Source organism: Capnocytophaga canis (assembly GCF_043187445.1).
In the GTDB taxonomy this organism is placed as follows: Bacteria; Bacteroidota; Bacteroidia; order Flavobacteriales; family Flavobacteriaceae; genus Capnocytophaga; species Capnocytophaga canis.
The window spans coordinates 1,297,844-1,355,514 of sequence record NZ_CP171121.1; the positions used below are offsets into that span (position 1 = coordinate 1,297,844).

At 36.9% G+C, this 57,671-nt stretch carries 40 protein-coding genes, 1 tRNA gene and 1 pseudogene (1 of these 42 cut by a window edge); 20 read left to right on the top strand and 22 right to left on the bottom strand.

Annotated features, from left to right (window positions below; translation table 11 throughout):
* The 9 genes from cdd to mfd form a co-directional block, all read right to left on the bottom strand.
* Nucleotides 1-210 carry the 5' end (the start) of a cytidine deaminase gene (cdd, locus tag ACF3OB_RS05555; RefSeq protein WP_042009606.1) on the bottom strand. The gene continues 270 nt to the left of window position 1, outside the view, so the window shows 210 of its 480 coding nt (coding positions 1-210); its start codon is at nucleotides 208-210; its stop codon lies beyond the left edge, outside the window.
* Between the two features lie 369 nt (nucleotides 211-579).
* Complete coding sequence (locus ACF3OB_RS05560; RefSeq protein ID WP_392448702.1) at nucleotides 580-3,057, bottom strand: DUF4982 domain-containing protein; 2,478 nt, start codon at nucleotides 3,055-3,057, stop codon at nucleotides 580-582.
* Nucleotides 3,058-3,073: 16 nt separating this feature from the next.
* Entirely contained in the window at nucleotides 3,074-3,721 is a 648-nt protein-coding gene (locus ACF3OB_RS05565) for a hypothetical protein (protein WP_392448704.1), read from the bottom strand.
* Between the two features lie 372 nt (nucleotides 3,722-4,093).
* The gene (locus ACF3OB_RS05570; RefSeq protein WP_095912199.1) at nucleotides 4,094-5,263 is read right to left on the bottom strand and encodes a gliding motility-associated C-terminal domain-containing protein; all 1,170 of its coding nucleotides are present in this window, start codon (nucleotides 5,261-5,263) and stop codon (nucleotides 4,094-4,096) included.
* 265 nt (nucleotides 5,264-5,528) lie between these two features.
* Nucleotides 5,529-6,551, bottom strand: coding sequence for a hypothetical protein (locus ACF3OB_RS05575; protein WP_157909011.1), 1,023 nt, complete (start codon nucleotides 6,549-6,551; stop codon nucleotides 5,529-5,531).
* A gap of 247 nt (nucleotides 6,552-6,798) precedes the next feature.
* Entirely contained in the window at nucleotides 6,799-8,970 is a 2,172-nt protein-coding gene (locus ACF3OB_RS05580; protein WP_392448706.1) for a hypothetical protein, read from the bottom strand.
* Between the two features lie 304 nt (nucleotides 8,971-9,274).
* Complete coding sequence (locus ACF3OB_RS05585) at nucleotides 9,275-11,512, bottom strand: alpha-L-fucosidase (RefSeq protein ID WP_392448707.1); 2,238 nt, start codon at nucleotides 11,510-11,512, stop codon at nucleotides 9,275-9,277.
* A 21-nt stretch (nucleotides 11,513-11,533) separates the two neighbouring features.
* A complete protein-coding gene (locus ACF3OB_RS05590) occupies nucleotides 11,534-12,301 on the bottom strand; it encodes an acyl-[acyl-carrier-protein] thioesterase (protein WP_172919257.1) in 768 nt (255 codons plus the stop codon).
* 221 nt (nucleotides 12,302-12,522) lie between these two features.
* Nucleotides 12,523-15,831 (bottom strand): transcription-repair coupling factor, encoded by a 3,309-nt coding sequence (gene mfd / locus ACF3OB_RS05595; RefSeq protein WP_392448754.1) that lies wholly within the window; start codon nucleotides 15,829-15,831, stop codon nucleotides 12,523-12,525.
* Between the two features lie 317 nt (nucleotides 15,832-16,148).
* On the opposite strand from mfd, the gene ACF3OB_RS05600 reads away from it, so the two are divergent.
* The 4 genes from ACF3OB_RS05600 to trxA all read left to right on the top strand — a co-directional run bounded on the left by ACF3OB_RS05600 (nucleotide 16,149) and on the right by trxA (nucleotide 18,677).
* Nucleotides 16,149-16,508: a BlaI/MecI/CopY family transcriptional regulator gene (locus ACF3OB_RS05600; RefSeq protein ID WP_042009579.1), complete on the top strand. Its 360-nt coding sequence runs from the start codon at nucleotides 16,149-16,151 to the stop codon at nucleotides 16,506-16,508.
* Nucleotides 16,509-16,511: 3 nt separating this feature from the next.
* Nucleotides 16,512-17,996 carry a M56 family metallopeptidase gene (locus ACF3OB_RS05605; protein WP_392448709.1) on the top strand — a complete coding sequence of 495 codons (1,485 nt, stop codon included), beginning with the start codon at nucleotides 16,512-16,514 and terminating at the stop codon, nucleotides 17,994-17,996.
* A 136-nt stretch (nucleotides 17,997-18,132) separates the two neighbouring features.
* A tRNA-Gln gene (locus ACF3OB_RS05610) sits at nucleotides 18,133-18,203 on the top strand.
* 153 nt (nucleotides 18,204-18,356) lie between these two features.
* Nucleotides 18,357-18,677, top strand: coding sequence for a thioredoxin (trxA, locus tag ACF3OB_RS05615; protein ID WP_042009583.1), 321 nt, complete (start codon nucleotides 18,357-18,359; stop codon nucleotides 18,675-18,677).
* Nucleotides 18,678-18,830: 153 nt separating this feature from the next.
* On the opposite strand, the gene ACF3OB_RS05620 is transcribed toward trxA, so the two are convergent.
* Nucleotides 18,831-18,962 carry a hypothetical protein gene (locus tag ACF3OB_RS05620; RefSeq protein ID WP_392448711.1) on the bottom strand — a complete coding sequence of 44 codons (132 nt, stop codon included), beginning with the start codon at nucleotides 18,960-18,962 and terminating at the stop codon, nucleotides 18,831-18,833.
* Nucleotides 18,963-19,399: 437 nt separating this feature from the next.
* On the opposite strand from ACF3OB_RS05620, the gene ACF3OB_RS05625 reads away from it, so the two are divergent.
* From ACF3OB_RS05625 to ACF3OB_RS05645, 5 genes are all read left to right on the top strand, one after another.
* A complete protein-coding gene (locus ACF3OB_RS05625; RefSeq protein ID WP_042009588.1) occupies nucleotides 19,400-19,876 on the top strand; it encodes an S-ribosylhomocysteine lyase in 477 nt (158 codons plus the stop codon).
* 133 nt (nucleotides 19,877-20,009) lie between these two features.
* Complete coding sequence (gene greA, locus ACF3OB_RS05630; protein ID WP_042009591.1) at nucleotides 20,010-20,483, top strand: transcription elongation factor GreA; 474 nt, start codon at nucleotides 20,010-20,012, stop codon at nucleotides 20,481-20,483.
* A gap of 23 nt (nucleotides 20,484-20,506) precedes the next feature.
* Nucleotides 20,507-20,899 (top strand): HIT family protein, encoded by a 393-nt coding sequence (locus ACF3OB_RS05635; protein WP_392448712.1) that lies wholly within the window; start codon nucleotides 20,507-20,509, stop codon nucleotides 20,897-20,899.
* A 7-nt stretch (nucleotides 20,900-20,906) separates the two neighbouring features.
* Complete coding sequence (locus ACF3OB_RS05640; protein WP_392448714.1) at nucleotides 20,907-21,659, top strand: polysaccharide biosynthesis/export family protein; 753 nt, start codon at nucleotides 20,907-20,909, stop codon at nucleotides 21,657-21,659.
* Nucleotides 21,660-21,662: 3 nt separating this feature from the next.
* A complete protein-coding gene (locus ACF3OB_RS05645) occupies nucleotides 21,663-24,014 on the top strand; it encodes a GumC family protein (RefSeq protein WP_392448715.1) in 2,352 nt (783 codons plus the stop codon).
* A gap of 148 nt (nucleotides 24,015-24,162) precedes the next feature.
* On the opposite strand, the gene ACF3OB_RS05650 is transcribed toward ACF3OB_RS05645, so the two are convergent.
* The 5 genes from ACF3OB_RS05650 to ACF3OB_RS05670 all read right to left on the bottom strand — a co-directional run bounded on the left by ACF3OB_RS05650 (nucleotide 24,163) and on the right by ACF3OB_RS05670 (nucleotide 30,880).
* Nucleotides 24,163-24,759 (bottom strand): NAD(P)H-dependent oxidoreductase, encoded by a 597-nt coding sequence (locus tag ACF3OB_RS05650; protein WP_172919263.1) that lies wholly within the window; start codon nucleotides 24,757-24,759, stop codon nucleotides 24,163-24,165.
* 51 nt (nucleotides 24,760-24,810) lie between these two features.
* Nucleotides 24,811-26,115: a Na+/H+ antiporter NhaC family protein gene (locus ACF3OB_RS05655; protein ID WP_392448717.1), complete on the bottom strand. Its 1,305-nt coding sequence runs from the start codon at nucleotides 26,113-26,115 to the stop codon at nucleotides 24,811-24,813.
* Between the two features lie 266 nt (nucleotides 26,116-26,381).
* Nucleotides 26,382-27,137 carry a TIGR03915 family putative DNA repair protein gene (locus ACF3OB_RS05660; protein WP_172916258.1) on the bottom strand — a complete coding sequence of 252 codons (756 nt, stop codon included), beginning with the start codon at nucleotides 27,135-27,137 and terminating at the stop codon, nucleotides 26,382-26,384.
* Nucleotides 27,137-28,396 carry a putative DNA modification/repair radical SAM protein gene (locus tag ACF3OB_RS05665; RefSeq protein ID WP_392448719.1) on the bottom strand — a complete coding sequence of 420 codons (1,260 nt, stop codon included), beginning with the start codon at nucleotides 28,394-28,396 and terminating at the stop codon, nucleotides 27,137-27,139. The genes ACF3OB_RS05660 and ACF3OB_RS05665 overlap by 1 nt, the downstream gene beginning before the upstream one ends.
* A 450-nt stretch (nucleotides 28,397-28,846) precedes the next feature.
* Nucleotides 28,847-30,880, bottom strand: a complete 2,034-nt coding sequence (locus ACF3OB_RS05670) for an LTA synthase family protein (RefSeq protein ID WP_392448721.1) — start codon at nucleotides 30,878-30,880, stop codon at nucleotides 28,847-28,849.
* A 257-nt stretch (nucleotides 30,881-31,137) separates the two neighbouring features.
* Here ACF3OB_RS05670 and rocD point away from each other — a divergent pair, with 257 nt between their 5' ends.
* From rocD to ACF3OB_RS05715, 9 genes are all read left to right on the top strand, one after another.
* Entirely contained in the window at nucleotides 31,138-32,379 is a 1,242-nt protein-coding gene (gene rocD / locus ACF3OB_RS05675) for an ornithine--oxo-acid transaminase (RefSeq protein WP_392448723.1), read from the top strand.
* Nucleotides 32,380-32,556: 177 nt separating this feature from the next.
* Complete coding sequence (pth, locus tag ACF3OB_RS05680; protein ID WP_095893779.1) at nucleotides 32,557-33,123, top strand: aminoacyl-tRNA hydrolase; 567 nt, start codon at nucleotides 32,557-32,559, stop codon at nucleotides 33,121-33,123.
* 23 nt (nucleotides 33,124-33,146) lie between these two features.
* Entirely contained in the window at nucleotides 33,147-34,640 is a 1,494-nt protein-coding gene (locus ACF3OB_RS05685) for a YfcC family protein (RefSeq protein WP_172914566.1), read from the top strand.
* A gap of 283 nt (nucleotides 34,641-34,923) precedes the next feature.
* Complete coding sequence (locus ACF3OB_RS05690; protein WP_095893777.1) at nucleotides 34,924-37,917, top strand: tetratricopeptide repeat protein; 2,994 nt, start codon at nucleotides 34,924-34,926, stop codon at nucleotides 37,915-37,917.
* Nucleotides 37,918-37,996: 79 nt separating this feature from the next.
* Complete coding sequence (locus ACF3OB_RS05695) at nucleotides 37,997-39,730, top strand: TonB-dependent receptor (RefSeq protein ID WP_392448724.1); 1,734 nt, start codon at nucleotides 37,997-37,999, stop codon at nucleotides 39,728-39,730.
* 55 nt (nucleotides 39,731-39,785) lie between these two features.
* A complete protein-coding gene (locus ACF3OB_RS05700) occupies nucleotides 39,786-40,712 on the top strand; it encodes a PfkB family carbohydrate kinase (protein ID WP_119652496.1) in 927 nt (308 codons plus the stop codon).
* A gap of 112 nt (nucleotides 40,713-40,824) precedes the next feature.
* Nucleotides 40,825-42,720 carry a hypothetical protein gene (locus ACF3OB_RS05705; RefSeq protein ID WP_042343797.1) on the top strand — a complete coding sequence of 632 codons (1,896 nt, stop codon included), beginning with the start codon at nucleotides 40,825-40,827 and terminating at the stop codon, nucleotides 42,718-42,720.
* Nucleotides 42,721-42,731: 11 nt separating this feature from the next.
* On the top strand, nucleotides 42,732-43,247 hold the full coding sequence (locus tag ACF3OB_RS05710; protein WP_042006348.1) for an AAA family ATPase: 516 nt from the start codon (nucleotides 42,732-42,734) through the stop codon (nucleotides 43,245-43,247).
* A 125-nt stretch (nucleotides 43,248-43,372) separates the two neighbouring features.
* The gene (locus tag ACF3OB_RS05715) at nucleotides 43,373-44,182 is read left to right on the top strand and encodes a formylglycine-generating enzyme family protein (protein WP_392448727.1); all 810 of its coding nucleotides are present in this window, start codon (nucleotides 43,373-43,375) and stop codon (nucleotides 44,180-44,182) included.
* Between the two features lie 223 nt (nucleotides 44,183-44,405).
* Here the strand turns inward: ACF3OB_RS05715 and purD are convergent, their stop codons facing one another.
* Genes purD through nadE form a run of 3 tightly spaced genes read right to left on the bottom strand, consistent with a single transcriptional unit; the run spans nucleotide 44,406 to nucleotide 47,449 of the window.
* Nucleotides 44,406-45,677: a phosphoribosylamine--glycine ligase gene (gene purD, locus ACF3OB_RS05720; RefSeq protein ID WP_392448728.1), complete on the bottom strand. Its 1,272-nt coding sequence runs from the start codon at nucleotides 45,675-45,677 to the stop codon at nucleotides 44,406-44,408.
* A gap of 44 nt (nucleotides 45,678-45,721) precedes the next feature.
* Complete coding sequence (locus tag ACF3OB_RS05725) at nucleotides 45,722-46,612, bottom strand: carboxypeptidase-like regulatory domain-containing protein (RefSeq protein WP_392448730.1); 891 nt, start codon at nucleotides 46,610-46,612, stop codon at nucleotides 45,722-45,724.
* Between the two features lie 45 nt (nucleotides 46,613-46,657).
* Nucleotides 46,658-47,449, bottom strand: coding sequence for an NAD(+) synthase (nadE, locus tag ACF3OB_RS05730; RefSeq protein WP_392448732.1), 792 nt, complete (start codon nucleotides 47,447-47,449; stop codon nucleotides 46,658-46,660).
* 145 nt (nucleotides 47,450-47,594) lie between these two features.
* Here nadE and ACF3OB_RS05735 point away from each other — a divergent pair, with 145 nt between their 5' ends.
* The gene (locus ACF3OB_RS05735; RefSeq protein WP_392448733.1) at nucleotides 47,595-48,512 is read left to right on the top strand and encodes a GYDIA family GHMP kinase; all 918 of its coding nucleotides are present in this window, start codon (nucleotides 47,595-47,597) and stop codon (nucleotides 48,510-48,512) included.
* 208 nt (nucleotides 48,513-48,720) lie between these two features.
* Complete coding sequence (locus ACF3OB_RS05740; protein WP_392448756.1) at nucleotides 48,721-51,792, top strand: glycoside hydrolase family 2 TIM barrel-domain containing protein; 3,072 nt, start codon at nucleotides 48,721-48,723, stop codon at nucleotides 51,790-51,792.
* A 117-nt stretch (nucleotides 51,793-51,909) separates the two neighbouring features.
* Here the strand turns inward: ACF3OB_RS05740 and ACF3OB_RS05745 are convergent, their stop codons facing one another.
* From ACF3OB_RS05745 to ACF3OB_RS05760, 4 genes and pseudogenes are all read right to left on the bottom strand, one after another.
* Nucleotides 51,910-53,496 carry an NADP-dependent glyceraldehyde-3-phosphate dehydrogenase gene (locus ACF3OB_RS05745; RefSeq protein WP_172917531.1) on the bottom strand — a complete coding sequence of 529 codons (1,587 nt, stop codon included), beginning with the start codon at nucleotides 53,494-53,496 and terminating at the stop codon, nucleotides 51,910-51,912.
* A 31-nt stretch (nucleotides 53,497-53,527) separates the two neighbouring features.
* A complete protein-coding gene (locus ACF3OB_RS05750) occupies nucleotides 53,528-53,704 on the bottom strand; it encodes a CAL67264 family membrane protein (RefSeq protein ID WP_182859263.1) in 177 nt (58 codons plus the stop codon).
* Nucleotides 53,705-54,419: 715 nt separating this feature from the next.
* Nucleotides 54,420-55,019 (bottom strand): hypothetical protein, encoded by a 600-nt coding sequence (locus ACF3OB_RS05755; protein WP_157909010.1) that lies wholly within the window; start codon nucleotides 55,017-55,019, stop codon nucleotides 54,420-54,422.
* A 706-nt stretch (nucleotides 55,020-55,725) separates the two neighbouring features.
* Nucleotides 55,726-56,867, bottom strand: a pseudogene (locus ACF3OB_RS05760) (IS4 family transposase).
* Between the last annotated feature and the right edge of the window lie 804 nt (nucleotides 56,868-57,671).

The following is a 57,671-nucleotide window of genomic DNA, read 5'->3' on the forward strand; positions in this document are numbered from 1 at the left end:
CGACGGATAAGCCGCATTCTCTTGGTTGGAGCCTATGCAAATGGCACCATTCTCCAACCGAACAGCCGCACCAACCTTAAAGTTGGAGTAAACCGCATACGCATTTTCCCTTGCCTTTACAGCCTCAGCCATAAGGGTTTGCACCTCTTCCGGAAGTTCAGAAATATGTTCGTAAGTTGTGTAGCGAATGGTCAATTGTTGTTTCTCCATAACAAAAAAACCGTTACTCAAAACCAACACTCTTGCCACAAACAGAATTCAGCAAGGCTTGTAAATTGGTTTAAAATACGTTTGACTAAATGATTACTTTCGCAAAGTTACGTATTATTTTTGAAAACAGGAATATTTTATGTGATTTCTTTAGGTGAAACGCAGGAAAATTATCAGCCTCTGATTCGTTTATTTGAACCGTTTTTCGATCTTTCAAGGTCGAAAAGAAAACATATCATTTCCATAAATTGGATTTAAAAACCCCGTAGGCTTTCTATTCAAAGCACTTTGCCAAAGTTTTAAGACTTTGGCAAAGTACCAAAAACACAGAAGAAAAACAAAATCCGTGTTACCTGTGGAAAGTTATTTCTATTTGGTTTTTACTTTAATTACAGCAGTTTTCAATCCTTTGCTTTTAGCTTCGAAAGTGATTTCTCCTGCTTTTTCGCTTGATTGTACGATGGCTACCAATTTTCCGTTGAAAAGATGCATTTTTGGCAAATGGAATTGGTCGGTTGAGGTGGCATCGCCATTGGCTGCCGCACGATATGTTCCTGCTCCACTCACTTTAAAAGTAACCAAATCATTTACATTAGGACATAGATTTCCGTCTTTGTCCACCGCTTCTATGGTAATGAACGAAAGGTCTTTTCCATCGGCAGTAATTACATTTCTGTCGGCAGTAAGGCGAAGTGAATGAGGTTTTCCTGCGGTTTTTACAATTTTTTCAGCTACGGCTTTTCCGTTTTTGTCGTAAGCAACCACTTTTACCTCTCCTGCCTCGTATTTGGTGTCGAGCCACATTAGGCGATAACGTTTCTGACGCTCAAACGATTGCTGCGCTTCTTTGGTGTAACTTCCGTCAAGCGGAATATTCAAATCTTTGCTACGTTTCCCTTGACTTTTCCCATTAATGAAAACCTCCGCCGAAGGATAATTTGTATAAACGAAAATCGGAGTTACTTGTCCTTCACGTCCTTCCCAATTCCAATGTGGTAGAACGTGTAGCGTTTCGGCTTCTTTGTTCCAATGGCTTCTGTAAAGGTAAAATCTATCTTTTGGAAGTCCTGCCAAATCCACCGCACCAAAGTATGAGCTGTGAGCTGGCCATTCTACATAGTATGGAGTAGGTTCGCCCAAATAATCAAAGCCTGTCCAAATAAATTCACCTATGGTGTAGGGTAAATCTTCGTGTTGAATCCAATCATCTTCTGGCAAATTTGACCAACCGCAATGTTCTACATCATAGGAAGAGGTTTGTTGGTCTTCATATTTTGGCATTGATTTTCTTTCCACAGGGAACTTGTAAACGCCTCGTGAACTGATAGTTGAAGCGGTTTCACTTCCCAAAATAATCTGTTGAGGTAACAATTTGTAGGCTTCTTGATAACGGAACGGACGATAGTTGAAACCTGCTACCTGCATAGTTGCCGCCATATTGTTTTTGAAAACGTGGTCGGGTCTGTCCATTCCGTTGGAAACAGGTCGCGTTCCATCGTGCTTGTGGATAATATCCTGCAACCAACGTGCTACTTTGGCTCCTTCCTGAACGCTTTGTTCTTCTACTTCGTTACCGATGAACCACATCACTACACTTGGGTTGTTACGAAAATGACGTACCAAATTGGTTAAATCTTTTTCTGCCCAATCTTTAAAATAACGATTGTAGCCATTTTCTACCTTCGGAATTGCCCATTCGTCGAAACTCTCCAAAGCCAACATCATTCCCATTTCATCGGCAATACGCACATATTCAGGAGCTGGCATATTATGAGCCGTACGAATGGCATTTACGCCCATATCTTGCATAATTCGTATTTGACGACGGATAGCCGCTTCATTGACTGCTGCCCCAATCGCTCCCAAATCGTGGTGCATACACACGCCTTGAAACTTGATTTTTCTTCCGTTAAGATACAATCCGTCATTGGGTTTTATTTCGATTTTTCGGATACCAAAAGTGGTTGTTTCGGTGTCTTTCAGCGTTCCGTTTTCATATATTTTTGTAATTGCTTTATACAAATTAGGTTGCTGAATGTCCCACAAAACAGGATTTTTCACATAAATATCTTGTTGAATTTTGTTATTGATTACAAATTCATTGTATTTTTTTCTGTCGGAAGCGATTTTTTCTCCTTTCGGATTGAAAATTTCGGTTTCTACTTCAATGTTAGACGGATTTTGACTTTCTATCTCGGTTTTTAGTTGAATTTTAGCGAAATTCTTCTCAATTTCAGGAGTTGTTAGCTGAATTCCCCAAATAGGAATGTGCGTTTTGTTTTTGGTAATGACGTGTACATTTCGGTAGAGTCCTGCACCTGGGTACCAACGCGATTGCTGGGTCAAATTCTCCAAACGAACCGCCAACGTATTGTTTTTGGCTTTCACAAAAGGAGTAACATCGAGGAAAAAAGTGTTGTATCCGTGATGCCACTGCCCTGCTTTTTGCCCGTTGACGAATACTTCGGCGTTGGACATTGCTCCATCGAACTTGATGAAAACTTTTTTGTCGGCGTTGAAATCCGCCACATCAAACGAGGTTCGGTACCAACCCACACCTACGAACGGAAGTCCGCCTGTACGCCCCGAATGCTCGATGGGAGCTACCTGTCCGTCTTGCTTGATGGCAGTGCGTTGTACGTCATTTTCAATATCGAACGGACCATAAATAGCCCAATCGTGAGGCACAACTACATTTTGCCATTTTTTATCGTTCACAGCTACTTGCGAGAAGTTTTTGTTGTCCTCACGCGTAAATTTCCAGTTTTTTTCGAGCGTCTGCGTGGTTTGTGCAAGGCTCAGGGAACTCATTCCCACTAAAATGGTTGATAAAAATATATTTTTCATAAGAAAATGAATGATTTTATGGTAATTTCTTTGATTTTATTTCTATAAGTTCGTAAGAAACGGAAAAAGGAGTGGCTTTTGTAAGTTTATTTACCTTTAAAAGATAATGATAGCCCGTTTCAAACTCAAAATTTTTGATTTCTTGGAGTATGACGGGCTTTTTCGTTTGGTTGTCCAGACAGAAAAGAGCGTCATATAATACAGGTTTTCCGTTGGCGTCTAACTCAATAGGATACGATTTATAAAATTTCACTTTCTGCGGGTTTACCACCAACTCTATTTCTTCGGAAGTGTCTTGGGTGATTATTTTTTCTTTTTTTAGAAGTTCTAAAAGTTCATATTTGATGGGAATAACATCTTGCGGAGGATTTTTTTTCATCCAAGTTTTCTTGGCTTTGAATGTATATTGAAATCCTCGTTCGTATGATAGTTTATCTTTTCCTTCAATGATGGTATGGAAAGCATCTTGTTTTCTATTATCCTCATTATCAGAATAAACGATGGCTTCTGTCCAAATATCAGAAAGCACGTGTTTGCCGCTTTGTGTCTGCGGATAGATTGTCAATTCAACTATCGTCTCAACATCTTCTGCTTCATTTTTCAAGCAACCCACCCAAACAAAGTTCAGAAGAAAAACCAAAATAAATATACCTCGCTTTTTCATATCATTTTTTGGTCGTGTTGTAAAAAGTATGATGGAAGTTCTGATTGTCAGGCTGAGCGAAGTCGAAGCCTTATCATTACAGGGCTTCGACTTCGCTCAGCCTGACAGAAATGTCCTCTTTTTTTAAGGTATCATACTTTTTACATCACTTCCCATTTTTTATTTGGTCACAAAGATAACGTATTTTTTCAGAAGAAGCAATCTTAAAAAAACAAAAGCCTATAAAATAGCTATTTGAGAGATAAAGTGTTGTTAATCAAATAGTTGCTTTTTAGATATAGCGTTTACTAAATGCTTTAAGCATACGGACTATTTAAAAAAACGCATTTCTTTCGTTAGGATATTTTCATGATGAAAAATAGCTTACAGATGTTAAAACTCAAAACCAGGTCCTTTTACGTATAGATACCCTGTTTTTTGTTTTCCATCTTCAAAGGTAATTACAAAGAAATAAGTACCATCAGGCAAATGAGTTTTGCCAAGGGTTCTTGAATGCTCTGAACGACCTCCAAATCGCTGGTTGTCAAGCATATAATTTTCTTTTTCATATACTTTTACGCCCCATCGGTTGAAGATACGCACCACGTTTTTCTGTTTGCAACTTTCGTAATATTTTTTAAGGTCTTCCACCTCCCAAGTGTCGTTAGCACCATCTTGATTAGGCGAAATAGCATTGGGGATAAACATCTTATCAAATAAATCATCGCAAGGCGGTTTTGCTACCACCTCTAATAGTAGGCTTACCACATCGCTTTGGCAACCTGTATCGGTTTTACAAACCACATAATAAGTCGTATTTCGGGTAGGATGGATTTCCGAAGCCGTAATTTCCTGCGTAAGAGCCGAATCGGTAAACCATTGTACTTTATCGTTACCGCAAGACACACTTGCCAAACTTACCGATTGCCCCAAATAAATTCGGGCTGGGAAATTGGACGCATTGGGCAGATTAGGCGGCGTATTTCGTTCAATAGCCACCGAAGTAGGTTCGCTTTGTACTCCGTTAAGCGTCTGACGCACCCAATAAGTAACCGATTGCCCTTGTGGAATATCTTTGGTATTAACGCTAATAGACGAGGTGGTCTCGCCCGTACTCCAAACCAAAGCCCCAGTATATCCAGAGGCGTTTAGTTGGGCAGTACCCTTATGGCAATCGTACGTAATTTGTATTTTAGGAGGAGTAACCTCACCCATTATGGTAATAACCCCTATTTTGGTGTTGTTACTACACCCATCATTGACGTTTACTTTGTAGTAATACGTCCCCGCTTCAAGCCATTGTACTTGCACTTGCGGACTGCTATTGCCACCCACAAACACGGCTTTTGACGGCGGGCAGTTTCCTGCCGTTTTAGTAAAATCAAGGTTCGGCGTAGGCACATAGAGTTCCCACGTGTATGTACCATTAGGTACATCACTTATTGACAATGTGGTGGTTTGCCCTACCAAGCCTGTGTTTTGAGCCGAAACACCGCCCCAAAAACAAAGCCATAAGCAAAACCACAACAGCAACGAAACGCTATGTCTGTTATGCCGATACATATTGTTTATACAAAGGATATAATTTCCCGGGTCGTGTTGTACAAAGTATGATGGAGATTCTGATTGTCAGGCTGAGCGTAGTCGAAGCCTCGTAATTACAGGGCTTCGACTCACATACTCAGCTCCAAGTCTTCGCTGACTTTGCTCAGCCTGACAGAAATACCCACTTTATTAAAGGTATCATACTTTTTACAACACTTCCATTTTCCGAACGTTTTCAGCTTTCGGGAAATTATACCTTGTATAGAGAAAGTTTTTTAAGTTTTTATTGAATTTGGATGATAAACCCTCCTGATTGAGCTTGAATTTCAGGTCTTGCTAAAATGACTTGTGTTCCTTTTCTATTGTCGCTGTCATTTGTTATATCAGAACAATCGTCCTTAACGTCTCTCGCTCCTAAACTATTGTTTGCAAGAATCATATTACCTTTGGTTGACAAGGATATATTCTCATCTGTAAGCCCCTCGTATGTCCCGTTATTTACCACTATTTTTAATATAAACGAACTTTGCGTGGTAGCCGTTTTTGCCAATAGATTTGTTACAGAAGCTCCTGCTACAAAATCATCGCTAAAAGTTTCAAAAGTACTTCCTCCTGCTTTCCACTCTACGGATTCGTATTTTCTTCCTACAAACTCAGCGTCTGTTCCTGTTTTTCCTTGAAGTTCGGGAAGTGAAATCGTAGGTTTCCAATTACCTACATATCCACTCATTTCTACCTTATAGTAGAGTGTTGTTTTTCCGTACTCGTATTTCACTTTTCCGTTAGCAAGAACCTGAGCAGAAGAGATACCTGCCGCACATACTTTTTCTTCTCCTGCATTAAACGCAGCCCCGTCAGCGTCTTTAACAGGTGTTACCTTTAACTTGAAATTATTTAACGGCTTTATTCTCATAGCTTTCATATTGTTGGACTCACAATTATTTTTGGTTTCTGTATATTTAATAACCAAATAAAAGGGATTCCCACTGGTTAAGGCATCGGGTTTCCAAGTTAATTTTAATCGTTTGTTAGCGTTGTCTGCATCGTCATAAGTTGCGTCACCAGCAACAACATCAAAAAAATTGTTTGTAGCACTCTCTTTTGTTCCGTTAAGTAAGTCTGCTTGTTGGGTAATATACCAGTGATATTTACCATTTCCTGTAAACCCATTGTTTGTGGTATTTACCTCATACGTGTAAGTAGTACCTATTTGAGGTTTGTTTTGGTCAGCGGTACAAGGTGTCGTTTGTGCATAAGCACCTGCCGATACGATGGCAAAAGCCATACTTAATACTAACTTTCTCATAATAATAAAAATTTAAAAAATGAATATTTATATTTAATTGTTTACGTTAAAAATTACTTGTGTTATAAAATTCTGGTTGTCAGGCTGAGCGAAGTCGAAGCCTCATCACTAAAAGGCTTCGACACATACTCCGTTTTCACGGACTTTGCTCAGCCTGACAAAGATACTTTCATCATACTTCTTATAACACAATCAAAAAATTATTTGTTTTTCTATGTATCATACTTTTTTAAATCAATTCTCAAAATCATTCAAATTGCAAAACGGGTCGTGGTGTAATCCGTACTTGTCGGGTTACATAGTTGTATTTTTGTCCGTTACATTCCAGCCAATAGTTAATATTATACGTTTTATCGGTGGAAGTATCGTTTTCAAAAGAAATACCCGTATGGGTAGAGGGTTGCCCTGTTCGTACGTTGCTCAAATTGTTATTGATAGTCCATTTCAAAACGGGGTTTGGGCAACAAGGCACGGAGTTTATGGTTACGTCAAGTGCTGTATCCCCTGTGGGCAATACGTAACTATTTTCTGCTACGTTCGTATTTCCGCTACCCTCATCATAAACCGCCGTTACCACATCGGGCAAACATAACGTAATGTTTTCGGGTGGAACGATGGACGGGGCGGTTACGGTAACAATGAAACTTTTATCGGTATAAGTTGTCCAACAATTATTTCGATTGCGAAGCCCCGTGATTTCGTATTTAAAAGAACCTATATCAGAAGTGTGATGGTATATATTTATGCTTTGATGATGAGGTGGACTGCTCTGAAAGATACGGGTACTTTCTTGCGAATTTTGTAAGTTTGTTATTTTTACAGATACCATAAACGGAGGCTGACCACCCGTAATATTGGAAATAAGCATAACATTTATTGACGGATGGACTTGGCACAACGTAGTATTCAGTTCTGTAAATGTAGCAGTAGGCGGTGCTATTATATTGATATTATCCGCTTGATGAATTTGGGTCGTGCAACCATAACCATCAGTAACGGAAACGTATTCATATTCAAGTGTTCCCGCTTGGTTCGTGTTAATGGGAATATTAAAATTCCTAACATTCGAAGTGTGTTGATACTCAACGCCGTTAATTTTGTAAGTAAAAACAAAAGGAGGCTGTGCAGGGTTTGCTATCTGCACTTGAATTTCTGCACCGCTTTCCCCTTGGCAAAACGATTTTTTATTAGGGCTTACGCTGATATTTAGTTTCTTTATAACATCTATTCGTATGGGGTCGGACATAATGCTCTCTGGTTTAGAGGGTACGCCTATGTTATTGATAGTGATTTTCGCTTCTCGGAAAAAGTAATAACTTCCTTCTGCGGGATTATTAAAAGGAGGCACGTTGGTATTGACCACATAGTGCCTTGTATTCCCCCCGATGATGGGGTGTTTCGTCCCTGTGGGGCTTGTGGCGTAGTGCCATTGAAAAGTAGGGTTGGTAAAGGTATTGGGCAAAGCCGCCGCAAAGTCATCACCATCAAGGGTGGTGGAGCTACCCATACAAATCTTTGTTCCGTTGGAAGATGTTAGGTTCGTATTTTCGATGATTTTATCGGCGGTAGGGTCTATCTGAAAAATATATCGCAAAGGAATATTATTGTTGAAGTATTCGTATTTCAGTTGGTCGTTGTTGCCAGTGAGTTTAATAACCTGTGTTTTCACGAAATAGTCCTCCGCAGGATTCCATCGGTCATATACCTTTTCGTCGTTTATAAAAAGTCGTGTTCCGTCATCGGAGCCTAATTTTACGTAATAAAACCCCTTCAAAGATGTGTTTTTCATCAAGGAACGTGCTGAAAAATAGCGTAATATTCCCGCTCTCATAGCTCCTTGCGAACGAACCTCTATGGGGGTGCTGTTGCCACTTGGGTCTCTTTGTTCGTCAAATGAATGGCTGTTATAGTCTTTATATCCCAAATAATTGGTAAAATTGTTCATCTCTCTGTAAAAATGGGTTCGCCATTTATTGTTCGAATTATATGAATTTTGATTGTCGATATTGTTTGCCCCACCGATTATTTTTATTCGCACACCACTTCCCCCACCTGTGTAATATACGCGAACTTGACCCGAAATAGGGGAAGTAAAACTTCTTTTCGGATTAAACCAACCACCATAGTTATTAGATAAGGGAATTTCTTGTGTTCCATTGCAAACACTTATGAGACTGGCGTTTATCTCATACTGCACTCCTTTTATGACATTGATTAAAGCATATCGATTTCTACTTGTACCATCGGGAATAGGCACTCCTTTGTTTTCTTCGGTTTCTCCGTTTTGTTCTTTCCAATAGGGCGTAACAACGCCACCCACCTGTGTGCCTGTGCCACATTGTTGTGCAGACAGGGGGTGTATCGCCAAAAAGGAAAGGACGAAAATAAAAATGATATTAAACGCTCTTAAAAAGTTCATACTTGGGTACAAAGTTAGTGAAATAGCATAAAATTTTCAATTGCTCAAGCACACGAAATTTTGGGTCAGCACAAAGATAGTAAAAAAACAAGGGGAAAACGTATGGAAAACAAAAAATATCTTTATGAAGTATGAAGTTTTTGTTTGTAGGCGAATATAAAAATAATTTGTTTATTTTTTGAGATTGCAACTATTTGAAAACCAGCAAAATGTCTATTTAGAGAATTTTGATAAAAGGAAGAGCATTACAGTATATCCTTTTGGGTGTATACTGTAATGCTCTTATATGGATATGTAATTTATATTATAAAAAATCCAATTCTGCAATGGTTAAAATATCTCCGTTTTCTGCAATTTCAGAGGCTTCGATACGTACGTAACGACTGGTAACACTTTCTGGAAAATAGAAAGTTCTGGGGGTTGGGTCGTTAATTAGGTTTCCGAATTCAAAATTGGCTACGGTTTGCCAAGTTTTACCATCATTACTCACTTGAATTAACCCCTTGGCTAACATACCTTTACTATGGAAAGTTTGTGGTGTATAGACCAAAGCCTTTAAGGTCTGTATTTTGCCTAAATCAATGGCTATGAATGGTTTTTCAGAGCTTTTTTGTGATTGCCAATAGGTATTGGGTCGGGCATCAAAAGCCATAGTGGTTTTTCTATCATTTTGTTCAGAACTGAAATTGAGTACTTTCCATTGTTTTTTTAGAATTCCTAAATCTTCTGAGCGTACTGCACCTTTCATTCCTTTATTGAAAGAAACGGCTTTGAGTTGTTTATTTTCTACGAAAAAAGGCTCGGTGTATTTGGTACTGTTTTCATTAGGTTCTGAACCATCTAAGGTATAGAAAATTTCATAACCTGTATTTAAGTTTTCCGAGGCATTTTGTCCGTGGGGTTTCCAATTGAATTGGGTTTGCATTGGTGCAATGGTTACCATTCCGTCCAAGTTTCTGAAAAAAGAAAGCTGAGGCGGACGAGTTTTGTAATAATGCGCCGAAATGTGACTGATTGCAGGAGTATTACGCGATTCCAACACTCGAAAACGAATTTTAGAGGTGGTTACTTCCGGAAAACGTAAAATACGTTTATAACCGATGTTGGTTGCCGAGGCAATTTCTTGCCATTGATTGTTAATCCAAGCCTCTACACTGTGTTTTTCTACGCGTTCTCCGTGAGTGCGAATGGCTTCTTGTAAAACAATTCGGTTGAAGGTTATCGGCTTTTTGGAAGAAATAATAATCTCCTGATTTTTTTTGTTCAAAGTCAAGTAAGTGTCGGGGTTATTATCCAATACTTTTTTACATCCTTTGGCTCTGTAAAGCAAATTGTTATCATAAGTTTCTCGTATGCGTTGTCCTACTTCTTTAAGTACATCAACATCGGTTTGTGGAAATTTTCCTTCCCGATTGGGTGGAATATTCAATAAGAAGGTGGTATTTCCGCCAACGGTTCGTTCGTAAATATCAAAAACATCATCAGCACTACGTACTTTTTGGAAGGTATCATCTCGGTAGAACCAACCTTCACGAATGGAAGTGTTGATTTCAGCTTGTTGATAGTGTAGGTATTTGGCATTATAGAGCTTTTCGCGTGAACCCAAATCTTTTCCGGTCATATCGGGGAAGCGTTGAGCCGTTGCAGGATTCATCGGCATAGGAATTACATTCCATTCGGTTTCTCGGGTGGCTCCGGATTCGTTTCCTCCCCAACGGATATCTTCTCTTCCGAAGATAACCGCTTTGGGAGCCAACGTGCGGATAAGTTGCTTCCAAGCGGTGTAGTTGTACTGTTGACCGCCCTTGGTTTTAGGATGCGCCCCATCGAACCATACTTCGTGTACAGGGCCGTATTCGGTGAGTATTTCAAAAAGTTGGTTGAGGAAATACTCGTTATAATCGTCAACCTCAAATTCAAAAGTGGTTTTGTTTGCAAAAGGTCTGCCTGGCACCTCTCGCGGAATGGTTCTTTTAGTGTATTTGCTTAAATTACCATATAATCCTTCGGGGTGTTCTATTTGATAGAGGTCAGCAGGAGATAAGTATACGCCTAATTTCAGACCGTATTTTTGACAAGATTCCGAAAGGTCTTTCAAAATATCGCCTTTTCCACCTCGAAAATCTGTAGACATAACTCCGTGATTGGTATATCGGCTTTGCCAAAGCACGAATCCATCGTGATGTTTTACCGTTAGAATAACCATTTTCATTCCTGAATCGTGCATTGCTTTACACCATTGGTCGGTATCTAAGGTTTTTAAATCGAATATTTTAGGATCTTCCTTTCCGCTGCCCCATTCCATACGGGTAAAGGTGTTCGGCCCAAAATGTACAAAGGCGATGTATTCATTGCTTAGGGCTTCCCATTGGTTTTGGTTAGGCACCACTCTTGAGGCTTTTTCGATAATGACCTCTTTTGAGTCGTTTTCTTCGATTTTTATGGTATTGTGCACTTTTTTTTGCTGAGCATATCCTAACGCTCCAACGAAAAGCGACAAAAACAGAATTTTTTTTGATTGTTTTGTAAAAAGTTTCATCATTTTATAATGTGTTTGATTGTTTTAAAGGTTCTTTTTTATGGGTTCGGCAACCAATTTAGCGATAAAGGCAGGTTTGATTTGTTCGGACTTTTTACCGCAGAAAAAAACGGTAATATTTCCGTCGGTTTCGAACGTAGGCGTACTTGAATAGCCTTGAATTTCATCATTGTAAAAGGTTTCCGACAAGAAATTGATGTCATATTCTTTGATGACATAATTCTTATGATTTTTCAAAGAAAGCATATCAAGTACCCATTGCGAATATTTTATGTTGTTCACGTGAAGATTGACATCCAAGTCCGAAATGCGTACGTTGAATTTTTTTATCAGTTCTAAATCTGAGGGTAGGTCAATACGTTCGGTTTTGAAGTCCAACGCTCCATCGGTACGCGCATAGAAAAGTTCTTGCCTATCCGATAGGTCAATGGGTTTGCGTGATGCGATATCCAAAGTAATCCAAGTACTGGAACAACTCCCAATGACTTCTCCTTTTTCCGAAAGGATTTCAAACTCACGGAAAGCATAAACCCCCATTACAGGTAACGACCACGTTTTTACTGTAATTCTTTCATTCCATTTGGGCCAACGTTTCATTTTTAGTTTTTGCTGAGTAAGCACCCAAAAGAAGCCTTCCTTGACTAATTGTTCGTAGCCAAAGCCTAAATTTTCAGCGTGTTCGGCGGCGATATCTTGCAATATGCCCAACACTCCGTAAAGCCCTAACTGATTGTTTACGTTGAGTTGTGTACTTCGTACTTTGTAGGTTTCTGTAAAAATGGTTTGTTTCATTGGTTTACATTGAATGAAAGGCAAAGATACTAATTTATAAAATATTAAAAAAGTAACGTTCAAATAGTTTTCAAAAAATCGTGAATACAAGTGTGTGAATTACCAAACTCATCTTGATTCTTTACTTTGTAAGGATAGTTTCTATAAATAAAAACCATATAAAAACATAGCATTTTTCTATGTTTCTATATGGTTTTAAATTTAATTTCTAGTATTTATCTTTAAAAGGAGTGTTGTTCGTTGAAAACCAATTGCATCACTTTTAAGGCTTGATGAATAGTATTGATACTATTGAAGTGAAGCAACAACCGTAGTCCGTTGCGGGTTTCTTTTTCTTGCATTCTGCATCGGTCGGGATGGCGTTGTACGAATTGCAATACTTTTTGAAAACGAGAACTTTGATAAAACGGACTTTCTTGGTCAGAAATAAAATATCCTGTCATTTTTCCGTTTTTCATTACTAATTTTTCGATTCCCATTTTGGTCGCAAACCATTTCAGACGTACGCTATTGAGCAAATCGACAGCCTGAGGAGGCAATTGCCCAAAGCGGTCAATCAGATTCTTTTCGTAGGTTAGTAAATCGGCTTCCGAACTGATGTTACTTAGCTCATTGTAAAGGTTTAATCGTTCCGCAACTCGGTTTACATAAGTATCCGGAAATAAAAGCTCAAAATCACTATCAATTTGTGTATCATTCAGATATGATTTGTCTTCTTCCTTCGTTTGATACAATTCCGAAAACTCGTTTTCTTTCAACTCTACGATGGCTTCTTGCAAAATCTTCTGATAGGTTTCAAATCCGATTTCGTTAATGAAACCACTTTGCTCTCCGCCGAGCAAATCACCCGCTCCTCGTATTTCCAAATCCTTCATCGCGATATTGAATCCGCTTCCCAAGTCCGAAAACTGAGCAATGGCTTGTATCCGTTTACGAGCATCATCGCTCATTGCTACAAACGGAGGTGTGATGAAATAACAGAAGGCTTTTTTGTTGCTTCGCCCCACACGTCCACGCATTTGATGTAGGTCGGACAAGCCAAAATTATGAGCGTTGTTGATGAAAATGGTGTTGGCATTTGGCACATCTAAACCACTCTCGATGATGGTCGTTGCTACCAAAACGTCATAAGCTCCGTCCATAAAGGCAAGCATCGTTTCCTCGAGTTTTTTGCCGTCCATTTGTCCGTGACCTACGGCTATTTTGGCATCAGGAACGAGTCGTTGTAGCATTCCTGCCACTTCACGGATATTTTCCACCCGATTATTGATGAAAAAAACCTGTCCGCCCCGCTGAATTTCATATAAAACCGCATCGCGAATGATTTCCTCATTAAAATGAATCACTTGGCTATCAATAGGATAACGATTTGGCGGAGGCGTGTTTATAACCGAAAGGTCACGAGCCGCCATCAAGCTGAATTGAAGCGTACGCGGAATAGGCGTTGCCGTAAGTGTCAGTACATCAAGGTTTTCTTTTAATGTTTTGAGTTTATCTTTCACGCCCACGCCAAATTTCTGCTCCTCATCGACGATTAGAAGTCCTAAATCCTTGTATTTCACGCTTTCATTTACAATCTGATGTGTTCCGATGATAATATCAATCGAACCCTTTGCCAAGTCTTCCAAAATTTGTTTTTTTTCTTTGGCTGTACGAAAACGATTCAGGTAATCAATCCGTACGGGAAAATCTTTCATTCGGTTGCCAAACGTCTGATAATGTTGGAAAGCTAAAATGGTAGTTGGCACAAGCACAGCCACTTGCTTTCCGTTATCAACCGCTTTGAAGGCAGCCCGAATGGCGACCTCCGTTTTCCCAAAACCGACATCACCGCACACGAGCCTGTCCATCGGTTTGGGGCTTTCCATATCGGCTTTGACCTCGGCAGTAGCTTTGCTTTGGTCGGGTGTATCTTCATAAAGAAATGAGGCTTCCAATTCGTTTTGCAGATAACTATCGTGAGCAAAGGCAAAACCGCTAGATTCTTTCCGTTTGGCATACAATTGAATAAGGTTGAAGGCGATTTCTTTAACCCGAGCTTTTGTCTTCTGTTTCAGGGCTTTCCACGCTCCCGAACCCAGTTTGTAAATCTTCGGGGGCTTGCCGTCTTTGCCGTTGTATTTCGTAATTTTATGTAAGGAATGAATGCTGACAAAAAGTACATCGCGGTCACCATAGATAAGTTTGATGGCTTCCTGCATTTTGCCTTCTACTTCAATTTTTTGTAATCCTGCAAACTTTCCGATGCCGTGGTCGATATGCGTAACATAATCACCAACAGTAAGTTGAGTGAGTTCTTTAAGCGTAATGGCTTGTTTTTTAGCATATCCATTTTTTAGGTGGAACTTATGATAGCGTTCAAAAATTTGATGGTCGGTAAAGACGTTGATTTTATTGTCCGGATCTACAAACCCGCTGTGTAGCGATAAAATGGCGGTTTGATAATGCACTTTTTGTTCCATTTCCTTGAAAATATCGTCAAAACGCTTTGCTTGTTGCTCGGTGGAACAAATAATGTAATTGGTGAAACCTTCTTCGTGTTTTTCGTTTAAATAGCTGATTAATAGTTCAAATTGCTTATTGAATGCAGGTTGCGGATTAGTTCTAAAAACGATTTTTTCTGAAGAAAATAATAAGTTTGTTCCCGTAAAAATGGATTGAAAGGAGCTGATACGTTCCAAAAGTTCATTACTTTGACAGAAAAGTACTTCGGGAGCGATATGTTTGACTTCGTTTGATAGTTTTTCGTAAATTTCGACGGATTTATTGAATAATTTATCGATTTTTTGAGGAAAACTATCAATATCCTTCGCGATAAAAAGTGTTTCTTCCGAAATGTATTCCAAAATGGATTGCCTTACTTCTTCATTTTCCTTATTTTCGATGTTTGGAATAATCGTGATTTTGGATAATTGTTGTGTAGAAAGCTGTGTTTCAACATCAAAAGTTCGGATACTTTCGATTTCATTGCCGAAAAACTCAATGCGATAAGGTTCGTTGTTCGAGAAAGAAAAAACATCGACAATACCACCACGCACTGAAAACTCCCCAGGTTCGGTGACAAAATCTGTTCGGTTGAAATTGTAAGTAAAAAGCATTTCATTGAGGAAATCCAAAGATAAAGAGTCTCCTTTTTTAATTTTTAAGGTGTTCTTTTCGAGTTGTTTGCGAGTGATTACCTTTTCAAAAAGAGCCTCAGGATAACTCACCACAATCAAAGGCGTTTGATGTGAACCCAATCGGTTTAACACTTCGGCACGAAGCAAAACATTGGCGTTATCCGTGTCTTCAATCTGATAAGGACGGCGGTAGCTATCGGGGAAAAATATTACGTGCTCATCGCCCAACAGGCTTTCCAAATCATTCAGAAAATAGGCTGCTTCTTCTTTATCCGAAAGCATCACAAACAAATTTCGTTTCGTATTTCGGAAAAGATTGGCAATGACAAATGATAATGAAGCTCCTGATAAATGATTGATTTGCAGAGAGGATATTCCTGCTTTAATTTTTGAGTTTAGCTCAATAAATATCGGATTTTCACTTATTTTGAGAAGAATATCGTTTAGTTTCACTTATTTTTTCTTGCAAAAATACGATTTCTAATAAACTTTGCAAAATATGTATTAGCTGTTTTAAAAGCAGAATTTCAAATATCGAATAGCTTTTCAGAGCCTTTAAGAATAAATGGTTTTAGATAAACTATAAAAAATAGTTGCGTAACTAAATTTTTTAGTTTACATTTGCACTGTGAATTAATAAAGCTATCTTCTGGTAAGAAAGAGGCGAAATGAAAGTTTATAGAAACAATCAGATAAATAAGTAAAATCAATAAATAAAACACAAAAAAATGAAAGAATTGACAGCAAAAGAAGAAGAGATAATGACATTTTTTTGGAAACATAATAAACTCTTTGTTAAGCAAATCGTAGAGCAGTATCCTGATCCAAAACCACATTTCAATACCATATCTACATATGTACGTATGCTTGAAGAGAAGGGGTTTCTGGCACATGAGCCGTTTGGCACCTCTTACCAATATTATCCACTGATTTCCAAAGAGGAATACAACAACCGAACGTTAAAAAATATTGTAGCAAAATATTTTCAGAATTCGTACTTGAATGTAGTCAATACGTTCATAAAATCCGAAAAATTATCCATTGAAGAAATTCGACAATTGTTGGATGATATTGAAAAAAAACAATAAAGTATGGAAAATTTAGTATTGTACCTGCTCAAACATTTTGTTTTTATGGGGATATTATGGGGAGGCTATCGTTTGTTTGTCAGTGGTAACACTTTTCATAGAACTAATAGAATCACCCTATTGCTGATTCTTGCAATAGGAATGATGTGTCCTTTAGTAAATATTCCACTTCCTTATGATAGTATATTCGCTGAAAAACAAATAGTTGCATTTGAGCTATCCTCTTCAGAGACTCAAACAGAGTCAATCGTAGCAACAGGAAGTGATAATAGCTATAGCCTTACAACTCTCCTATGGATTGTTTATGTGGTAGGTATTTTGCTCTTTTTACTTCGATATCTTATCGGAATTATATTCATTGGTCGAATTGTTAGCAGAGCCACACTTGAAAAAACAACAAATAACAAGAATATATATGTGACCAAGAAAAAGGTATCTCCATTTAGTTGGTTTGGTTATGTAGTTATTTCTGAAGAAGATATGACAAAAGGAGCTGATAATATTATCAAACACGAGTTGGCACATGTTGAATTTGGGCATTCGTGGGACTTACTTTTTGCACAGCTTTATTGCTTAGCCTTTTGGTGGAATCCATTTGTGTGGTTGCTTAAAAATCACCTAATTACTGTACACGAATTTCAAGCTGATCAGCGAGTAATTGAACAAACCACCCATCCTAACGAGTACCGAAAGCAACTCATTCACCTATGTGTAGGAGCTGAACGAATAGCTATGGCACATAATTTTGAAACAAGTAACCTAAAAAAACGTATTTATATGACAATGAAAAACAAATCAACCGCAAAAGCCAAATGGGGCTATGTAGCTCTGGCGTTGGCTACCACTTTAACCATGTCGTTAACTTCAACAGAAACGATACAAGCACAAGAAAAAGAGCCTCAGATAGTAGTTTTAGGCTATGTCACTGATGATAAAAATCCGCAACCGTTGTTTTTCATTGACGGGAAAGAGGCAACAAAGGAAGCAATTTCAGGAATACCTGCGGACAACATTGGATGGATAAACGTACTCAAAGATGAAAAAGCGACAAAAATGTATGGCGAAAAAGGTAAAAATGGCGTTGTTGAAATCTACACCCAAGGAAATGTTCCAGAGGAATTTGCAAAAAAAGCAAAAGACAAAAAGACGTTTAAACTTTCAAAATCCTCGGGAAAAGCCCCAGTTACAAGTGGTAATATGACCGTTCTAAAACTAAAACAAGAGTCCGATACCCTCATGTCTGATTCAAAAGTTGTTGACGTTAAGGAAGTTCAAGTAACACAAAAAGTAACAGCCTTTAAAATGAATGGAAAAAAGGCAAATGACCCTTTGTTATTAGTTGACGGAAAAGAAATGGAATATACAAAATTAGCCGATCTTGGCGCTGAAAATATTCAATCCATAGTAGTGTTGAAAGACAAAAAAGCTCTTGAAGCATATGGTGAAAAAGGAAAAAATGGAGTTATTTTAATAACTTTAATAAAATAATCAAAAAATATTTAAGAGTTAACATCTTGATATTTAGTTAATTAAATAGGTTAATCAGATAATAAAAATATTTTTATCGTTATTTTATTTGGAAGTTTAAAAAACTTACGTATCTTTGCACCGCAAAAATAACGATTGGCTCATGGTGTAATGGTAACACAGCAGATTTTGGTTCTGTTATTCAAGGTTCGAGTCCTTGTGAGCCAACAAAAGCTACCCTACAATGGGTAGCTTTTTTATTTTAATCCTATTTAAATAAACAAAATCGATACGGATATAGTTAAAATTTATATAACAGACTGTGTATATTGAATTTGATTTATTACCTTTGCCTCCATTAACACTTAAAACAATTTAAAAATGGCTTTAGAAATAACAGATGCTACTTTCGAAGAAGTGGTTTTGAAGAGTGATAAACCCGTATTGGTAGATTTTTGGGCAGTTTGGTGTGGACCTTGTCGTATGTTAGCTCCTGTGGTTGAGGAAATCTCAAAGGAATATGAAGGAAGAGTGGTTGTAGGAAAAGTGGACGTAGACAACAACCAAGAATTTGCTTCTAAGTATGGAGTGCGAAACATTCCAACAGTATTAGTATTCCAAAATGGAGAGGTGGTAGGTAGACAAGTGGGTGTTGCCCCTAAAAAAACATACACAGAAGCTCTTGACGGAATCTTAGGTTAGTTTTTTTTATTTTTAAATACCTTTCATTGTGTTTGTGGTGTAATCCAAAGTCTATGTGGGACACTTTTTGCAATTTTACTTAATGCAGAAATTAGAATATACCACAAGCACAATTTGTTTTTTTTGAGTTCACTACTTAATTGCATTTATTTTTTAATGGTTAAATGCTGATTTTTCAGCATTTTGACCGCTTTTCATCGGCATTGGAAATTTGGCGTTAAGAAAATCAACGAATAAAGCAAAGTAAGCGAAAACTTGGAGCTTAGTATGTGGAAAATTTTCCATTGTTCGAAACGACCGTAGGAAGCAAGTTTGGAAAATTTTAGCGACATGAGTCTGATTTTTAGGCAAATATCGAAAGCCTTGATTTTTGCTTCTTTTCATCTAAGGAAAAGAACGATGTATAAAAATAAATAATGAACTCAATTGTTTTTTTAACAGCTTCAATCTCTTCTGATAATTAATACATCTTCCTTTAGATATTTTTACTGGTGCATAATCCGACTTAAACTCTAATGCCTTTTGTGTTTTCAATTCAATGTTTTAAAGCTACATAGCACATTGAGTTTTATCCATTATAGCTTGCCAAAAATTCAATTCGATGTGGTATTATGGAAGATTTTGTTGTATGCTTTTGCCTTTATGAGAACTGACTGCTAGCATAGCGTCGTATTTTTGCTTATAAATGAAAAAGGAGTATATTTGCGGAAATTTTTAATCATATGGAAAGGATAGCCAGTTTTTGTATAGATCATTTGAAATTGCAACGTGGTATTTTTGTTTCGCGTAAGGATTTTGTTGGCAATGAAGTAATTACTTCGTTTGACATTCGCATGAAATTGCCTTATCGTGAGCCTGTGTTGGGAGGTGCTGAAATTCATACTATTGAACACTTAGCAGCTACTTGGTTGCGAAATAGCGATTGGAAAGATAAAATCATTTACTGGGGGCCGATGGGCTGTATGACAGGGAATTATCTTATTTTAGCAGGGGATTACACTTCAGAGGATATTCTGCCACTTATCACGCGATTGTTTGAATACATGACTCATTTTGAAGGAGAAATCCCAGGAGCATCAGCCTTAGAATGTGGTAACTTTTACAACAACAATTTACCAATGGCAAAGTTTGAGGCAAAGAAATATCTTGAAGAAGTGCTTTACAATATGAAGGAAGAAAATCTGAATTATCCGTTATAGAATTGAAAATTAGACCATTGAATGATTCGTTAAATAATCTATAATTGGTAATAAAACAAAAAAATATTTGTATCTTTGCACCGAATCCTCAAACCAATGAGGATTTTTCGTTTTTTTTAAATTTACATAAACTATGAATAATATATCGTATTATACAGCTGAGGGATTAAAAAAATTAAGAGATGAATTAAACCAACTCAAAGACGTTGAACGTCCGAAAGCATCACAGGCAATTGCTGAAGCGAGAGATAAAGGAGATTTGTCGGAAAACGCTGAATATGACGCAGCGAAGGAAGCACAAGGGCTTTTAGAGATGAAAATCGCTAAATTGGAGCAATTGTTAGCGAATGCACGTTTGATTGATGAGTCTCAATTAGATACCTCAAAAGTGTTGGTGCTTTCAACAGTGAAAATCAAGAACTTAAGCAACAATATGCAAATGACATATACCTTAGTTGCTGAAAGTGAAGCGGATTTGAAAACAGGTAAAATCTCGGTAAGTTCTCCTATTGGGAAAGGCTTGTTGGGCAAAGCTGTTGGTGAAATTGCTGAAATTCAAGTGCCTAATGGCATATTGAAGATGGAAATTTTAGAAATTAGTCGATAAATCATCTAAAAAACAACTGACCAATGGCGAGTATTTTCACAAAAATCATTCAAGGAGAAATTCCTGCGTATAAAATCGCTGAAAATGAGGATTTTATTGCGTTTTTAGATATCAATCCCAATGCGATAGGGCATACCCTTTGTGTTCCCAAAAAGGAGGCAGATAAATTGTTTGACCTGGATGAAACCACCTACAACGAACTAATGACATTTTCGCGAAAAGTTGCTCAAGCCTTGGAACGAGCTATTCCTTGTAATCGTGTAGGGGTGGCTGTCATAGGGTTGGAAGTACCTCACGTACACGTACATCTTATTCCTATCAATGAGATGAAAGAAATGACTTTTGGGCACAAGGTCTCGCTCACTGATGCTCAGTTCAAGGAGGTAGTTGAAAAAGTACAAAGAGAACTAAAATAACATGAAAATGAAAAAAATATCCGTAATAATATGTTTAGTTTCAATACTTTTTTCTTGTACCTCAAGAAAGAATGTTGCGTACTTTTCGGATATTGAAAACAATAAAACAGAGATTTTAAAATCCTATGAAATTAGGCTCCAACCTGATGATTTATTAAAAATAATTATTAATTCACAAACGGAGGAGCTACTTTCGGATTTTAATAAAACTCAAAATACAGGCATAGCTGCGGAAGGATCTTCACCACTACAAACCTACTTGATTGATAAGGATGGATATATCACTTATCCAGTTATTGGAAATATTAAATTAGGAGGTCTGACTCGTAATGAAGCGATTGATGTATTGACCAAAGCGGTTCGCACTTTTATCAAGGATGCAACTGTGAATCTGCGAATCGCTAATTTCAAGGTAACTGTGCAAGGGGAGGTACGAAAGCCTGGTACGTTTACTATTGAATCGGAGCGTATTACATTATTACAAGCGTTGAGTATGGCGGAAGATATGACCATCTATGGTAAGCGTAGTCATGTTGTTGTCATTCGTGAACAGGATGGGCAAAGAACTTTTAATGTGGTGGATATGTCTTCCTCTGAATTTATGAACTCCGATTTCTACTACTTAGCTCAGAACGATGTGGTGTATGTTGAACCTAATAAAACACGAATAAATTCTTCCGTATTAGGTTTAGATACAAGTACTATCTTATCTGCTATTTCGGTAACAATTACTGTAATTGCCTTATTACTAAAATTTTAGGTTATGGAAAATCAGTTATCCTTTAATGAAAAAGACGAGAAGATAGATTTTTCAAAAATAATTCAGCCTTACCTTTCTCGTTGGCTGTGGTTTGCTATTAGTGTGGTCGTAGCTTTGATTTTTGCTTATGCCTACCTGCGATACGCTCCCTCTATTTACAGAGCAACAACTACTGTAATGCTTAAAGACGACAAAAAAGGAGGAGTAGTGAATGAACTTTCTGCTTTGTCGGATTTGGACATACTCAAAGATATTAAGGATAATATTGAAAATCAGATAGAAGTACTGAAATCACGGACTTTATCTGAAAAGGTCGTACAGAAACTAAATCTTCATATATCTTACATTTCTGAGGGAAAAGTAAAGACATTTGATGTTTATAACAATACACCTGCTTTTATATCCATCGAAACTTTGGCTCGGTCATCCGTCAAATTGAAGGTCGTCGGCGAGGAAAATGAATTTACACTATTTGAAGATGAACAACCGTTAGGAACGTTTCGCTATGGAGAGATAATCCAAAATCACATTGGGCAGTTCTCTATACATAAATCAACAGAAAATACAAAATTTCCATACTCAATAGGGATTGATATTGAAGATCCTATTAGAGTGGCTTCAGGCTACAGAAGTAGTTTAAATATTAAATTAGTTGGGAAAAACACATCTGTGTTAGAATTGTCCGTGAGCCATCAAAATAAAAAGAAAGCGGAGGATTATCTGAATACTCTCGTCGAAATATACAATACAGAAACCATTACTGACCAGCGATTTATATCACAGAATACTTCTGATTTTCTTACAAAGCGTTTGGAAGTCCTCACCAAAGAGTTACATGAGGTTGAAAAACATGCCGAAATATTCAAAAAAGAAAACAGAGTTACTAATATTCAAACAGATGCTCAGTTCAATTTAGAAAATGCAAACTTATTTGACAGAAAATACGTAGAAGCAACCACTCAAATTGAACTTATAGAAAACACCATAAAAGGGTTTATTGATGTGAAAAGCACGGGAAAAACCTTTCCTCTTTTGGATGTTTTTACATCAAATCAAGTGCTATCTGCAGCTATTGAGGAACATAACAAAAAGACGATTCATCGAAATCAAATAGCTCTCAATGCAGGAGAAGGAAACATTATGCTTAAGCAAATAGAAGAAGAAATCGAAGCTCTTAAAATAACCATTAAAGAGAATCTATTGCTTATGAAATCGAATTTGTTGATTCAGAAAAATGAGATCAGCAAAAAACAAGCTTCTTTGAGTGGACGTGTACGCACCATTCCTACTTTAGAAAAAGAATTGCGAGAAATAACTCGGCAACAAAGCGTAAAAGAATCCTTATTTCTGTATCTATTAGAAAAACGAGAGGAAGCAGAGATTTCTATGGCGGCTTTAGCTCCCAAAGCTAAAGTTATAGATAGAGCTTTAGGAGGGGCTACCCCCATCTCGCCCCGCCCGATGATCATACTCTTGGGAGCAATTGTTCTAGGTTGTATAATTCCGTTTTTGGTTATCTACATAATGGAATTATTTAACATAAAAGTGCGAAGTAAATCAGATGTCGAAGAGCGATTGTCAGTACCTTTTGTTGGGCAAATTCCACATACGGATGATACTCAGCAAATAGTAACATTAGATACTCTTTCTCCTTTGGCAGAGGGGTTCCAAATGGTTTGTACTAATATGGATTTTGTTTTGAACGACATCCCTCAAGGACAAAGCAAAACGATTCTTGTTACCTCCTCATTTCCAGAAGAAGGTAAAACATTCGTATCAGTCAATTTGGCGGCTACATTTGCTGTTTCTGGAAAAAAAACACTACTTATAGGAATGGATATCCGAAATCCAAAAATAGGGGAGCAATTAAATTTACGCTCGGTTGGTCTTACTAACTATTTGGCTTCGGATATCGATCTGTCGTCGGTGATAGTGAAAATCCCTAATTTCAGGGAGTTTTATGTGTTGCCAACCAAGGTAGTACCTCCAAATCCAGCAGAATTGCTAACCAGTTCAAAAATAACAAAAATGTTTGAACAACTTAAGCAAGAATTTGATTACATTATCGTTGATACAGCTCCTGTTAATGTGGTTGCCGACACTCTATTGATAGCTAAACATGCGGACGCTTGTGTTTATGTAATTCGTGAGAATTTTTCTGATAAGCGAATGCTTGAGCCCGTTCAAAGATTGTACGATGACAAGAGGCTACCTAATATGGCAGTGATTCTCAACGATGTTTCTTTAGGAAATATGACACCCTATTATGGTTATAACTATGGTTATGGTTACGGGGCTAAGAATCAAAAGAATAAATCACTATTCAAGAAAATTTTACGTAAATTCAGGTGGTAGTCTGATAGCGTAGGACAACACTCCTCAGTCAAGGTGTATTGTTTTGCTAGATTAGTCACCATCCATCACAGGAATACACCTCTCGAAATCAAGAGAGAGGTGCTATTCGGACTCGATACAAGCGTAGATTTATACAACTGAAATATTTCTATATCTCTTTTACAACCTGTTCTAAGGGTAACCGTAATTTTGGATTTCGGTCTGGCTGGTTTGCGTCATCTTCATGGCGATAACCGATAGCGACCGCAAATAAAGTTTGATAACCTTCTTCTTGTAAGATTTCATCGTATTTCTCATTTTGGATGCCCTCCATAGCCGTAGAATCAATGTTCATTGATGCACAAGCACTTAAAAAGAATCCTAATGAAATGTATACTTGTTTGTTTAGCCATATATGAACTTGTTCATCGCCTTTGGGTTTTAGTACTTGGTGATAGTAGTTCACCGCACCTTCTGGGAGAAAATCAGTGATTTGTTTTTCAAATTTACGAAGGTCTTTAAAACCTAAAAAAACTACTAAATGACTAGCTTCGTTGATTTTACTCTTGTTAAAATGAGAAACATCAGCTAAGGCCCGTTTTGTCTTTTCGTCTGAAACAATGATAAAGCGCCAAGGCTGTGAATTGATTGATGAAGGACTTAAACGCAAAATCTCTTTCAGTTCGCAAATGAGATTTTGGTCAATTTTCTTGTTATTATATGCTTTTGTTGTATATCGGTTTTGTGCTAATTCTATAAAATTCATAAGATTGTTTTTACATATGCGCACAAAATTACGATATTCAATACTAAAAAACTATTTTTCGAGCAAAGTTTTTTTACTTTGAAAAATAATGTATCCCAAAGTTAGCAATAGCAACAAGTGTAAATAAACAGCATATAGTACCAATTCGGGATAATTTATAGTGTTTTTACTCAAATAGATAAGTCCTAAAACCTGGGCTCCGTAGGGGATGATTCCTTGCACGTAGCATGAAAAAATGTCCAAAACTGAAGCTCCATTGCGAGGTGCGATATTGAATTTTGTGCTGATTTTTCGACTGATTTTCGATACAATTAGGATTGAAACTGTATTGTTTGCTACGCACAAATTCGCAGAACTCACCAAAGCTCCTGTTCCTAAAAGTGCTGTTTTATAGGATTTTATGTATTTTTGAATACCATTCATAAGAAAACGAATACCTCCGAAATATTCAACTAAAGTTGCTAATCCTCCAGTGAAGAAAAACAGTAAAAATACTTCAGACATACTCATAAAACCTTCATAGACATTAGTTGTAAAACCAAGAAAATCAAACTTTCCGTAGATGATACCCAGAGTTCCAGCAAAAATAATTCCTGTGAATAACGAGGCGAATACGTTTACTCCCAACAAAGAAAGTACAACTACGGCAATATACGGTAAAATAAGTACCACATCAAAGTCAGCAGTAGCTTTACTTACAGCTGGTTGCACGTCCGAATTTCCTATGAAAATTAGAATAATCATTGTCAATATAGCGGCTGGTATAGCTATCTTACTATTTGCTTTCATCTTGTCGCTCATTTCGGCTCCCATCGTTTGTGTAGAAGTAATGGTAGTATCTGAAATCAAGGATAGGTTATCACCAAACATGGCTCCCGAAAGCAAACAGGCTCCCACCAATGATATGTTGGACTGTGATTGCGTAGCCAAATCAATAACTATAGTACCCAAAGTCATAATGGTTCCTACGGATGTCCCTGTGGCAAAGGACAAAAAGGATGACACGAGGAATACACCCAACGGCAGATACGCAGGAGAGATGTAGTACGTTCCTAAATTTACAATCGAATCGACACTTCCCGAGGCTTTTGTTACGAATGAAAACCCTCCTGCAAGTAAACTTATGACACACATTGCTAATACATTACTGTTTCCTGCTCCTGTGAAAAAAATCTGTATTTTTTCTTTTAAAGTCGATTTGTAAATCAATAGAGCCACTACCACACCTGCCAAAGCAATCAGTGGAGAAGGAATAGAGTAAAAATTATTGAAGTAAATACCACTCCATAGGAATATACCTACGAAAATTAAAAGAGGTAAAATTGAAATAATGGAAGGTTGCTTATCAGTTGACATTGCGATCTTTTATAGATTAAGGCTGCAAAAGTATGCATAAAAAAACAATTAGTAAAATATATTTTTACAAAAAATCATTTTTTCATTAAAATATACTTCTAATAAAAGTATTTATAAAATAACAATGCAATCAACTAAGTAGCCCTTATATTTACAGAAATGCTCAAAAATATAAATTCTTAAGCCTCGCTTTGTTGACTTATAAACTTTCGAGGATGCCCAAAAAAGTCATTCTTTCAAAGTTCATAAAAGGTATAAACTACTTTCTATTTCTCTACCAAATACTTCCAATAGCGTTTAGGAACGTATTGTCGGTGGAGTTTTGGGTTGTATCGCTCCTTGATATTCACACTTTGAAAGTAGTTTTTCCAAAGCGTTTCGTAGGGGCGCTCCTCCTCGTGGAAAAAAGCCTCAGGATTTTTAAGTTTTTGCTTGGTAGCAGCATCGGGAACTACGGGAAGTACTTCTTCTAAGTCATAATAAATACCATAACCGCGTTTGAGGTCGTAAATCATCCACTTTTGGTCGGCATATCGGTCTTTAAAATGCTTGATGATTAAAGGTAGAACATCAAAATCGGGAGCTATTTGAGCGAAAAAACTCTCATCTTGCAGTTTTTGGAAACGCACAAAGGCCTTCATTCTGTGAGATTCCCTTTGAACCGACTTTACCAAACGAGCAATGCGCATCATTTGAGCATCGGCATAATTTTCGAAAATATTTTCCTTGGTATTTACTAAATAGCGTACGGCATACAGAATCAAAGCCTCTCGCTGAGGGTCTTCCGATAGAAATACTTTCAGAAGTTGGTTTACTGCGGATTTATCGGCATATTTTTCAATGCCTTTCACTACGCGTTCTGCTTTTTCGAAATGGGTTACCACCTCTTGTTCTTCCGAAAAAAGTGCACCAAGGGTATGAGTACTACATACAATCTCAACATCCGCATAGTGGTATTCAAAAACTTCGAAAACAGCCGTAAGCAATCCCTCGAAACTGCCATCATAGACCAAACGTATCATCAAAATAAACTCAATTGCTGGGAAAAATGATTTTTATATTTAGATTTCATACTACTGATAACCAATTGCCTAAGTTCAAGTTGGTCTAAATATTTTAGAAACGGATTCTTTTCTGCCAAATCAATGAAGAATTTAGCTCGATTTACGGTAACCCCCATTTTTTTGAGGTGTTCCATTGTAATGGTCTGAAATCTTCTGGAATTCACGATTTTGTAAGCTGAAGTTCGCCCAATGCCTGGAACACGCAAAATCATTTCATAGGCTGCTGTTTGTAAATTCACGGGAAAAAGTTGCGGATTTCTAAGTGCCCAAGCTAGTTTTGGGTCTATCTCTAAATCCAAAAAAGGATTTTGAGGCGTTAAAATTTCGCGTGCTTCAAATCCGTAGAAGCGCATCAGCCAATCTGCCTGATAAAGCCGATTTTCCCGAATCGTGGGAACAGGCGTGGTAAGTGCGGGTAGTCTGCTATCGGCCGTAACAGGAACATAGCCCGAATAATATACCCTTTTGAGTTGAAATTGCTTGTAAAAATGGTCGGCACTGAGGATAATTTGTACGTCGTTTTCGCCCGCTGCACCGATGATAAACTGTGTACTTTGTCCGGCAGGAGCGTATTTGGGAGTTGATTTTATGATTTTTCGTTCCGATTGAGCTTGTACGATGCTGTTTTTTATATGGTTCATTGGTTGAATCATCTGCTCGTGGCTTTTGTCGGGAGCCAATAGTTTTAAGCCCGAAACGGTAGGAATTTCCATATTGATGCTGAGTCGGTCAGCCCACAAACCGGCTTCTTGCAAAAGCTCTGGCGAGGCATTTGGAATGGTTTTCAGGTGAATATACCCATTGAAACGATGCTCGGTTCTTAATTTTTTGGCGATAAGAATCAGGCGTTCCATCGTGTAGTCGGCATTTTTGAAAATTCCCGAGCTGAGGAATAGCCCTTCGATGTAGTTACGACGGTAAAAGTTGATGGTCAAATCCACCACTTCATCTACAGTAAAAGCAGCTCGTTTAATGTCGTTGCTTTTTCGGGATACGCAGTAGATACAATCGTAAATACAGTGGTTGGTGAGTAATATTTTGAGCAGAGACACACAGCGTCCGTCTTCGGTGTAGGTGTGGCATATGCCCGAGGGTGCCGAATTTCCTAAGCCTTTATGAGTATTTTTTCGGTTGCCTCCGCTTGAAGAACAGGAAACATCGTACTTGGCGGCATCGGCAAGTATGGTTAGTTTTTCGTTAATGCGGTCGTAGTTCATCGTGTAAGGTTTTGAGGTTTTGATGAAAAAGAGAATATCGTCCTTTGCTGAAAACTTCTCTTTTTTCTCTTTTTTAAAAAAGAAAGTTCACTTTTTATTGCTGATTTTTAATTGAATAAAAAGAATTTCAGCATTAAGAGTCCCTCGCAAATATAGAATAAACAAACTATTTATACAACAAAGCAAAGGAAGGATTCTTCTAAAAAAGACGTTAGCCTTTGTGAATTTCTCATTGTAAAACAAGTGTAGGAACCCTTCAAATCATTATTGAATTTACTGTAATCATCACTGATGCTTCGGTTCCACTTAGTAAAACAAACGGTATGCCAATTTGAGCGAAATAGCAGAATTTCACCTTAGTAGTTTTACATTTAAAAAGCTACGTCTTTTCTTTTGTCACGAATTTGCGTTGGTTTTTTATGGGATACTGTTGTTACTAAACCCAATCCGTTAGTTTTTTTTCTGATTTTTGATGTCGGAATAAATTTGGATTGTCTGTAAAGTTTCGAAATTTTTCAGTTTGTTTGACAGAAATTCTGCGTGTGGACTATCAGAATTGTTAGGAGCAAGTTTCCGTTTTGTGCTGTCTTTCCACGTAAAATATAAGGGCTTTTGGTTTCCTTTGAAAAGTACTCCGAGAGAATCTGCAATGAAGTTATAATCATTTATACCAAAGCGATAATTTAAAGATTTTGAAAATAAATCATCTCCCGAATACATATATTTTTGATTGGAAAGGCTCAAATGAAATAACGTAGGGAAAATATCTTTGTGCGAAGCCATAACGTTTGCATCAAAGAACAGGGGTTTATAATCTTCTGGAACGTAGAAAAGTATCGGAACACTTCGCTGGAGAAAAGCATTCTCACTATCGTATTCAAAAACTTGTCGGATATTATGGTCGCCAGTTACTGCAATAATTGTATTTTTTCCCAAAGGAGAATTTTTAATAAATGCAATAAATTTTGCCAATTGCGAAGCAGCATACTGATGAGCATAAAAGTTATCTGAAGCCATTTGCTTGTCCACTCTAATGGTTTCTTCAAGACCTTTTATATCAATCGGATAGGGGGTGTAGTGTGAAGGTACTTGGTAAGGCGTATGATTGCTTACAGTTAATGAAAAGATAAAACGTGGCTTTTGCGAAGGAGCACTTAATCGTTCAGCAATATAATCAAAGAGATATCCGTCGTGAACCCCCCAAGCAAAGGTTTCGGCACTAGGGATTTTATCCAAAATATGTGAGCTTCCTTCAATAACATCAAAATATTGATGCTTGATGAAATTGTCCACATTTCTCCACGAGAGGTTCGCTCCGGTAATAAACATCGTTTCATATCCTTGTTCCTTAAAAGGCTTTGCTACTGATGATGAGTATGAAACATCAAAGTAAGGCGACTGAGAAACGATACCCTTAGGGGTGTTTATCAATAAATTCTCTAAGGAATTGATAGTTCCATTATGAGAAGACAAGCAATTCTTAAAGTAATATAAATCAGAGAGCATTGGAGATAAATCACCCAATAGGTTTAATTCTTTGGAATGAAGCTCAAAATAATGATTACTCATACTTTCCATCAAAAAGAAAATAACGTTTGGTGGATTCTTTTCCAAGAAATCATTTTCCTGAGTTGTCGAATACATTTCTGAATTAAACAAGTTGCTATCAGGCTGTTGATACGCTTCTTTTACTTGTTCGACACTTTCAAATCCGTTGTCCTGTAAGGTTCTTTCAATATTAGGATTTAGGTAGTTCTCTTTAAGTTCAACGTTAGCAAACTGCAAAGCATACGGAGCATTATAACAAAGTGAATTGATAAAAAGATTAGTGCTGACGTTTGTATGCTCACGACGAAGCGTAAAAACGCCTAAACTTCCACGCATACCGATAACAAATAAAGGAAATATTATCAGTAAAAGCATACTTGCTTTTTTTGAAATTTGATTTGTATTTTCAAGAAAACCACGATAGATATACTTATGAACAACTATGAAACTTATAAAAATGAAAGCTAAAACCAGTAAAATCTTAAATATGGGATAGTCTGTCCAAACGGAGTGAAGAACGGCAGACGTATCATCATTAAATATACCAAAAAAGAGAATATTGATATGTGATTGGAAGAATTGATAGAAAAAGAAATCAATAATCTGCAAACTTGTAAAAACCAATAAAACAAACAAAAGGTAATATTTACTAAAAATCAAATAAGCATTTTCAAATTTTCTACTGAAAGATTTTCGAATACATAATGAACTTAGCCAAAAGAGAGCTAAAGGTAAAAACCCATAGCAAATGACAGATACATCAAATCGAGCTCCCATTAAGAAGGCTTGAAACAAATCTGTTTTATGAGAGGACAGTTGCTCATAATTACCATATACGTATAAAAATAGGAAACGATTAGCGAGAAAAAATAAAAAGAAATAAGCGAAATATTTAAGTCCGCTGGATATAATTTTTCCAAATAACGAAAGATTCATTATATAATATGTGTTGGTTATTAAATGATATTAGTACAAATCAAGAAAATAAAAGGTGAAGTTTAATAGTTTTCAGCCTTCTATCAAAAGGAATTCATCGTACGAAAATGCAAAATAAAACATAATTTTAGAAAATTAAAAATGGTTAAGGTGTTTTTGTTGACGCTACATCCAACTTATAAAGGTAATTTTTCTTTGCAAAGAGAAATCTATTTCGTATATTGCCAAACTTTTTAACGATTTATACTTTTTTAGATATGAAAACAGAAAAATTATCTTCACAACAAGCGATGGAGCTTGAAGACAAATATGGAGCCCATAATTATCATCCACTACCTGTAGTACTCAGCAAAGGCGAAGGTGTGTACGTGTGGGATTTGGAGGGGAAGAAATATTTTGACTTTCTTTCCGCATATTCAGCTGTGAATCAAGGGCATTGCCACCCTAGAATTATCGAAGCGATGACTAAACAGGCACAAACTTTAACGTTGACCTCACGCGCGTTTTACAACGATAAGTTAGGGGTATATGAGAAATATATTACCGAATATTTCGGATTTGAAAAGATGTTACCGATGAACACTGGTGCTGAGGCAGTAGAAACAGCTATCAAAATATGCCGAAAATGGGCGTACGAACGAAAAAATCTCCCTGAGAGCCAAGCGATTATCGTGGTTTGTGAGCAAAATTTCCACGGACGTACTACTACAGTCGTTTCTTTTTCTTCGGACAAAAACGCACGTAAAAACTTTGGACCTTACACACCGGGATTCGTAAGCATTCCGTACAATGATTTGAGAGCTTTGGAGTCTTTTTTGGCTGAAAATCCGAATGTTGCAGGATTTTTGGTGGAGCCTATTCAAGGGGAAGCAGGTGTATACGTTCCTTCGGATGGATTTTTGAGTGGAGCCAAAGCTATTTGTGAAAAATACAATGTACTGTTTATCGCCGATGAGGTACAGACAGGAGTTGCTCGTACAGGAAAACGTTTAGCTGTTGATCATGAAAACGTAAAGCCAGATATTTTGGTGTTAGGAAAGGCTTTGAGTGGAGGAACTTATCCAGTGAGTGCGGTTTTAGCAGATGATGAGGTAATGCACGTGATCAAGCCAGGGCAACATGGAAGTACCTTTGGCGGAAATCCTATAGCCGCAGCCGTAGCTATCGAAGCGCTACAAGTGGTAAAAGACGAAAAACTGTCCGAAAATGCACAAAAAATGGGTGAAATCTTCCGTAAGGAAATCGGTGCGTATATCGAAAACTCAAATATCGCTACAGCAGTGCGTGGAAAAGGATTGCTTAATGCGGTAGTTATCAACGATACAGAAGAAAGCGACACCGCATGGAATATATGTTTACGTATGCGCGATAAAGGTCTGTTAGCAAAGCCTACTCACGGAAACATCATTCGTTTCGCTCCTCCTTTGGTAATCAATGAAGAACAATTGAAAGAGTGTATTAAAATCATTATCAGCACTTTAAAGAAATTTGAAAGATAAACTTTCGGAGGTAATATAAAAGTATGATATCTAAAAAAGAGAGTATTCTTGTCAGGCTGAGCGAAGTCGAAGCCCTGCTATTATAGGGCTTCGACTTCGCTCAGCCTGACAACCAGAACTTTCACTATACTTTTTACAACACGACCGAATATTAATCTCTTTTTAAGCAGTCATAAAATGAAAAAATATCTGATCGTAGGACTGGGAAATATTGGCGAGGAATACAAAAACACACGTCATAATATTGGTTTTAAAGTGGTTGATTTTTTAGCATCTCAACATACTACAACTTTTTCTACACAAAGATTAGGGGATTTGGCTGAGGTAAAGCACAAAGGAAGAACCTTTATTCTATTGAAACCATCTACCTATATGAATCTGAGCGGAAAAGCCATTCGCTATTGGTTGGAAAAGGAAAATATTCCCATGGAAAATCTGTTAGTAATTACTGATGACTTAAACCTGCCTTTTGGAACAATTCGCATCAAATCCAAAGGGAGTGATGGAGGTCATAACGGACTGAAAGACACACAAGCCCAATTGAATAGTACCAATTACGCACGGCTCCGTTTTGGAATCAGTAATGATTTTGCTAAAGGAAAACAGGTGGACTACGTATTAGGGGAATGGAGCGACGAAGAAAACACGGCCTTACCCGAACGATTGGAAAAATGTGTTCAAGCGGTACTTTCTTTTGGTTTGTCCGGTATCAACATAACCATGAATACGTTTAACAATAAATAAAACATTTTCGATAAAACAAAAAAATGAAACGATTTTTAAAATTCCCAACCCCTTATACGGTTCTGATGATAGTGATTATGTTTGCCGCATTGCTAACTTATTTGTTGCCATCGGGTTCGTATGACACTCTAACCTATGACGCTACTCAAGATGTTTTTGTGTTAAAATCGAAGGAAATAACCAAAACTCTCCCAGCTACGCAACAGACTTTGGACGAAAAATCCATAGCTATCAATATTGCTAAATTTAAGGAAGGGAAAATTAAAAAGCCTGTATCAATTCCAAATACCTACACAGAAACATCTCCTCACCCTCAAGGAGTTAAAGAAGTTTTATTCGCTCCCATAAGAGGAATTTATGAGACTATAGACATCATCTTATTTGTACTGATTCTGGGGGGATTCATTGGAGTTTTTAACAATTCAGGAACGTTAAACGAAGGGGTAGGTTATTTGTCTCATAAACTCAAAGGACGTGAAGGTATATTGATTATCATCGTGTGTACACTCATTGCTTTGGGAGGAACTTCTTTTGGACTTGCCGAAGAAACTTTGGCTTTTTATCCGATTTTGATTCCTGTCTTTTTAGCCGCAGGTTATGACCTGATGGTTCCGTTAGCGGTTATTTATTTAGGTTCCTCTATAGGAACGATGGCGGCGACCATCAATCCGTTCTCAGTCATTATAGCTTCTGACGCAGCAGGTGTGGACTGGACTACAGGAACAACCATTCGTGTCATTATGCTTATTGCCTCTTTGACTATCACCATTGCGTATGTCATACGTTATGCGGAGAGAGTAAAAAGAAACCCACAACTGTCAATTGCATACCAAACACCACTACCTGATTCACTGACTTCGCAAAAGGTAGCTCCTGTTGAAAGATTGAAATTGTCAAGCAAATGGTTACTTCTTGTTTTCGCTTTGTCGTTTTTGATAATGATTATAGGGGTAGCTCGTTGGGGATGGTGGTTTGAGGAGATGACTGCCTTGTTTTTGGTAGCATCCGTATGTATTGCCTTGTTCTTACGAATGAGTGAAGAGCAATTCATCGCTGATTTTATCGCAGGAGCAAAAGATTTGCTTGGGGTAGCTTTCATCATTGGGATTGCTCGTGGAGTAACTTTTATCCTTAATGACGGACAAATTTCGGACACTATTTTACATTATTCAACAAACTTAGTGGAAGGTATGTCGCCCATTCTTTTCTTGCCTGTATTGATGTGTGTATTCGGATTATTAACATTGTTTATTTCTTCCTCATCGGGAATGGCTGTAGTAACGATGCCCATCATGGGGTCATTAGCAACGGTAGTAGGTATCGAAGGGCAACACGTTGTAAATGCTTATCTGTTTGGAATGGGTTTGATGAGTTTCATTACCCCCACAGGGCTTATCCTACCTTCTTTAGCGATGGTGAATTTGAATTATAAACAATGGTTAAAATTCGTGTCACCTTTGTTGCTAATGCTTTTGGTACTGTCCGTAGGAATGCTTCTATTGGGGTATTATTTGTAAGTTTTTGTTCATTTTACATAGCAAAAATTCAAAACAAACAAAATCAGATAACTTGTAATTTTACGTGAAAGTTTAAACACTAAAATTGACACCTTTAGTATTGATTCAGTAGGTTTTTGAGAGAGAAATGAGAATCTATAACTATTAATAAGGATATTATTTTGCGTTAAAAAGATTCAATCGAATTATTATACTTGAGATTGAATCTAAGCTCTCAACTAAAAAACACTTTTCTTTTTTAGTTCGGTAAAAATACGTAAGTTTGTCCATTAAAACTTTTTTTATGATAAGAGCATTTTTTGTTACTATTCTTTTAAGTGTTTTTTGCCCGTTTTTGATGGCTCAAAGCACTGAAACACACACCAATTCGTTGGTAAATTTTGAAAAAGCAATGTTTTTGTACAACCGAAATTTGTACAAACCTGCTCAGCATTTGTTTCTAAAAGAAATCGCTGAAACTACTGATAGTGATTTACGGACAAAATCAAAGTTTTACGTAGCTTCAATTGCTGTCATTTTAGGAGAGCCAGGGGCAGAATCCTTAATGCGAAATTTTATTGAAGAACATCCCGAATCACCATTGGCTTCAGGAGCCTTTTTACGTATGGCCGATCTTTATTTTCAACAAGGAAATTACAAAGAAGCTCTAAAATGGTATGATCAGGTCAAAGAAAGTGGCATCAGCAAAAGTGAACGCTCCAAATATTACTTCCAAAAAGGATATGCTTTGTTTGCTACGAACAAAAAGGCAGAATCGGAAAAATATTTCAACTTTGTAAAAAATCATCCCGACTACAGCACGGATGCTAACTACTATTTAGGATATATCGCTTACGACTCCGATGATTATGAAAAAGCATCTACTTACTTCAGTCAAGTACAAGACGACCCAAGTGTGTCATATTTTCAAGCAAATATGAACTTTAAGCAAGGGCTTTTCCAAGAGGCTATAGACGAAGGTTTAAAACAAAAATCCAAAACTAAAAACGCACAAGACTTATCGGAAATCAACAAAATCATTGGGGAAAGTTATTTCAATTTAGGAAAATACGATGAAGCTATCCCGTATTTGAAGGAATACAAAGGAAAAAGAGGAAAGTTCTCAAATACTGATTATTATTATTTAGGATATGCTTACTACAAAAATAAAGACTATGCCAATGCCATCGACCAGTTCAACAAAATCATTGACGGACGCGATGCCGTAGCACAAAATGCTTACTATCATTTAGCGGAATGCTATCTGAAAACAGGACAGAAACCACAGGCTTTGAACGCTTTTCGTAATGCATATCAGATGAACTATGAGCCACAAATTCAAAAGGATGCTCATCTGAACTACGCTCGTTTGAGTTATGATATTGGAAACCCATACGAAAGTGTGCCTGGTGTGTTGTTGGACTATTCCAAAAATTATCCAAACGACAATCAGCAAGAAATCCAAGCCTTGTTGGTGGATTCGTACATTTCTTCGCGTAGCTACCAAGCTGCGATTAATCTTTTAGAAAAATCAAATGACCCAAAAGATCAACAGATTTACAAAAAAGTAGCCTTCTACCGAGGGTTAGAACTATTTAATGAATTGCAATACGCCGAAGCATTGATGTTTTTACAAAAAGCCGTTGGTGGCGACCCTAAACTATCGGCTCGTGCTCTGTTTTGGAGTGGTGAATCGGCTTATCAACTACATGATTTTGAAAGTTCTAAAAAATATTACACCGAATTTATCAACCATCCGAATGCAAAATCAACCTATGAATACAAAAATATTCATTACAGCTTGGCGTACAGTGATTTTAATTTAAAAAATTACGGAGGAGCTGTAGATAATTTTGAGGCATATTTGAAACAAAATCCGAAAGCAAATTCTTGGACAAACGATGCTTTATTGCGTTTAGCAGACTCCTATTTCGTACAGGGAAAATATTGGCCTGCCATGGAACGTTACAATAAATTAATTGACTTAAAATCAGCCGACGAGGATTATGCCGCCTATCAAAAAGCTATGAGCTACGGATTTGTGGACAGACCACAACGCAAAATTGAAGACTTAGAAAAGTTCGTGAAAACATATCGCAACTCAAATCTACGCCCAAACGCGTTATTCGAATTAGGAAACAGTTATGTGTCCGCAGGAAATTCCGAAAAAGGCACAAAACTGTACAAACAGGTACAAACCGAATACAAGAATAGTAATTTAGTTCCTCGTGCCATGCTTCGCGAAGGATTGGTTTACTACAACAAAAATGAAAATCAAAAAGCGTTGCAACTTTTTAAAGACATCGCAAAACAATATCCAAACTCAAACGAAGCAATTCAATCCATTGCATCTGCAAAACAAATTTATATGGACATGGGACAAGTGAACGAATACGCTTCTTGGGCAAAAAGTTTAGGCTATGTTGAAGTGTCAGATTTGGAGTTAGAAAATGCCACCTATGAAGCTGCCGAACGACAACACATTCAACAAAATGAAAAAGAAGCTATTGCAGGATTTGAAAAATACATCAAAGAATTCCCTAACGGAATGCGGATTACAAACGCTCAATTCCATTTAGCACAACTTTACAACGCTTCAAACCAAAAATCAAAAGCTGTAACTTTATACGAAAACGTAATCAACAGTGGTTCAGAAGAATATTCAGAACAGTCATTAGTGCGATTAACACAGATTTTGTTGGATGCGGGGAGCTATCTGAAAGCAAAACCTCATTTGGAGCAGTTGGAAAAAACAGCCACCATCGCACAGAATAAGGTCTATGCACAATCAAACTTAATGCGAGTTTGCTATACCGAAAAATTGTACAGCAACGCTATCCAGTATGCTCAAAAGGTATTAGCCGAAAAATCGGTCGACACACGCATTAAAAACGACGCTTACAGCGTTTTAGCACGCTCCTACATCAAAACAGAAAATGAGGCAGAGGCTCGCAAAGCATACCAAGAAGTAGCAAAAACCGCCACAGGAAGTTTGGCTGCCGAAGCTATGTACTATGATGCTTACTTCAAACATAAAGACGGCAAGTTCAAAGAATCGAACGACGTAGTACAACAGTTAGCAAAAGAATACGGAGGACATAAAGAATTCGCTTCCAAAGGGTTGGTAGTAATGGCAAAGAACTACTACGGACTGAAAGACTCCTATCAAGCCACTTATATCCTTGAGAACGTGATAAATAATTTCAAGGATTACCCCGAAGTGGTTGCAGAAGCTAAAAAAGAATTGGCTGTAGTGAAGGCAGAAGCAGCGAAGAGTAATTCTTCTGTGAAAATGTAATTGATTTGTTTGAAGACAATTCAAAGCCAAGTGAACAAAAACAAAATATATTAATGGTATATTTCTAAAAAAAAGAACAATGAATAAACATATATCCTACCGTAAATCCCTATTGATAATTGCGTTATCAACTTTTGGAATAGTTACGGGTCAAACTAAACGTGACAGTTTAAGCACCAAAGTAGTAGACGTAGTTCGTTCCTACACAGCCTCAATTGCCGATGCTTACAAAAAACGTGAAGATGCTAATCTCAAAGCCGATTCGTTGTCAATAGCTAAACGACAAATCAATTACTCTATTTACTCTGTACCTGTGGCATCAACTTTCGTACCTGAAAAGGGAAAGGCAAGTGCCATGAGAACCAACATAAAAAGAGAACGTTACTTGGATTCATACATAGGAGGAGCTTTTGGAAATGCAAACACGTTATATGGTGATGCGTCCATAACCTTACCCGTAAATAACGAAAGTAATTTGGCTTTCATAGCTGAACATCTGTCTTCCAATGGTGACATAAAAGGAGTGATTCCAGATAACAACTATGCGAAAACAACAGCTCAATTGCGATACGACTTTTTGAATAGTGATTACAACTTCGGTATAGCTGCCGATTTCGGGAGAAGATCGAACAATTGGTACGGAATCCAAAAAGGATTCTACGCTTCCGAAGAACAGCTAAAAGCCCTTACGGGATTAAAGCAAACCTATATCGATTATGGTGTAAATGCTTACATAAAACTCGCAAACCCATACTTTAAAGAACTTGATTTTGAGTTTAGTGGATTATCAGATGCGTTTGACACTAGCGAAATAAACGTGAAAACATCACCTTCTTTTGAGCTACCTATCAGCAGTGAAGAACAAAAAATACATTTTGGAGTCTTATTGGATTACTACAATAGTAAATTCAATCGGGCTACCGCTCTTACTCCAAGTGCAATTGAAAATAAATGGTTAATTTTTGGTGCTAATCCATCGTATAATTTAACCATGGATAACCTGGATTTGAAAGTAGGACTTGCTATAGCTTATTTGGGAGGAAATCAAACCAATGAAAGTCGATTCAAGGCTTACCCCGACGTAGAAATTTCGTATAAACTTTTGGAAGGGAATACTATTTTTCACGGAGGTGTTCGTGGGATGATGCAGCAAAATACCTTTGAGAAACTCTCTAAAAACAATCCTTTTTTAGCCCCAATACAGCATATTGCACCTACAAATATTGGCATTGATGCTTTCGGAGGAGTCAAGGGAGAGGTGGGTACAGGATTGTACTACAAAATTAAAGCTGGTTACAAGCAATGTGAGAACTTGCCAATGTTCATAACCCACACAGAAACAGGAAACCTTGGATATCAACATAATAATGCTTTCAGTTTGGTCTATGACAAAGTCAATATGTTCAACCTAACAGCAGGTATGGAGGGTAGCATCGCAGAACGATTTTTCTTTGATTTTGAAGCTCAATACAACCGCTTCACACCCGACATCCAAACTCAGGTATGGAACTTACCAGAAACCAAAGCATCTTTGTTTACGGATGTTAAAATCATAGAAAACCTCTTTGCTGGAGTAGATGCTTTTTATGTAGGGAATCGGTATGACTTAAACTACTCCACCCAAACTTTAACTGTTGATGGATATTTCGACCTCAACTTCCACGTTGATTATACGATCAACAAACAATTTATGCTTTTTGCTAAAGTAAACAATTTATTATCAAACAACTACAACCAATGGGCGTATTACCCTGTTCAAGGTATACAAGCCTATGCAGGACTACGTTATTTGTTTAGCTTAAAGAAAAAATAATACTTTCATTATAGGATAAAATATTTTATAGTTTTTTGTTCATATCTGATTTATAATGGGAAAACTTTTAATCGTTGGAACCGTAGCCTTTGATGCAATTGAAATGCCTTTCGGAAAAACAGACTGTATTATGGGAGGTGCTGCAAACTATATTGCTTTGGCAGCATCGCACTGTTGTGGAGAATCGGCGGTCGTTTCAATTGTAGGTGAAGATTATCCTTCCGAATATTTACAACTTCTTAACGATAGAAACATCAAAACTTCAGGTATTGAAATTGTTAAAGGAGGCAAATCATTCTTTTGGAGAGGTAAATATCATCATGATATGAACAAACGTGATACACTCGAAACCCAACTGAACGTTCTTGCTGATTTTAAGCCTGTAGTTCCTGAAGAATATAAAAAAGCAGATGTGCTGATGTTAGGGAATTTGCACCCAAGGATTCAATTGGATGTGTTGGAACAGATGCAGCAGAAACCAAGTTTGGTGGTTCTTGACACAATGGACTATTGGATGATTCACACATGGGATTTACTGATGGAAGTTATCCAAAAGGTAGACCTGATTACCATCAACGACCAAGAAGCACGTCAGCTTACGGGAGAATACTCGTTGGTAAAAGCTGCACAACGGATTATGAAAATGGGAGTCAAATATGTAGTTATCAAAAAAGGAGAACACGGGGCATTATTGTTTCACCAAGACAAAGTGTTTTTTGCTCCTGCCCTACCTTTGGAAGAAGTCTTTGACCCCACAGGTGCAGGTGACACGTTTGCTGGTGGAATGGTTGGCTTTTTGACTAACGCTGAAGATTATTCTTTCGAAAGCATCAAAAACGCCATCGTCTACGGTGCTGTTTTGGCCTCGTTCTGCGTGGAAAAATTTGGTACTGAACGAGTTCTCAACCTAAGCAAAAATGAATTCTCACAACGTTTACTACAGTTTAAAGAACTGACAAAATTTGAGATAGATACACCATAAAAATAACATTACAAAAGAAAGCAGATGTGTGATTTGCTTTCTTTTTTGTATTTTTGCCCGACAATTTCAAAACAAAAAACTTTCTTATTTAGAGGGATAGGAGAAAAAGACAATGAGTGACAATTTAAAACACGAATGCGGTATCGCGATGGTGCGACTGCTAAAACCTTTAGAGTACTACAAAGAAAAGTACGGAACCCTTTTTTATGCTATCAACAAAATGTACCTGTTGATGGAAAAACAACACAATCGCGGACAGGATGGAGCGGGTTTGGCGAGTGTCAAATTTGACATGCAGGCAGGTGAACGCTACATCAGTCGAGTACGGTCAAACGAATCACAACCGATTCAAGACATCTTCAAGCAAATTAACACTCGGATTAGTAATTTGCTAAAAGAATATCCAGAACTAAAAAACGATGTACAGGAACAACGTCGCATGTTGCCTTATCTGGGTGAGATTTATTTAGGACACGTTCGGTACGGAACTTTCGGGAAGAACAGCATAGAGAGTGTACACCCATTTTTAAGACAAAACAACTGGCAATCGCGCAACTTGATTGTGGCAGGAAATTTCAACATGACCAATGCCAAAGAACTCTTCCAACGTTTGGTAGAACTCGGTCAACATCCGAAAGAAAACACTGATACCGTTACGGTTATGGAGCGTATCGGACATTTTTTGGACACCGAAGTAGAAAATCTTTACCGTAAATTTAAGGACGAAGGACTTTCAAAGATAGAAGCCTCCAAACGCATTGCTGAGGAACTGGACGTGGCGAAAATCTTGCGAAAATCAGCACGGCGATGGGATGGCGGATATGCAATGGCAGGGATTCTCGGACACGGTGATGCGTTTGTGGTTCGTGACCCAGCAGGTATCCGTCCAGCATACTATTATAAAGATGAAGAGGTTGTAGTTATAGCTTCGGAACGACCTGTAATTCAGACGGCCTTCAATTTGGAATTCGACCAAATCCACGAACTTGAACCAGGCTCAGGAATTATTATCAAAAAAAATGGAGACCTCAGTATTGAGCAAATCGTAGAACCGTTGGAACGAAAAGCATGTTCGTTTGAGCGGATTTATTTCTCACGAGGAAGCGACAAGGAAATTTATCGAGAACGTAAGAAATTAGGAGCTTTATTACTGCCTGATGTTTTAAAATCAATTGATAATGACTTGAAAAACACCGTATTTGCCTACATTCCCAATACGGCAGAAACCTCTTATTTAGGATTGGTGGAAGAAGCTAACACCTACCTCAACCAACTGAAACAACAACTCATTTTAGCAGAGAAAAACATAACTCCCGAGCGATTGAATGAAATCCTTTCTGAAAAAATCCGTAAGGAAAAAGTCGCTATCAAAGATGCTAAGCTGCGCACATTCATCACTGAGGATAGTTCGCGTGATGATTTAGTGGCTCACGTCTATGACATCACCTACGGTTCGGTAGAAAAAGGAGATAATCTAGTTATTGTTGATGATAGTATCGTACGTGGAACAACTCTAAAAAAGAGCATTTTGAGTATACTTGGTCGCCTACATCCAAAGAAAATCGTGGTAGTTTCCTCCGCTCCTCAAATTCGTTATCCCGATTGTTACGGAATTGACATGGCTCGTATGGAAGAATTGATTGCTTTTGAGGCTGCGTTAGCACTACATCGCGAACGAGGAACATACAACATTGTTGATGAGACGTATAAGAAATGTATTTCCCAAGTAAATTTGAGTGACGATAAGGTAATTAATCATGTAAAAGAAATTTATGCACCATTTACCGATGAAGAAATTACTCGAAAAATCACACAGATGCTATTACCTGATAACTTTATGCCAGAGGTAGAAATACTTTTCCAAAGCGTTGAAAATCTACACCAAGCTTGTCCGCAGAACTTGGGCGATTGGTATTTCACAGGCGATTATCCTACCAACGGCGGAAATAGGGTAGTGAACCGAGCTTTTATCAACTATTACGAAGGAAAGAAAGATAGAGCGTACTAATTTGGTGAGTTATGCGTCCTATTTTATTTGTCTTTTCGGGACTTCCTGCTTCTGGAAAATCAACACTCTCCAAATGGATAGTATCAAAATTTATTGCAGTGTATCTTCGTATAGATACCATTGAGCAAGGGCTTCGTGACTTGTGTAATGTTAATGTAGAAGGAGAAGGATATCGAATGGCATATCGAATCGCCAAAGACAATTTACTATTGGGAATGAATGTAGTTGCTGATTGTTGCAACCCAATCGCCTTAACTCGTGATGAATGGAGAAATATAGCTCATAACACAAATTCTTTTCTAATTAACATTGAAATTGTGTGTTCAGATAAAGAGGAACACCATAGGCGAGTTTTTAATCGAATATCTGAAATAGAAAATTTGAAATTACCCAATTGGGAAGCTATATCAGAATATCATTACGAAAATTGGACTGAAAATAGAATACAGATTGATACTTCGCATAAAACCATAGAAGAATGTGTCAGGGAACTATTTTCAAAAATAGAACTAATTTTGGAAAAATAATTAAAGGGCAAGAACTAACTTGTCCTTTCTACTTTTTTATAAAGAAGTAATTATTTTCTGTAAAAAACCGATAATAATTTATGTATCACAAAGCATTTTTTATTTTTCTTGTTTCATTTGCGACAATGACAAAAGCACAAATAAAAGAAACTTACCCAGAAAAGGATAAGGTCTTAATAGAAGGAGGTTTTTTCCTGATGGGAAGTCCAAAATCGGAAGGAGAAACCATTGAGCACCCGCAACATAAGGTATTTTTACAAACTTTTAAGATAAGCAAATACGAAATCACTAATGCACAATATGCCGAATTCCTAAATGCAAAAGGCAATCAGATGAATGGCGACATTCCTTACATAGAACTAAAAGAAGGTTGGAGCCAGATTGAAAAAGTAAACGGCAAGTACATCGCCAAAAAGGGATATGAACAGCATCCTGTGGTATTGGTATCGTGGTACGGAGCAAATGCGTACGCTCAATGGGTTGGAGGCAAATTACCTACGGAAGAACAATGGGAATATGCAGCTCGTGGAGGAAATAAAACTCAAAAGTACACTTATGCGGGGAGTAATACGCTTGATGAAGTAGCTTGGCATCGGCAAAATACAGATTATCTTCAGCCAGTTGGTAAGAAAAAACCTAATGAACTCGGCATTTATGATATGAATGGCAATGTTTCAGAGTGGTGCGAAGATGATTTCACGTCGTATGACTATAAACTCGGGAATACAGAAGAGAAAAAAGAAAAACCTTCAGTTTTCAGTGCGTTTTTTATGGCAATAATGAGTAAGACACCAAGCAACCACTCGTATCCAGAGGATAAAGTTACACGTGGAGGGCATTACAATCAGCAAAAAATGAATATACGCATAGCAAGAAGAGATAATCGCAATGCATTGGGGCAAATCTTCGTTGGCTTTCGGGTGGTTTTTATGTAACTCAAGTATTTTTTGGCATATTCTGTTTGTAAAATATCACAAATTACTGAAAATCAATTTTTATCAACAATTTTAGTTCTGTTAAATCTAAATGAAAAAGGAAAGAAAAGAATAAGAGACCACCTGAAAAAGTTGGTTTTCAATGTAGTATTGCTAAAAACCAAACTCTTCGGGTAGTCTCATTTCTCTTGTGTTACATTTAAAGTGATATACAATCGATTATTTACAAATCAAACCCTATATCTTTTCTGAAATACATCTTATCGAAATGAATTTTTTCGATATTCTCATACGATTTTTTTAAGGCTTCTTTAAAATCTTTTCCAAAAGATGTCACCGCCAATACGCGACCTCCTGAAGTCACTAAATCATCACCCTTACGCGCTGTTCCTGCGTGAAAAACGATACTTCCTGAAACGTTTTCTACGCCTGTAATGATCTTTCCTTTTTCATAGTCTTCGGGATATCCTCCAGAGACCATCATCACTGTAGTAGCACTTTCTGGATTGATTTGCAGGGTTAATTCATCCAATGTTTGACTTTTAAGGGACTGAAAAACAGCTACTAAATCACTTTCAATACGAGGTAGTACGACTTCTGTTTCAGGGTCGCCCATGCGTACGTTGTACTCAATCACATAAGGTTCTCCCTTAACTTTTATTAATCCTATAAACACAAATCCTTGATATTCAATGGAATCTTTTTTGAGCCCTGCGATTGTCGGTTGAACGATGCGTTCCTCAATCTTTTGCATAAAATCCGCATCCGCAAATGGCACAGGCGAAACGGCTCCCATACCTCCTGTGTTAAGTCCTTGGTCATTCTCCCCTATTCGTTTGTAATCCTTAGCTGTAGGTAAAATTTTGTAATTTTTACCGTCAGTCAGTACAAAACAACTCAATTCGATACCATCCAAAAACTCTTCCACAACCACCTTTTGACTTGCACTTCCAAACTTTTCGTTCAGTAACATATTTCTCAATTCAGATTGTGCCTGAGACAAATCATTGATAATCAACACCCCTTTTCCTGCTGCCAGTCCATCAGCTTTCAAAACATATGGAGGTTGCATCGTGGATAGGAATTGGCAACCCCGTTCAACAGTTTCTTTTGTAAAACTTTCATATTTTGCCGTAGGTATGCCGTGACGTTGCATAAATTGTTTGGCAAACTCCTTGCTACCTTCGAGTTTTGCTCCTTCCTTTGAAGGCCCTACTACTTGGACATGCTGTAAATCAGAGTCATTTTTGAAGAAATCATAAACTCCGTGTACCAAAGGATCTTCAGGGCCTACCACAAGCATAGTAATCTGATTGTCCAAAACAAATTTCTTAACCGATTGAAAATCAGTAGGAGAAATACTCACGTTGGTAGCCACTTGATGCGTTCCACCATTGCCCGGAGCTACATACAAATTCTTACAAAGTTGACTTTGACTGATTTTCAAGGCAAAAGCATGCTCGCGTCCACCCGAACCTAAAATTAATATGTTCATTGTCTATATGTTTTTATTATTTTTGTTTCACACATAAATTTGTATCATTCACGATTTGGCAATAAAACTTCCATTTTCACTCTCGGAACGGCGTAATATTCCTTTTTAAAAGTCGATTTTTTACTATTTTTATACCATTCCTTACCTCGAAATCGTGTTATTACGATGTTTTTATCCGTATGCGTATGGACTAAACTCGGCTTTGTCACGTACAAACTCCTTTTTGGTTGTTTTTCTGTCGGATTAATCACTTCTACTCCAACAAAAATCCCTTTTTCCGGAAAAGGTAATCCATAATTTGATAAATCTACCCTAATTTTTTGCTGTTTTACGCCAGGTTTTATCAAAAATAACTCCTTTGAAAGCGTTTCTTTTGGAAAACCTCTGTCGTCCACGTTGTAAAAATTCAATCTGAAAAAGGCTTCAAGTTGTTCATAAAGCTCGTTCGTTTCTGACTTAAAATAGAGCGTAACAGCGGTTATTTGTCCCGATTTTCGTGTTTTATTCTCAATAAAAACCGCTTTTTCATATCCGAATGGAACAGAATTCAGAAAAACACCCTTTTTATGGAACGTCCCTACATTCGTTTTTTTTGCCTTTTGCAATTGTTTTTCTACTAAAACGACTTCTTCTAAAACTTCGGTTGTGGGCAATAAGTTTATTTTTTGCGTATATTTTCTGTTTTCAACATACTTTTCTAATGAAATAATCTTACTTTCATAACCTACAAACGATATTAATACACTTTCAGACTCTTTTTTTGATATATCCAACTTAAAAAATCCATTTTCATCTGCTGAAACTCCAATATTTCTATCCAAAAAAGAAATATTTGCATACGGAAGCGGTTCTTGGGTCAGAGAATCAATAACAAAGCCTTCCAATGTTTGGCTATACATCGAAAAACTTATGATAAATAACAATATAATTCTCATTTATTCTTCAGAAAAAACGACTGTATTCTTCAATATACTTCTAATCTAACCCTTTTTCACGCTATTCTCAACTTTACAAATAGGTATGGGATTCATTTTATGCTGATTAGCTCGGTTTAGCCGTTGATAAATCTCGAAAACCTCTTTTTGTCTGTCTGAAAAATCATTGGCAGTTTTGCCGTTTTCGTGTTGCAACATTGCCCATTCGAGTTCGTCATAATTCGCTTTGAGTTGGTCTTCATCACTTCGGTCATCGCCAAAAAGCCCGTCGGAAGGTTTCGCCATTACAATGGATTCAGGAACACCTAAATAACGCGCCAACTGATAGACTTCACTCTTCATCAAATCGGCAATAGGACTAATATCTACTCCCCCATCGCCATATTTAGTAAAAAATCCTACTCCAAAATCTTCAATTTTATTACCTGTCCCAACAACCAAGCGTCCGTCCAAACCTGCAAAATAGTACAGCGTAGTCATGCGAAGTCGAGAACGCGTATTTGCCAATGCCATTTCATAGGAATGTTGATCGGTAGTAGGAATTTGCTTTACAAACTGGTCAAAAACGGGTGTCAAATCTACTTGCAAATCAGTGACGTTACTGTATTTTTCTTTCAAAAAAGCGATATGTTCTTTAGCTCTACTCACGTGATTTTCTGCCTGATGTATGGGCAATTCCAAACAAAGTGTCGGCACGCCCGTCTCGGCACAAAGTGTGGAAACAACTGCTGAATCAATTCCTCCTGAAATTCCAATGACAAAGCCTTTTACCTTTGCATTTTCGGCATAGGTCTTTAGCCAATGTACTATATGATTAGTAACTTTCTCTGCATTCATTTTTAATATTTTTAACATAAGATGTTTACAAATTCAAACACATATTTGAGTGCTTATCCCAAAAAAATAGGACATTTATCCGTAATATTTTTTACCTTTGCAACACAAGAAACAAATGTACGAAAAAAATATTCAGCGACAAGATATGACAAAATTTTTTCACAGTAGAGGCAAACTATTACTCACGGGAGAATATGCCGTTTTGGATGGAGCGTTGAGTTTAGCTTTCCCTACGCGTTTGGGACAATCCTTATGTATTTCGGAAACAAATCAAGGATTTTCGTGGAAAAGTTTTGACATTCACAAAAAGATTTGGTTTGAACATCAGGAATTAACATTCAGTGATTTCGAGCAAAATACAACGCTTTCAACAACGGCTGAAACTTTGCTAAATATCTTAAATACGGCCGTGGAGCTGAATCCTACATTCGCTACTCAACTAATTCACTGTCAAATAGAAACTCATTTAGAGTTTGAGCGAGAATGGGGCTTAGGTACTTCTTCCACCTTAATTAACAATATCGCTCAATGGGCAGGAGTAAACCCATTTGAGTTGTTATTCAAAAGTTTTGGAGGCAGTGGCTATGACATCGCTTGTGCCATGCATAAAACCCCCATACTGTACAAACTGACGGAAAATCGCCCCAGCGCCTATCCGTTACAATTTTTACTGCCACAGACCGACCAGTTGTTTTTCGTATATTTGAATAAAAAACAAAACAGTAAGGAAGGTATTGCCCTTTATAAAACCATCAAACGGAGTAAGAAAAATTTGGTAAGTCGCATCACTGAAATTACAGAAGACATTGTCCGAGTGACTTCCCTATCCGATTTTTGCCAATTGATTGATAATCACGAGCAAATAATAGCCGATTTTCTCAAAATCCCCACGGTCAAAGAAACTCTTTTTCGAGATTTTTCAGGAAGTATCAAAAGTTTAGGAGCATGGGGAGGGGATTTTGTCTTGGCCGTGGGCGAACGAAACTACGTATTCGATTATTTCCACAAAAAAGGATTTTCAACAGTAGTTCCGTTTCAAGAAATGGTATATATAGAACCTTAAACAACAAATACATTTTCATGATTTGACATAGAAAACCTTAAAAATCAACAGAATAATATAACCAATACCATAAATACTTATGACCACAGTTGTAAAATTTTTTGCATCGACTTTGTTGTTATCCTGCTTTTCAGCAAACTTACATGCACAAGATCAACCCTTTTTAGACCCTATTTTTGAAAATCCAGCGGTTCAGGAAATTAACCGTATGCCCATGCGTAGTCACTACCTGCCTTTTGAATCCTCAGAAAAGGCTGAAAAGAAAAACTACAAAGCCTCCAACCGGTACATTGACCTGAACGGGAAATGGAATTTCCTTTGGAAAGAAGATTACAAACAATTACCAACGAACTTCTTTAAAACCGATTACAACGACAGTTCTTGGGACAAAATACAAGTGCCTTCCGTTTGGGAATTGAACGGCTATGGAACAGCAATTTATGTAAATGAAAAGTTCGAATTTGCAATAAAAAACCCAAATCCACCAGATGTCCCAGATGGAATCAATCAACCTGCGGGACTTTATCGTAAAGAATTTTCAATACCTTCGGATTGGAAAAATGAAAAGGTTTATCTTCACTTGGGAGCCGTAAAATCAGCTTTCAAATTATATGTAAATGGGAAATTTGTAGGTGTAGGTAAAGACAGTAAATTAGCTTCAGAGTTCGACATAACTGACTACGTTTCAGCGGGGAAAAATCAAATTGCGATGGAAGTTCGCCGATGGACAGATGGAAGTTTTTTAGAAGCTCAGGACATGTGGCGACTTTCAGGTATCACTCGCGATTGCTATGTGTATGCACGTCCGAAAGTACATCTCTACGATATTGACGCTAAAACAGGACTTTCGAATGGATATACCGACGGAAAATTGGATTTGCTAGTACAAATTTGGAATGAAACTGATGAAAACAAAGGTAATTATCAGTTAGAAACTGCTATTTTCGACGATAAAAACCAAAAAATATGGCAAGAAACTAAAAGCATTACCCAAATTCAACGAAAAAACAGCAAAACAGAGCTTTATTTTTCAGCTAACTTACCTCTGGTAAAGCAATGGAGTGCCGAAATACCAAACTTGTACCGCTTGGAAGTTCTACTTAGGGACGATAAAAATCAAATCAGCGAAGCAGTAAGTATGCACATCGGATTTAGAAGTATCGAAATCAAAGGTAGCGACTTACTGGTGAATGGAAAACGAATATTCATCAAAGGAGTAAATCGTCACGATACCGATCCTGTAACAGGACAGGTTATCAGTCGAGAAAGTATGGAAAAAGACATCCTACTGATGAAGCAATTGAATGTCAACAGTGTACGTACTTCACACTATCCTAACGACCCTTATTTCTATGAATTATGTGATAAATACGGGCTTTATGTGATGGACGAAGCCAACGTAGAAAGCCATGGTATGGGTTACAAACCAGAACGAACACTTGCCACTAACACCGCATGGGAAGAAGCTCATAAACAGCGAATTATACGAATGTATCAACGAGACAAAAACCACCCAAGCATTATTATTTGGAGTTTAGGCAACGAGGCAGGGAACGGTTGGAATTTCTACCAAGCTTATAAAATGCTAAAAGCCCTTGATCCTCAAAGACCTATACACCACGAACTAGCTCACTATGATTGGAATACTGACATAGAATCACGAATGTATCGTCGTATCCCATTCCTGATTGACTACGGTTTGTCTCACCCAAAAAAGCCATTTCTACTCTGCGAATACGCTCACGCAATGGGTAACAGCATTGGGAATTTTAAAGAATATTGGGATGTTTTTGAGAGCTATCCCGGTTTGCAAGGTGGCTATATCTGGGATTGGATGGATCAAGGTATTTACAAGAAAAATGCTTCAGGAAAAACCATCTTGGCATATGGCGGCGACTTTGGTGATAAAAACACACCCAGCGACAATAACTTCTTGATTAATGGAGTAATCGCATCGGACAGAACCTTTCATCCTCATAGTTATGAGGTCAGAAAGGTGTACCAAGAAATTGGATTTTCCTTTGAAAAAGATAAATTAATGGTTCAAAACAAATATTTTTTCCGTGATTTATCGAACTTCGAATTCAGCTGGACTCTTTTAAGAAATGGAACTCCTATAAACCAAGGCAAATTAGATAACATTAACGTACTACCACGACAAAAAGGAGTTTTCCCGTTGGTAATCAGAGAAAAATTGACAAAAAAAGGGAAAAACACACAGGAAATTAACAGATTAGTATCCGAAATCGTAAAAAATGACCCAGAGAATGAATACTACTTGCAGATCGAAGCTAAATTGAAATCTGATGAAGGTATTTTAACTGCCAACACCTCATTGGCTTTTGCCGAATTTCCATTAAATACCTACAAAAAACCTGTATATCAAGTAGATAATAACATCATTACTACCGAACAAACAGACAAAGAAATAACACTATCAAACAGAAATTTCAAAGCAACCATTTCTAAAGAAAAAGGAAGATTGGTATATCACCAAACTAATGGAAAAGAAAACATTTCAGGGGAAGGGCTTTACCTAAACCTGTGGCGACCTGCTACTGACAATGATTTTGGAGCTGGTTTACAAAAAAAGTTAAAAGACTTAAGATATGCTGATAAAGATGCAAAAATTGAAAAAATAACGCTTTCGGACGCTGAAAACGGACAAAAGCAAGTGAAAATATATAAATTTTTGATAGAAAACAGCATTAAATTCACTCAAACATTGACTTTTGACGGAAAAGGAAGCGTTTTAGTAGAAAATACATTTGTTCCTTTGAAGGAAAGCGACAGATTAACTTTCAAAATAGGAAACCATGTTACTCTTTCAAAAGATTTTACAAATCTGGAATGGTACGGACGAGGACCTTGGGAAAGCTATGAAGATCGTCAGACCTCGGCTTTTGTAGGACTTTACAAAGGAAGTATTGACGAACAATACCACCCGTATGTACGACCACAAGAATCGGGGAATAAAACCCAAGTGCGACATGCAAAATTACTGCGTAAAGATGGCAGTGGAATTCTTGTCCAAAGCGAAGAAAAATTCATGAATATCAATGCATTACCCTATAGTCCTGCATCACTTTACCCTGGAGAAGAAAAACAACAAACACATTCCGAAGAATTGGAAAAAGATCAACACATACATTTAGACGTTGATTATCAGCAGTTAGGTGTAGGAGGCGATAACAGCTGGGGTAATTTACCAATGGCACAGTATCTGCTTTATTTACACAGACCTTACAGTTATTCTTATCGTATTATACCTGTAAAATAAGAACTCTCGGTTTTTTATAGGATATAAACATCAAATTGGGGTAGCATGTTTTAAAAACACGCCGAGATGAGGCAAATGCCTCATCTCGGCGTGTTCTTCAATTGAACCCAATAAAATCTACAAAATATAATCCGTGTTCATAAAGTTTGAAACCCCTGTTCGTAAGAGATTTTCTACAATCTTATTGTTATAGTCATCATCCCGTGATGCTACAAAAGTACGTATTGAAAATGAACGCAATGCATCGTGAACACTCAAAGTTCCTACTGCAGAATCCTTACGACCCGTAAACGGAAAAACATCTGGACCTCGCTGACACAGACTATTGATATTCACACGACAAACCAAATTCACTAAATTGTCAATCAAAGGTGAAAGCTCATAAGCATCCTCCCCGAAAAGACTGATTTGCTGTCCGTATTTTGAATTAGCAATCTCATCTAAAATTTCGTTGATGTGCGAAAAAGATTTGATTGGCACTAATGGGCCGAATTGTTCCTCTGAAAACACACGCATATCGGTTGAAACGGGGTATAAAACTGCAGGGAAAATATAATTTTCAGAGCGTTCTCCTCCTCTTTGATTAACAATCTTAGCTCCTTTTGAAATAGCATCATCTATCAGTTCTTGGATGTAGGCAGGTTTTTCCTTCTCAGGCAATGGAGTAAGAGTTACATCTTTATCCCAAGGATTTCCATAGACCAACTCATCCACTTTTTTAGAAAATTCTTTGATGAATTTATCTTTAATTTTCTTGTGTACATATATGATTTTCAAAGCAGTACAACGTTGCCCATTGAAAGACAAAGCTCCCTTCACACATTCTTCAACGGCTAATTCTAAATTAGCATCAGGTAACACTACTCCTGGGTTTTTTGCTTCCAACCCAAACACTAATCGCAATCGGTTTTTATTAGGGTGTAAATCTTGTAGTGCGATAGCAGTTTTACTATTTCCAATAAGTGCTAACACATCCACACGACCACTTCGCATAATGGGCGGAGCTACAGTTCTACCGCGTCCGTACAAGATGTTTATAACTCCACGAGGAAAACTGTTTTTGAAAGCCTCTAACAACGGAGCAAATAACAAAACTCCATGTTTTGCTGGTTTGAAAATAACGGTGTTACCCATAATCACAGCAGGAATCAGCAACGCAAAAGTTTCGTTCAGCGGATAGTTGTAAGGCCCTAAACAAAACACCACTCCCAAAGGCCCACGACGAATATGAGCATAAATACCATCTCTTTTTTCAAAACGAGAGGAATCTCGATCGAGGTTTTTATATTCCTCTATAGTGTCATAAATATACTGTATCGTCCTATCAAACTCTTTGCGAGAATCTTCCAAACTTTTCCCAATCTCCCACATCATTAGTTTCACGACCTCATCGCGTTTGGTTGCCATCTGCTTGACAAATTTTTCCATAAATTGAATTCGGTCTTTCACTTTCATGGTTGGCCACAAACCTTTCCCTTTGTTGTAAGCCTCGCATGATGAATACAATAGCTCTAAAGCCTCTTCTTCTCCCATATTGGGAACACTCCCCAAAAATGTGGGCTCATAGTTTTCGGTCGATGAAATGGTGGAGTAAACATCTGTCATGGCTCCTTCCCATTTGCGTAATTCCCCATTTGCCAAATAAATATCTTGATGCAAAGGATCAACACGAAACTCTTCAGGAATTTCTCTAAATTTTTTCATTCTATATTAATCTGTTTAATAATTTAAAGCATCACACTCTGCCTTTTAGCGAGTTAAACACCCATGCGATGGCTAAAAAACCTATCCCTACAGTAGCAAAACCTATTCCTGCTACTTCGTTGTATTTAAAAATGCCCAAACCAATGAGAATCAACCCCATAACAACCATAATCAAAGTGGCATATCCTAAAATAGTATTTTTATTCATTGTCATAACTGCAAAATTAATGGATTGCAACTGCAAAAGTCGTTCTTTATTTTGAAAAAACAAACTTAATTTTAGGGTATTTTAATTAGGTTAAACTCCTGAAATATTTTTTAGAATTTATTATGATTAAAACCACATAGTAACATAGAGTTCTATCCTATATTTCTCTTTAATATTGATTATATTTTTTTTGTAACTTTAGAGACACATCAAACAATTAACTTTTTTATTTTCAGTGATTTATATTATTTCTAAAAACATTTTACAAAAATTATTTTCCTATTACAGCAAAAAACATTATCTTAGCGAAAATCATACGAAGATAAATGTCATTTAAAGTTTTTTTTCTGACAGATTTCTAAGCTACGAGAAATTTCTTCATAGGAAAATAGTGCAAATATAACGTTCTAAAAATCAGTACATTAAATTAAAATCATAGGATTGGTTGTGTTCATGTTTAAGTGGTACGATAAAATTTTTAACTATGGAAACACTACCTATTTTATTTGGAATATCAATATTACTTTTGTTAGGCTTTATTGTGTTCGTAAAGTATAAAGTCCGCGTTCACTTGGTTTATAATAAGAATATTACAAACAAATCGTTTTATATTTGGGTACCTTTTGCCGATGTGTACTACTATTTTAGATATATTTTCGGAAAGAAAACGTTTTTTTGAATTTAAATTGCGAGATTTTACTATAATCTCGCAATTTTATTTCTCTTCTATATAATAAATTTCTATTGCTAAATTACCTCCTTCGAGTTTGTGCCAACCTTTATTTTCTGGATTTAGGTATATTTCCTTTCGTTTGTTCATGTGTCCTAAAATCCTGTAATTTGTTGATTTTTTGTTTGTATCTTCAGTTTTTTTCAGTGCAACAAAGAAATTTTCACAGAATTTAGGTGATAAATCTTCGATATTTATTTCCAATTTATTTTTCCTAACAGACTCAAATAATAGTGTTTGACTATGCAATTTTTTATCAGGAAGTCCGTTTTCACCTACTGAAAAAAATGCTAATTCAAAGGTTGCTTTCGTGTCGTAATTTTTCTCTATTTTTTCTATAAAGAATACTATTTTCTTGATTATAAAACACTTATCTACTTTAATTTCATTAGCAAAAAACGTATTATAATAGCTTCCTATGCTGTAATTTTTTCTTCCCTTAGTAGCCATTTTATTTAATTTTTCTTTTTGAAATTGTGTTACCACGACTTCACTAAGAAAAATAGTGTCATTTTCTACGGTATTTTGTGCTGTTGAAAGGCAAAAACCGCATATAATAAGCAAATATGTAATTGATTTTTTCATATAGTACATGTTCAGAGAAGTAATTCAAGTAGATTCTCAAATTATTCCTATAATAAACTTAAATTGACTCACTATGTCCTTACCGGAGGAAAGATAAATGTCCATTTCTGTATGCTTATAAACTGTAAACAAAAAAAATATTTTTTGGGTAGTTCTTAGTATACGCTGACCAATATCAACACGGTTTTTGAGCAGTTTCTTTATGAAACCAAAATCTTTGCTTCTTGTTTTAAAAAGAGTAAAATTAACAATACTTATGAACAATAATTTTAAAACTCGTTGCAAATATAAATATATTTTTAACACCGACAAACTGTACCCCATTTTTTGTAACGCATTCCTGTACAACATATAATTATCCTATTTTCAAAACTTTATGATTTTTTAAAATTTCTAATAATCAATTATTTATTGTTTTGTAAAACATTTTACAAAAATAATTTTCCTATTACAGCAAAAAACATTATCTTAGCAAAAATCATACGAAGATAAATGTCATTTAAAGGTTTTTTATGACAGATTTCTAAGCTACGAGAAGTTTCTTCATAGGAAAATAGTGCAAAAATATGATATACTAAAATCTCATTGTTGATATATCTCCATAAGTGAATAACAAATCTTCAAAAAATCAGTGAAATAACTAATTTATAGCACAGCCGTCCGAAAGTTTTTTGAAAACTCATAAAATTCCTTGTCAACCCTTTATTTATAAGGGCAGACTTGTTTGTTGTGCGGAATTATCTCTGTCAAAGAGTGTGTTTTCAGGTGGTTTTTTCACTTTTTTTACGATAGGTTTCAGTTCGTTGCAAACATAATTCAGCGTCAGATAGTGCATAAGACACACCCTTATTTTCTCGCAAAAATTACTAAATGCCGTCTTTTTATCGCTATAAAATCGCTTTATCAACTCCAACAGAAGATAGCAAATCAAAGATACATAAATCTGTGATTTCACCGCATTTTCACTCGTGCCAAGAAAAGTTTTTATCTGTAAATTTTGCTTCATAGCCTTTTTTGAGGTCAAAACGATGATTTCATCTTTGAGGATGTCGTGGTCTTTTTCATCAGGCAGGTCTCGTTCTTCAAAACTTTGGTAGAGCGTGTTGGACTTAATTCGCGTAACAAAAGTATTTTGGCAATGGATTCTGCCGAGCATCAAACTAAAATCAAAATAGCCTCTATCCTCAACAATGATGGTGTTTTTCGGATAGATATTTTGTTGTAATCCTTTGCTATCGTGTGTTTTAGCTTCGGTGATATTGACCATTTCAGGCAATCCAAGTTGATCGTCCCAAACGGTGTGAATTTTGAGTCCGCCTTTAGCTGTCCGAATCAAGCGAAGCGTATCATGAACACCTTTGAAACAAATAAAATTTTGTGAATAAATTTTGCCCAGTTGAAAAGACTTAAACACAGGCTAATGGTAGTACTGTCAATGATTTTTATTTTGTGGTTTTGGATTTCATCGATGATATGACTTTGATGTTTGGCTTTTAAAGAGTGTTTGTAATACTTTAAAAGACTAGAATACAAATCTTTAAATACTGCATAATGTCTTACTTTGTTTCCATCACTCATTGTTGATTTTGCGGGACTTTGTTTGAGTTGGAGATCGCTTAGGAAAGTGCTACTTACTGATAATCCGCAACTTATGTCGGATAGCGTATAGCATTTATTCAGCTGTCCGAAAGTTAGTGCCACCAATTGGTCGCGAGTTTTATAGGTAGACTTTCCCTTATCGGACTGATGTTTAGCGATTTCCGCTCTTAAAATATGCGCAGGAATGAGATCTAAAATTTGTCTGATTACGGGTTTATTTGTATTTTTGCTTCGCCTGAAGAGTGCCATAATTGAAAAAAAAATGGGAATTTTTCAAATATACGACATTCTCAGGCAACTTTTATTTTAAAAGTTTCGGATAGTTGTGAATTTATAGCATACTTTTATATGAAAACAAATTCTCAAAGATGGTTTTTGGCAGGAAGTATTTTCTGTTTTTGTTACTTTGTATTTTTACTGTTAATTAACTATCATTCACTAAATAATGAAATAATGGTTAGTTCTGTTAGCTTTTTCGGTGAACTACTGACTATTCCATTGATTTTATTTCTTTTATTTATGTTTACTTTTAGTTTAATAAAAGTAATAAAAAAAGATAATAGCTTTAGACTTATATTTATTATTAACCTGATAACCATAGTGTTATTAATTTCGTCTACTTTTTATAATTAATCCCATTCATGGAATTGCGAGATTTTACGATAATCTCGCAATTTTTACTTTTACGAAAAAGTTTTTCAGAATTATGAAGGTAATGAAAAATAAGCGTCTGTTATTAAAAGAATTTTTGTCATTTTAGTAACTATCCTTTTTGCCATAAAAGGAATTGATGCTATTAAACGATTTATTGCAGGTTGGAAAGCTGTAAGTTGCAATTGTTCACAGACCAAATGAAATGGCTTTAGTAATTTTTCTGTGAATTCAATTTTGAGTTCCCTAAATAGAAAATCTTTTGTTTTGAAGGGAGAAAGTTTTTTTACTTTCTCTCTTTTTTCTTTGGGCTAGACCAAAGAAAAAGAGAGAAAAACTATCCCAAAAAATTGCACTTACTAATGGAATTTAAGAAGTTTACATCACAAAAATTTCAAAAGA

Excerpts from the sequence above, each read along its gene's own strand:
- nadE (WP_392448732.1), bottom strand. The coding sequence starts at position 47,449 with ATGAATGCAGAGAAAGTTACTAATCATATAGTACATTGGCTAAAGACC.
- ACF3OB_RS05625 (WP_042009588.1), top strand. The coding sequence starts at position 19,400 with ATGGAAAGGATAGCCAGTTTTTGTATAGATCATTTGAAATTGCAACGT.
- ACF3OB_RS05745 (WP_172917531.1), bottom strand. The coding sequence starts at position 53,496 with ATGAAAAAATTTAGAGAAATTCCTGAAGAGTTTCGTGTTGATCCTTTG.
- ACF3OB_RS05650 (WP_172919263.1), bottom strand. The coding sequence starts at position 24,759 with ATGAATTTTATAGAATTAGCACAAAACCGATATACAACAAAAGCATAT.
- ACF3OB_RS05600 (WP_042009579.1), top strand. The coding sequence starts at position 16,149 with ATGAAAGAATTGACAGCAAAAGAAGAAGAGATAATGACATTTTTTTGG.
- ACF3OB_RS05655 (WP_392448717.1), bottom strand. The coding sequence starts at position 26,115 with ATGTCAACTGATAAGCAACCTTCCATTATTTCAATTTTACCTCTTTTA.
- ACF3OB_RS05690 (WP_095893777.1), top strand. The coding sequence starts at position 34,924 with ATGATAAGAGCATTTTTTGTTACTATTCTTTTAAGTGTTTTTTGCCCG.
- ACF3OB_RS05710 (WP_042006348.1), top strand. The coding sequence starts at position 42,732 with ATGCGTCCTATTTTATTTGTCTTTTCGGGACTTCCTGCTTCTGGAAAA.
- ACF3OB_RS05585 (WP_392448707.1), bottom strand. The coding sequence starts at position 11,512 with ATGATGAAACTTTTTACAAAACAATCAAAAAAAATTCTGTTTTTGTCG.
- ACF3OB_RS05570 (WP_095912199.1), bottom strand. The coding sequence starts at position 5,263 with ATGTATCGGCATAACAGACATAGCGTTTCGTTGCTGTTGTGGTTTTGC.
- ACF3OB_RS05620 (WP_392448711.1), bottom strand. The coding sequence starts at position 18,962 with ATGGAAAATTTTCCACATACTAAGCTCCAAGTTTTCGCTTACTTTGCT.
- ACF3OB_RS05705 (WP_042343797.1), top strand. The coding sequence starts at position 40,825 with ATGAGTGACAATTTAAAACACGAATGCGGTATCGCGATGGTGCGACTG.
- ACF3OB_RS05575 (WP_157909011.1), bottom strand. The coding sequence starts at position 6,551 with ATGAGAAAGTTAGTATTAAGTATGGCTTTTGCCATCGTATCGGCAGGT.
- ACF3OB_RS05725 (WP_392448730.1), bottom strand. The coding sequence starts at position 46,612 with ATGAGAATTATATTGTTATTTATCATAAGTTTTTCGATGTATAGCCAA.
- ACF3OB_RS05590 (WP_172919257.1), bottom strand. The coding sequence starts at position 12,301 with ATGAAACAAACCATTTTTACAGAAACCTACAAAGTACGAAGTACACAA.
- ACF3OB_RS05695 (WP_392448724.1), top strand. The coding sequence starts at position 37,997 with ATGAATAAACATATATCCTACCGTAAATCCCTATTGATAATTGCGTTA.
- ACF3OB_RS05750 (WP_182859263.1), bottom strand. The coding sequence starts at position 53,704 with ATGAATAAAAATACTATTTTAGGATATGCCACTTTGATTATGGTTGTT.
- ACF3OB_RS05685 (WP_172914566.1), top strand. The coding sequence starts at position 33,147 with ATGAAACGATTTTTAAAATTCCCAACCCCTTATACGGTTCTGATGATA.
- ACF3OB_RS05700 (WP_119652496.1), top strand. The coding sequence starts at position 39,786 with ATGGGAAAACTTTTAATCGTTGGAACCGTAGCCTTTGATGCAATTGAA.
- ACF3OB_RS05740 (WP_392448756.1), top strand. The coding sequence starts at position 48,721 with ATGCCCATGCGTAGTCACTACCTGCCTTTTGAATCCTCAGAAAAGGCT.
- ACF3OB_RS05605 (WP_392448709.1), top strand. The coding sequence starts at position 16,512 with ATGGAAAATTTAGTATTGTACCTGCTCAAACATTTTGTTTTTATGGGG.
- ACF3OB_RS05565 (WP_392448704.1), bottom strand. The coding sequence starts at position 3,721 with ATGAAAAAGCGAGGTATATTTATTTTGGTTTTTCTTCTGAACTTTGTT.
- ACF3OB_RS05660 (WP_172916258.1), bottom strand. The coding sequence starts at position 27,137 with ATGATACGTTTGGTCTATGATGGCAGTTTCGAGGGATTGCTTACGGCT.
- ACF3OB_RS05665 (WP_392448719.1), bottom strand. The coding sequence starts at position 28,396 with ATGAACTACGACCGCATTAACGAAAAACTAACCATACTTGCCGATGCC.
- pth (WP_095893779.1), top strand. The coding sequence starts at position 32,557 with ATGAAAAAATATCTGATCGTAGGACTGGGAAATATTGGCGAGGAATAC.
- ACF3OB_RS05755 (WP_157909010.1), bottom strand. The coding sequence starts at position 55,019 with ATGAAAAAATCAATTACATATTTGCTTATTATATGCGGTTTTTGCCTT.
- ACF3OB_RS05640 (WP_392448714.1), top strand. The coding sequence starts at position 20,907 with ATGAAAAAAATATCCGTAATAATATGTTTAGTTTCAATACTTTTTTCT.
- ACF3OB_RS05715 (WP_392448727.1), top strand. The coding sequence starts at position 43,373 with ATGACAAAAGCACAAATAAAAGAAACTTACCCAGAAAAGGATAAGGTC.
- ACF3OB_RS05560 (WP_392448702.1), bottom strand. The coding sequence starts at position 3,057 with ATGAAAAATATATTTTTATCAACCATTTTAGTGGGAATGAGTTCCCTG.
- ACF3OB_RS05670 (WP_392448721.1), bottom strand. The coding sequence starts at position 30,880 with ATGAATCTTTCGTTATTTGGAAAAATTATATCCAGCGGACTTAAATAT.
- ACF3OB_RS05645 (WP_392448715.1), top strand. The coding sequence starts at position 21,663 with ATGGAAAATCAGTTATCCTTTAATGAAAAAGACGAGAAGATAGATTTT.
- ACF3OB_RS05580 (WP_392448706.1), bottom strand. The coding sequence starts at position 8,970 with ATGAACTTTTTAAGAGCGTTTAATATCATTTTTATTTTCGTCCTTTCC.
- rocD (WP_392448723.1), top strand. The coding sequence starts at position 31,138 with ATGAAAACAGAAAAATTATCTTCACAACAAGCGATGGAGCTTGAAGAC.
- trxA (WP_042009583.1), top strand. The coding sequence starts at position 18,357 with ATGGCTTTAGAAATAACAGATGCTACTTTCGAAGAAGTGGTTTTGAAG.
- ACF3OB_RS05735 (WP_392448733.1), top strand. The coding sequence starts at position 47,595 with ATGACAAAATTTTTTCACAGTAGAGGCAAACTATTACTCACGGGAGAA.
- greA (WP_042009591.1), top strand. The coding sequence starts at position 20,010 with ATGAATAATATATCGTATTATACAGCTGAGGGATTAAAAAAATTAAGA.
- purD (WP_392448728.1), bottom strand. The coding sequence starts at position 45,677 with ATGAACATATTAATTTTAGGTTCGGGTGGACGCGAGCATGCTTTTGCC.
- ACF3OB_RS05635 (WP_392448712.1), top strand. The coding sequence starts at position 20,507 with ATGGCGAGTATTTTCACAAAAATCATTCAAGGAGAAATTCCTGCGTAT.